A 55,901-nucleotide genomic window follows, 5' to 3' on the forward strand; every position below is an offset into this window, starting at 1 on the left:
GGCGCCCGGCGGAGCGGGGCGGTGGTGCCCGTTGGCCGACGGTCAGGCGGCGGGAGCAGGGGTCGTCGCCAGGTGCCGGACTCCGGAGCGGACCGCCCAGAAGAAGACGGCAAGGGCGATGACGGCGACGACGGACGAGTCGTACGGGGCGGGGATCCGGGCGGAGCCCCCGAAGGTGCCCAGCCAGGACAGCAGGGTCAGGGCGACGAGATAGCACACCAGCCAGGCGCCGGTCCGCAGTTCGGCGGCGAGCGACCCGCGGTGCCCGCCGGGCTCCGTTCCGGCCTGTGCTCCGGGGCGTCGCATGGCCAGGAAGATCAGCAGCCCGCCGAGCACGAGGGGCAGCGCGAGCCGCAGGTTGTGCCAGCCCGACCAGTACACGAACTCGCTGGCCACGACGAAGCTGAGCGGGGCGATCCAGCGCAGTCCCGGCACCCATCCCACGGTGCCGCCGCCGGGCCCGGACCGGAAGACGGCGACGGCCACCGCCGACGCCGCGTAGATCAGCAGATACATGTCGCCCATCACGCTGACGATGTCCTGCCAGCCGCCGACCGGGAGCAGGAAGACGATGATCACCGCGAGGTTGATGACCAGGGCGCGGCGCGGCATGCCGTAGCGCTCGTTCACCTTCATGAAGAAGCGCGGGATGGTGCCGTTCTTGGCGAGGGCGTAGGTGTGCCGCGCGTCGATCGCCACGCCGACGTAGGCGGAACCGCCCGGCGAGATGACCGCGTCGGCGTAGAGCAGGCTGGAGAGCCAGTGCAGATTGAGGATCAGGGCGAGCTGGCCGAAGGGGGATTCGAAGGAGACGCCGCTCCAGCCGCCACCGAGCAGCTTGTCGGGGACGGTGAACAGGAACGCCACCTGGAGGACCAGGTACATCAGGACGGCGAGGCCGATGCCGGTGAGGACGGCTGCGGGGATGGTGCGGCGCGGGTTGCGGGTCTCGCCGGAGAAGTCCAGCGGGGCCTGGAACCCGTTGACGGAGTAGACGATGCCGCCGCCGGCCAGCGCGGTCAGGCAGGCCGCGTAGCCGTACGGGGCGAAGCCGCCGTGGTCGGTGAGGCGGCCGGAGTGCCAGCCGGAGGCGATGAGTGCGATCACGGTGATCACAGGGACGACGATCTTGAACACCGAGACGAGATTGTTGAGTTGGGCGAACATCCGTACCGCGAACCAGTTCAGCGCGGTCAGCAGCACACTGAGTCCGGCGGCGAGCGCCAGTCCGGAGGCGGTGAGGGTGTGGCCGTTGTAGATGTCCGGCAGGTAGTGCGCGGCGTACTGCATGATCGCGCTGATCTCGGCGGCGGTGCCGCCGACCGACAGCAGCACCGACCAGCCGACGAGGGTGCCGACGAGGCGCCCGCTGGCGAACAGCGGCCAGCGGACCGTACCGCCGCCCTCGGGGCGCGAGGCGCCGAGTTCGATCATGACGAGGGCGACCAGGCCGCACAGCAGCCCGGCCCCGATCCAGGACAGCAGCGAGGCGGGCCCGGCGGTCTGCGCCGCGTACATGGCCGCGAACAGCCATCCGGAGCCGACGATGTTGGAGAAGCCGATGCCGGTCAGCCCCCAGAAGCCCAGTTCCCGGCGGAGCCGGCTCTCTTGGACCTGCACCCCTGGCGCGTCGGCGCCCCCGCCCCCACCTGTCACCTGACGCTCCGACACGGCATCGGCCTCCTGCTCCGCTTCCCGGCTTGACGGCCCCGCGTGCGCGGGACCTGACGCGGATTCTGCCGGTCAGCGGCCCGAATCCACCAAGCGGCCGGGCCTTCTCCGCCTCCCGCTCGGTCTTACCTACCGAGATGTCCCCGTTCGCTCCCCGGGACAGATGCCGGGCGCAGCCGCAGGCCGGCACCGGTCCTTCGCCGCGTGGGCCTCAGCCGCACGCCCAGCAGCCGGCCCAGCAGGCCAGGTGCGGGTGAGGGTGCCGGTGGACGCGGTGGGCGCGGTCGACGTGGTCGGCGTGGTGCCGCGCGGGCCGCTCGTCCTCGACGCCGACGATGCTCCGGGCCAGCCGGGCCCAGAGAATCACCGTGATCGCCGCGAGTTCCTCGGGCTCGGCGACGCCCCTGTCGATCCGCAGCGCGAAGTCATGGGGCGCGCTGTCGGCGGGGGCGGTCACGGGCGGGGCCCGGCGGCCGGGCGGCGAAGGCCGCGGTGCGGTGCCTGGTGTCCTGGTCGGGGCGCGGTGCGGGAGGCGGGCGGTGCGATCACACGGCCGACCCTAGAAGCGCGGGCGGGAGCCGTCGCGCCGGCACTCGCCGACCGGGTGGCGGCCGGTGCCCCGCCGCCCGTGCCGCTGCGGCCCGCGGGCTGCCGTGCAGCGCCCCGCGCCACCTCGGCCGATCGGGCGAGCGACAGTTCCCGGGACCGGGCGGACCGGCCGTCGCCGACCGGGTCAGGGTGCCCGGGTGGGCGGTCCGGACAGGATGTTGACGCAGGCGCGGACCGGCGGGCTCGCGGCGCGGGTGAGCCAGGCGGCTTTGATGTCGCGGTACAGGGCGGGGCGGGTGCGCAGGAACCGTACGCCGGGCGGGGCGGGGCGGCGGGACATGGCGGGGATGAGTGCGGCGGCGAGGCCCTGTTCGACCAGGGCGAGCTGGGTGAGGTGTTCGGCGACGGTGTAGTGCACATCGGGCTCGACGCCGTGGGCGCGCAGCGCCTGGAGGAGCGCTTCGTACGGCTCGGTGCCCGGCGGACAGCCGGCCCACGCGGTGCCCGCCAGTTCGGCAAGACCGATCGTCTCCCGGTCGCCGAGCGGGTGGTCCGCGGCCACGGCGACGTAGGCGTCCTCGCTGGTCAGCGTGCGCACGCTGACACCCTCCGGGACGAAGACGGGGCGGTTGGCCCAGCTTTCGACGAGCAGCAGATCGAGGGTGCCGGCGAGCAGCAGCGGCATCAGGTCGACGGCCTCACCGTCGCGCACCGTGGGGGTCAGCCGGGGGTGGGCGGCGGTCAGTGCGGCCAGCGCCCGGGGCAGCAGGGTGCGCACCGCGCTGCCCACCCCGCCGATCCGCAGCGGGCCGATGACGTCGTCGCCGAGGTCGGCGAGGTCCCGTTCGGCGGCGGCGAGTTGGGCGAGCAGCCGGTCGGCGTGGGTGGCGAGGACGCGTCCCGCGTGGGTGAGGCGGACGCTGCGGCCGTGGGGTTCGAGCAGCGGGTGCCCGGCTTCGTGCTCCAGTTTGGCGAGCTGCTGGGAGACGCCGGACGGGGTCAGCTGCAGCGTCTTGGCGGCCTGGGCGATGGAGCCGTGGGCGGCCACCGCGGCGAGGGCGCGGAGCCGGTCGATGCTGAACACATAAGGAATTCTACTGAGTATTCCTGCCGAATCTACGCTTTTTCTTCTGGGTCATGACGGCCAGAGTGGACGCATGGGATCCGATGAGACGGAGATCGAGGCGGCGGCGTGCCCGGGGACGGCGCGGCGGGCCGGGACCGTGCGGGTGCCGGAGGGTGCGGAGCCGCGCCGCGGTGGACGCTTGGGCGGGCCGGTGGCCGGGGCGGTCGCCGGGTCCGCGTGCATCTCGGCGTCGGCGGCCTTCATGAAGCTGTCCGGCACGAACGCGGGGACGGGGGCGTTCCTGCGGTGCGCGCTCGCGCTGCTGGTGCTCGTGCCGCTCGCGCTGCGGGAGCGGCGGCGGGTCGGGAGCCGGCCGGTGCGTTACCTGCTGACGGACCTCGCGGCCGGGCTGCTGCTCGGTGTCGACATGGTCTTCTGGGCGGCGAGCGTCCTGCACGTCGGCGCCGCCATCGCCACGGTGCTGCTGAACGTCCAGGTCGTGGTCTTCCCGCTGCTCGCCCGGCTGGTCTCGAAGGCCGCGCTGTCGCGGCGGTTCCTGTGCACGGCGCCGCTGATGCTGTGCGGGGTCGCGCTCGCGAGCGGCGCCGTCGGGCATCCACAGCCGGGCAGCGATCCGGTGGCCGGTGTGACGTACGGGATCGCCGCCGGAGTGACGTACGCCGGCTATCTGTTCCTGATGCGGCTCGGCGGCGGACGGGCGCAGACCGTCGGCCCGGTGTGCGTGTCGACCGGCGCTGCGGCCGCGGCGGCCGCGCTGCTGGGCGGCCTGTGGACGGGGATCGATCTCGCTCCCGGCTGGCCGGCCTGGGGCTGGCTGGCGGCGCTGGCACTGGTCGGCCAGGTGCTGGCCTGGTTGCTGATCACCACCGCGCTGCCGAGGCTGGCTCCGCACGTCGGCGCGGGACTGTTACTGCTCCAGCCCGTGCTGGCCTTTCTGCTCGGCCTGGCCATCGGCGAGCGGCCGACGGCCACCCAGCTCGCCGGGTGCGTGGTGGTGGTCGCGGCCGTGGGCTTCAACAGCCTTGCAGGAACGGCACGTTCGGGCAGCGGCACGGCGGATGCCCGGTAGGGGCGACCAGGCGTTCAGGGTGCGGGGCCGCACGGCCGTGGCCCCGTGCGGCTCACCCTCGCCACCCGGAGCCGCGGGCTACTCGACGACCAGCTCGACGTCGATGTTGCCGCGGGTCGCCTTCGAGTACGGGCAGTACTGGTGGGTGGCCTCGACCAGTTGCCTGCCCCTCTCGCCCGCGAGACTGTCCGGCAGCTCCACCCGCAGGGTCACGGCCAGGCCGAAGCCGGTGTCGTCCTTGCCGATGGAGACCTCGGCAGTGACCGACACGTCGGTGGTGTCGACCTTCAGCTGCCGTCCGACGTTCCCCATCGCACTGGCGAAGCACGCGGCGTATCCCGCGGCGAAGAGCTGCTCCGGGTTGGTGCCCTCGCCGTTGCCGCCGAGCGCCGGCGGCATGGCCAGCGCGAGATCGATCCGGCCGTCGGAGCTGACCGCCCGCCCCTCACGGCCGTTGGCGGTGGCGACAGCGGTGTAGAGCGCGTCCATCACGGAACTCCTTCGATAGCCCGGCGCGGCCGACTCCCGGCCGCCCGACACCCATAAAGATTGCACACAACTCAGTTGCACGCAATTAAGCTTCCCGCGACTCAATGCCCCCGAGGGCTAATCTGGAGCCATGACCACGCTCCCGGTACCCGACGCCGAACTGCTCCGACTCGACCACCAGGTCTGCTTCTCGCTGCACGCCGCCTCGCGCGCGTTCGGCGGCGTCTACCGGGACGCACTCAAGGACCTCGGGCTGACCTACCCCCAGTACCTGGTCATGCTCGTGCTCTGGGAGGACGGCCCGCGGCCCGTCAAGTCCATCGGCGAGCGCCTCCGCCTCGACTCCGGCACCCTCTCCCCGCTCCTCAAGCGCCTGGAGACGGCCGGCCTGGTACGCCGCGAACGCAGCACCGAGGACGAGCGGTCGGTGACCGTCCACCTCACACCGGACGGCGAAGAACTGCGCGAGCGCGCCCTGCCCGTCCCCCGTAGGATGCTCGCGGCGACCGGCCTCACCGTCGAGGAACTCCGCACCCTGCGCGGCCTGTTGGGGCGGGTGACCAGCGCACTCGACGAGGCGTGAGCCCCGCCCCGCCGGGCTGCCGCACGCCCCGATCGGGCCGCGCCCCGTACCCTCCCGTCGCCCCGCACCGTTAGACCCGGCACGTGCCTTCCGCGGTACGCGCGCAGGGCGCGCGCCCTGCGCACCACAGCCGGAGCCGCCGGCGAGCACCCGCAGGGCCGCGGTTGGCAGATCGCCCACGAAGCGGAGGAGTGCCACGTGAACCCGGCAGAAGTCGTCACCACCTTGCCGACCCAACGATCCGGGGCCGGCCCGGCCGACGTCACCACCGAGCCCCCACCGCGCCGGCCGACGGCGCCCACCGACGGCGAAGTCGCCGCGTGACGGCCGCCCGGAAGCCGTTCTCCGCGGCGGTGACAGGCATCGGGCTGGTGACGGCCGCCGGCGTCGGCGCCAAGGCCACCTGGCACGCCGTCACCGAGGAATCGTCCCCCTCCGGAGTCCGGCACAGAGCCGAACTGACCGACCTGCCCTGCGACTTCATGTACGCCGCCGACGACCTGGACGCCACCGGAACACTGGGCGTCGCGGCCGTGCGCCTGATGGACCGCTTCGCGCAGCTCGCGGTGATCGCGGCCCGCGAGGCGATGGCCGACGCCGGCCTCGACGCCGCCACCTGGGACAGCACCCGGGTCGCCGTCGTCATCGGCTCGGCGCACGGCGGGCTGCCCTTCTACGACGAGCAGCACACCGCACTGACCGAGCGCGGCGCCCGCCGGGTCTCCCCCAAACTCGCCCCGCTGACCGTCGTCAACAGCGCCGCCAGCAACGTCGCCATGGACCTGGGCGCACAGGGCCCCAGCCTGGGCGTGGGGACCGCGTGCTCCTCAGGAACCGTCGCCCTGGGCACCGCGCACCAACTGCTGCGGTCCGGGGCCTGCGACATCGCCATCGCCGGTGGCGCCGAGTCGGTGTGCTCGCGGCTGCTGATCGCCAGCGCCTGCCAGATGAAGGCGGTCTCCACCCGGCGGGACAACCCCGCGGCCGCCTGCCGCCCCTTCGACGCCGACCGGGACGGCTTCGTCGTCGGCGAAGGCGCCGGCCTCCTCGTCCTGGAACGCCCCGAGCACGCCAGGGCGCGCGGCGCCACGATCCGCGCCGGCCTCGCCGGGTACGGCGCGTCCAGCGATGCGTACGCCGCGGTGGCGCCCGACCCCGAGGGCCGGGGCATCGAGCGTGCGCTGCGCACCGCCATGGCGGACGCGGAGGTGACGGCGGCCGACATCGGGCACGTCAACGCGCACGGCACCTCGACGGTCGTCAACGACCGGATCGAGGCGACGATGCTGCGGCGGGTGCTCGGCGGGCACCCGCTGGTCACCTCAACCAAGGCGATGACCGGGCACACACTGGGCGCCGCCGGCGGCATCGAGACCGCACTGACGGTACTCGCGCTGGAACAGCAGCTGGTGCCGCCGACCGTCAATCTCGACACCCCCGATCCGCAGATCCCGCTGGACATCGTGCGCCAGGAGGCGCGCTCCGCCCGGTTCGACTGCGCGGTCAAGACATCGCTCGGCTTCGGCGGACACAACGCCGCACTGGTCCTGACCCGCAGCTGAGCCACATCCGCCCCCGCCCGGCTCCGTCCAGGACGCCCCCGACCGACGGCACCGGGCCCGGGGACGGGAGCACGTACACGTCCGGGCGGTCGCACGCAGCGCACCACAGGGGCCGTACCTGCCTGCGGCTCCCGGTCACTGCCGCCAGCTGCGAAGCGGTCCGGCCGGTCGATGCCCCCGACCGGCATCTCGACGTCACGGAGTACGGCCCCCGGCCCCGGCAGCCGGACGGATTCGACCCAGCGGGCCCGCCAGCCGACCCATATCCGGCATGACGTCCGCCTGACGTCACGAACAGCTGCGGATGCCGGAGCACCGGCTGCCGTACGCCGATGCCCGGGGAACCTCGGCGGGCCGGCAGACCGCGACATCGCGGTCGGCAGGGTGAGCAACGTGGGGTGGGACCTCCGGCCGCCTTCGCGCGGCATCGGCTCGACACGTATATCGGCGCCTGGGGCCATCCCCACTACGCCTGACGGAACCGGCCGTGCCCTGATCACGGCCGCGGCACGGCCCCGCGCGCCATCCCCTGTGACCCAGGCGACTTCAACGCCGCCCCTCCAACCCATAACTCCGGCATTTCGGGCAGCGCCGGGTGATGCCGGGCACAGGGTGCACGTCACGTACGAGCCGCTGTAGTCGAAACACGCCCGCTCAATCACACCGAAAAACGGGCACAACATCGGACATCTCGCCGTATCTCACGATGAGGGGTAGTACAACCCATCATTGCCACCACCCGAGGGCCGCGTTAACCATTACTCGGGTAGCACCGAGAACGTGCCGAAGAGGCTCCTCCCCCGTGGTGAGCGAGCGCGGCCAGACCCTCGGTTCACACGCGCCGCCGAAGGCCGCTCCCCCGTACACCACCCGGAAGAGGTCACCGCATGCCCAGCTTCACCCTGCTCCGCAACGCCCGCACCATGCGCATCACCCGCACCCACAAGATCGCCGTGGCCGTCCTCGCCACCGCCGGCGCCACCACAGCCCTCGCCACCACCGCAGCCCCGAGCGACACCGGAACCACCACCTCCGCACACGCCCCCGCCGCAGTGAAGCCCGTCACCACCAACGGCCTCCCCGCCAAGACCCAGACCGGCAAGGACACGGCCGCCAAGAGCACGGAGGCCGCGGGCAAGTCGACCTTCTCGGTGGCCGACTCGCTCAAGGTGACCGCCGTCGCCGAGCAGGGCCACACCGCGCAGCAGGCCGCCGACCGCTCCCTGGAGCGCACGGCACTCGACGTCCCGAAGGCAGCGCCCAAGGCGGCGCCGAAGCAGTACAAGAACAACCTCGACGGCTGGATCCGCCAGTCCCTCGACATCATGAAGGACAAGGGCATACCCGGCTCCTACAACGGACTCCACCGCAACATCATGCGCGAATCCTCCGGCAACCCCCACGCCGTCAACAACTGGGACATCAACGCCATCAACGGAATCCCCTCCAAGGGACTCCTCCAGGTCATCCAGCCCACCTTCGACACCTACCACGTCAAGGGCACCCCCCATAAGCTCACCGACCCCATCGCCAACATCACCGCCGCAGCCAACTACGCAGCACACCGCTACGGCTCCATCGACAACGTCAACTCCGCCTACTGAGCTGACGCGGTACCCGGTACCCGGTACCCGGTACCGAGGTGATGCGGTACGGAGGTGACGTACCGGTGAGGCGGCGCACGGCGACGTGACGCCCTCACCGCCGAGCTGACGGATGCGGCGACTGGCGCGTGCGCCGCTGCGCAGGCAAGCGGGCCCCGGCAACACGGGGCCCGCTTTCGCGTTCCCGGACGCACTCGCTCCCGGACACACTCGCTCCCGGGGCGCACTGCGGGACGGGTCGTGGGGAGCGCGACACCGGACCGTTGTGGCGCCGGACGAGTGACACCGTCCGGCCGGACGGGGGCCTGATGGCCTGTCGGGTTACGGAGCGAGCAGTGCAGCGCATATGTCTCCTTATCGGCAGGAATCTGCTCAAAATCTGCCGCACCGCCAACCGATGGCCTTCGGAGGTACCCGATGCCCTTGCGTAGATCCGGTCCGGCCCGTCGCACTTTCCCCGCCGCGACCGGAACGCTCCTCTCCCTCTCCGCGCTCGTCCTGACCCTCGCCCTCCCGGGCACTGCCGCGGCGGCCGGAGGCGACAAGGAACCCGCCCACCCCGAGCAGGACTGGATGGGCTCCACGATCGCCGCCCACGAAGGCGTCGACCGCGCCGGCGGCTCCGATGCGCAGGCGTCCTCTTCCACATCGTCGGTCGACGGCGTCGACGTCTCCAGCCACAACGGCAACGTCGGCTGGCCCGCACTGCGCACGAGCGGCGTGCGCTTCGCGTACGTCAAGGCCACCGAGGGGACCACCTACAAGAACCCGTACTTCAGCCAGCAGTACCGGGGCTCGTACGACGCCGGCATCATCCACGGCGCCTACCACTTCGCGCTGCCGGACCACTCCGGCGGGGCGGCGCAGGCGAAGTACTTCGCCGCTCACGGCGGCGGGTGGTCGAAGGACGGCAAGACGCTGCCCGGGGCGCTCGACATGGAGTACAACCCCTACGGGGCGACCTGCTACGGCAAGAGCGACGCGGCGATGATCCAGTGGATCGCCGACTTCGTGACCACGTACCGGGCGAAGACCGGGCGGGACGCGGTCATCTACACCTCCACCAACTGGTGGACGCAGTGCACCGGGAACTCCCGCAAGTTCGGCAAGACGAACCCGCTGTGGGTTCCGCGCTACGGCTCGTCCGTCGGGACGCTCCCGGCCGGCTGGCCCTTCCACACCATCTGGCAGTACACGTCCACCGGCCCGACGGTCGGCGACCGCAACCGCTTCAACGGATCGTTCACCCGCCTCAAGGCACTCGCCAACGGCTGATCCGTCCGCAGGGTCATCTCCACGATCACCTCCAGGATCCGCCGACGGCCGGTTCCCGGCGCCGCATCAGGCGCCGGGGGCCGGCCGTCGCCACGTCCGCTGCGTACCGAAAAAAAATGGCAACCTCGTTCGAGGGGAGGAGAATTGGCGGTGCGGTGCGGTAACGGGCCTTTTCCTGGGGCGGTTTGGGGAGGGGCGAGTGGCTTGTTCCAACGGGGTACGGGAAGTTCACCCACGATCGGTACAACCATCTCCGGACGATCGCTGTCCAACACTGCGCAATGACCACGCGAAGGACATCACCTCTGACGGGGGTATTCCCATGAAGCGTTCTCGTGCCATCGCAGGATCCGCAGTGCTGGCAGTGGCAGGTATGGCCACGATGGCTACCGCTACCAGCGCATCGGCCGCGCCCGTGCGCGCCACTGCGGCGTACAACGGAGCCTGTGGAAGCGGCTACAGCGTCGTGAATTCCGCGGAGATCTCCGGAAAGGGGGCGGTGTTTCTCACCTACAACGGCAAGACGGGCAAGAACTGTGTCGTGACGGTGCGGAACACCACCGGAAAGGCGGTCTCCATGTACACCTATCTCGGGCCGACCGACGGAAGTTCCGAAACCGTCTTCGACAGCGGGCTTTACACCAGTTACGCGGGACCGGTCTATTTGCTGGCGAAGGGCCGGTGTGTGGACTGGGGCGGCACGATCGAAAACGTCAGTGTCAACGTGAACGGCTCGAACTGCGGGCGCCTGGCGGCCGGTACGGTGACCCGCCACTGATCAGCGCGTGCGGCGGATTCCGGGCCCGGTGCCCGGGGTCCGCCGTTTTCCGTGCCGGCGCTTGCCGATCGCCCGAGGCGAGGGATCGACGACCGGGCGAGGACGGGCCGGTGCGCCGGGTGATGCGCCCTGGGGCCGTGCGGAGCGTCCGTGTGTCAGGAGGCGGGCGCAGGGGCGGGTGGTTCCGGTGCGGTCTCGGCGGTTCTGGCGATGTTGCGGGCCATGCCGCCGAACACCGCGGCGTGGAACGGGGACACCGCCCACCAGTAGGCGTGCCCGGCCAGGCCGTGCGGGTGGAACAGGGCCCGCTGGAGGTAGACCGTACGGCCGTGGGCGTCACGGCCGACGGCCAACTCCAGCCAGGCCAGGCCCGGTAGCCGCATTTCGGCGCGCAGCCGGAGCAGTCGGCCTGGCGCGATCTCCTCGACGCGCCAGAAGTCCAGGGAGTCGCCGACCCGCAGCCGGCCCGCGTCGCGCCTGCCGCGCCGCAGGCCCACCCCGCCGACGAGCCGGTCGAGCCAGCCGCGTGCCGCCCAGGCGAGGCCCGACGAGTACCAGCCGTGTTCGCCGCCGATGCCTTCCACCACCCGCCACAGCGCTTCGGGTGCGGCGTCCACCCGGCGTGCGCGGCGGTCGGTGTAGAGGGAGCCGCCGGCCCAGTCGGGGTCGGTGGGCAGCGGATCGCTCGGGGCGCCGGGCACCGCTGCGTTGGACCAGCGGGTGGCGACCTCGGCCTCGCGGATCCGCCGCAGTGCCAGGTCCAGCGCGTCGTCGAGGGGGATCGGGTGGCCGGGTGAGTCGGGCACGTAGCGGGCGATGTCGTGCTCCTGGCAGACGACTTCGTGCCGCAGCGACTCGGCGAGCGGCCGGGCCAGGGCGCCGGGGACCGGCGTGACCAGCCCGACCCAGCGGCTGGACAGGCCGGGTGTGAGCACCGGTACGGGGAGGATGAGCCGCTCCGGGAGGCCGGCGACCCGGGCGTAGCGCTGCATCATGTCGCGGTAGGTGAGCACGTCGGGGCCGCCGATGTCGAAGGCCCGCGAGACGTCGTCCGGCAGGCCGGCGCAGCCCACCAGGTAGCGCAGCACGTCGCGGATGGCGACGGGCTGGATGCGGGTGCGCACCCAGCTGGGCGTCACCATCACCGGGAGGCGTTCGGCGAGGTAGCGCAGCATCTCGAACGAGGCGGAGCCCGAGCCGATGATGACGGCGGCGCGCAGCACAGCGGTGGGGACGCCGGACGCCAGGAGGATTTCGGCGACCTCGGCGCGGGAGCGGAGGTGGGGCGAGAGGGCGTGCCGGGGTACGCCCGCGGGGGTCAGGCCGCCGAGGTAGACGAGGCGGCGGACGCCTGCGGCACGGGCCTGCTCGGCGAAGATCCGTGCGGCCCTGCGGTCGGTCTCCTCGAAGTCGCGGCCGGTGCCGAGGGCGTGCACCAGGTAGTAGGCGGTGTCGACGCCGTCCAGTGCGGCGCGGACCGATGCGGCGTCGGTGACGTCCCCGCGGCACGCCTCGGTCCGTCCGGCCCAGGGGTGGTCGCGCAGCTTCTCCGGGCTCCTGGCCAGCGCGCGTACGGCGTATCCGGCATCCAGCAACTCGGGGACGAGGCGGCCGCCGATGTAGCCGGTGGCGCCGGTGACCAGGGCGAGGGGGCGGGCCTTGGAGGACATGTCGGGACGATACTCCCCGACGGCAGCGCCCACGGCTTCGCCGGGCCAGAACCGGCGGCGCGGCTTCCGGCGACGGCGCGGGCAGGCCCCCGCCCTTACGGCGCGTCAGGTGCGCCGGTGCTCTCGCGGGCTTCCAGGTGCGGGAGTTCGCCGTGGACGGTGCGCGGTGGGCCGCCGTCGAGGACGGTGAGGAGTTCCTGGGCGGCGAGCCGGCCGAAGCCGGGGGTGTCGCGGACCAGGGCGGTGAGCTGGGGGTGGGTGACGCGGCACAGGGCCGAGTCGTCCCAGGCCACGATCGACAGGCCGCCCGGAACGGAGAGGCCGCGGCCGGCGGCCACCGAGGCGCCGGCGACGGCCATCACGTCGTTGTCGTAGATGATCGCCGTGGGCGGCTCGGCCGTGTCCAGGATGTGGCGGGTGGCCTCAGCGCCCTCCGCGTCGGAGTAGTCGGTGGTCACCGAGCGGACCTGGTGCGCGTCGAGGCCGCGGCGGTCCGCTTCGGTGCGCAGGGAGCGGATGCGGCGGGCGGTGTGGGCCAGTCCCGGCAGGCCGGCGACGTGCACGATCCGGTGGTGGCCGAGGCCGTGGAGGTGGTCGAGAACCCTGGCCATGGCCTTGGAGTCGTCGGCCCAGACCGTGGAGACCTGCGGGGGTTCCGCTGCGGTGGCGGGGCCGCCGACGACGACGGCCGGCAGGCCGAGGGAGGCGAGCAGGCCGGGGCGCGGGTCCTCGGTGCGGGGGTCGACGACGAGGACGCCGTCCACCCGGCGTTCGGCCCACCAGCGGCGGTAGAGCGCGCATTCCGTTTCCAGGTCTTCGACCACCTGGAAGAGCAGCGCGATCCGGCGTGCCGACAGGACTTCCTGGATGCCGGAGACCAGTTGGAGGAAGAAGGACTCGACGCCCAGGGTCCGGGCCGGACGGGCGAGTACCAGGCCCGCGCTGCCCGCGCGTTCACCGGAGAGCGCGCGGGCGGCGCTGTTGGCCTGCCAGCCCAGTTCTTCGGCGACGCGGCGGATCCGGGCGCGGGTGTCCTGGGAGACGCCGGGCCGGTCGTTGAGCGCGAAGGAGACGGCGCTCTCGGAGACGCCCGCGCGGCGCGCGATGTCCTTGATCGTCGGCCGCCGGGCGGGTTTGCGGCGGGCGGCCTCGCCGGGCGCTGTCATGACGGACTCTCCTCGTGCGGTGGGTCTCGCTCGCCTCGCTGCGGTGGGCACGTCGGCGCGCCGGGCGGCGCGGATGCCTGTTGCGTGCCGGTCCCTAAACCGCATTAGTACCGTCAGTCTGATCACTGGGGCGGGGTGTGTCAATCGACGGTGCCAGGGGTTTGCGATGTGCTCCGCGCGGCATCGGACGACGGGTCTTTTCGCAGGTCAGGGTGGATGATGATGGACTTCCCCAGGCCTCTTCCGGACCGATTCCGGTGCAGGTATTGACACCCACTAAAACGCATTAGTACCGTCTGCCGCATCATCGCACCGAGACTCGCTTTCACGGCCGTCCGGTGTGCTGAAGGGGCACGGCACAGTTGTTGATTTTCGCGTGTCCGGAGCAGGAAGCGGCATCCAGCGGCAGCGCGTGGATACCGAAAGAGTCCACTTCGGAAGCACGCTCTGTCGCATACGGCTGCCGCAACGATTCGCCCTGTTTCTGGTCCGAGCAGAGGAGCCAGCCAGTCATGCGTATATCCCGCCGAGCAGCCGCGTCCGCCGCGGTCCTGGTCACATCGGCGCTCGCCCTGACCGCGTGCGGGGCCTCGGGAGATTCCGGCGCGTCGGACAGTGCGACGGGAAAGGTCGAGGGCCGGGTTACCTTCCAGACCTGGAATCTCAAGGCCAATTTCAAGGACTACTTCGAAGGGCTCATCGCAGACTTCGAGAAGAAGTATCCGGATGCCAAGGTGAATTGGGTTGATCAGCCGGCCGAAGGGTATCCGGAGAAACTCAGTGCGGACGCGGCGGGCGGCACGCTTCCCGATGTCGTGAATGTGTCACCGGATCTCGCTTATCCGCTGGCCAAGGCCGGTGTCGCGCTCGACCTGCACAAGGCGGCGGGAAAGTATCAGGACGAGTATCTGGCGGGTGCCTGGAAGAGCTACGAGATGCCGGGCATGGCGGGCGTCTACGCATTCCCCTGGTATCTGAACACCGGCCCGATGTTCTACAACAAGGCGCTCTTCACGAAGGCGGGGCTCGACCCCCGGAAGCCACCGACGACGTACGGCAAGCTCTTCGCGGACGCGCTGACGATGGCGAAGAAGAGCGACGGAAAGATCACGATGCTGGCGAGCACCCCGTCGATCGAGGACTTCGGGCGCTACGGCGTACGGCTCATGAACGCGCAGGGCACCGCCTTCACCTTCAATGAGCCCAAGGGCGTCGAACTGCTCCGGCATTACCGTGAGTTGTACGCGGCGGGCGCGCTGGATTCGCAGGCGCTGACCGCCATGGCCGAGTCCTCGGGGCGGAAGTTCCAGCAGCAGTCCGTGGCGATGAATCCGGGCAGCGCGCTGGACCTGGGGAACTTCAAGAAGGAGGCACCGAGCCTCTACAAGAACATCGGGATCACAGACACGGTCAACAACACCGGCAAGGCCAATATGTACGTTCAGGGCCTGATGGTGAATGCACAGAGCAAGGTCAAACCGGCCGCGGTCGCGTTCGCCCACTTCGTCACGGACCGCAAGAACCAGATGGACTTCGCGAAGCGGGTGACGATCTTCCCGAGCACCAAGGGCTCGCTCGACGATCCGTACTTCACCAAGGAGGACGGCACGGACGCGACCCGGGTGCGCATCGCCTCCGCCAAGTCCCTTGGCAGCGCGGTGAATTACACGCCGGTCCTGCTCAGCGACCAGATGAAGACCGTGCTGCGCAACGCCGTTGCCAAGGCCGTGCAGGGCAAGGAGTCGCCCAAGGCCGCGCTCGACGGTGCGGTCAACGAGTGCAACCGGCTGCTCACGACCGGCGCGGGCGCACGGTGACGACCGGCACGGCCCGAGTGCCCAGGACCCCGGGAAACAAGGGCGGCGGCGGGCCCGCGCCCGTGCCGCCCGGTCCCGGCGCTCCCCCGCAGGCCGCCGCGCGCGGCCGCATCAGACCCGTCCGCAGGCATCTGCCCGCCAGCCCCTGGCTGTTCCTCGCCCCCGGCCTGCTGATCGTCGGCGGGTTCAGCCTGTATCCGTTCCTGAGCACGGTGGTGAACTCCTTCACCGATGCCCGCACCCTCATCGCGGGACAGTACGTGGGCGGCGCCAACTACCAGGAGCTGATCCATGACGCGATGTTCTGGACCGGTCTGCGCAACAGCCTGCTGTACGTCCTGGGGGTCGTGCCGCTGCTGGTGATCCTGCCGCTGCTGCTGGCCCTGCTCGTCCAGGGGCGCATCCCCGGGATCACATTCTTCCGTGCCGCGTTCTACACGCCGGTGGTGGCGTCCGTCGTGGTGGTCGGGCTGATCTGGGTGTGGCTGCTGGACGACCGCGGGCTGATCAACGCCGTGCTGGAGGCGGTCGGCTTCGGCAAGGTCGGCTTTCTCAGCGATCCGTGGCTGCTGCTGTTCAGCGCGATGGCGGTCACGGTCTGGAAGGGCCTCGGCTACTACATGATCATTTATCTGGCGGCGCTGGCCAACGTGCCGCGCGAACTGCACGAGGCGTGCGCGGTCGACGGCGCGGGGGCGCTGCGCCGGTTCTGGACGGTCACCGTCCCCGCGGTGCGCTCCACGATGGTGCTGGTGGCCGCGCTCTCCTCGGTCGGCGCCTTCAAGGTGTTCTCCGAGGTCTATCTGATGGCCGGGCCGACCGGCGGGCCCGGCGGCGAGGACACCACGCTGGTGATGCTGGTCCAACAGGTCGGCACGGGTCTCAACGGCCGGGTCGGCTATGCGTCGGCGCTGTCCGTCGTGGTGTTCGTGATCACGCTGGGACTGATGCTGCTGGTGCTGCGCGCCAACCGCAAGGAGGACGCATGAGTGCCACGGCGGAACAGGAACGGCGGGCCGCGCCGGACGGCGGCGGCCGCGTACGGCGGCGCAGGAGCGGCCGCCGGACACCGGTATGGCAGTGGGTACTGCGCTACCTGCTGCTGCTCGCCGTGCTGGCGCTGACCGTGGGGCCGTTCCTGTGGCAGCTGTCCACCTCGCTCAAGGGGGCGGGCGAGGACATCTACCGCTATCCGCCGAGCCTGGTGCCGCACGAGGCGACGCTGGACAACTACGCCGGCGTCGCGAAGATCATCCCGGTCTGGGACTTCGCGCTGAACTCCCTGAAGGTCGCGGTCGCCAACGTGCTGACGAACTGTCTGGGCGCGGCGCTGGCGGGCTACGCGCTGGCCCGGATGCGGTTCCGCGGCCGGAAAGCCGCGCTCGTCGTCTTCCTCATGGCGATGCTGGTGCCGGTGGAGAGCATCATGATCGCCCAGTTCGTCACGATGCGGGAACTCCAGCTCAACAACACCCTCATCGGCGTGCTGCTGCCCGCCTGTATCGGCGCCATGAACGTCCTGCTGATGCGGAACGCCTTCGCCGCGCTGCCGTACGAGGTGGAGGAGGCGGCGTTCGTCGACGGTGCCAACGCCTGGCAACGGTTCCTGCGGATCGCGCTGCCTTCGGTCAAGGGCACCCTGGCAGTGGTGGCGATCTTCGCCTTCATGGGGGCGTGGGACGACTTCCTGTGGCCGCTGATCGTGCTCAGCGACCAGTCGAAATTCACCCTGACGATCGGCCTGAACTTCCTGCACGGCACGTTCGCGAACAACCAGCGCCTGGTCGCGGCCGGCACCGTCATCGCCGTGCTCCCCCTGATCGTGTTGTTCGCCTGTCTGCAGCGTTTCTTCTTCCGCGGTGTCGGTGAGGGTGCGGTCAAGGGCTGACCTCCGCAGCCCCCGGCCACTCCCCCGCCCCGCCTCTCACTCCCAGGGACCGCTATGCCCGAGCAGGACACCGTCCGCCGCCCGCTCCGCTTCGGCGTCAACTACACACCCGCCCACGGGTGGTTCCACCACTGGCTCGACTTCGACCTGGACGCGGTACGCGCCGATCTCGACGCCATCGCCGCGCTCGGCCTCGACCACGTCCGGGTCTTCCCTCTCTGGCCGGTGTTCCAGCCCAACCGCACCCTGATCCGGCCGGCCGCCGTCGACCAGCTGGTGCGGCTGGCGGACGCCGCGGCCGAACGGGGCCTCGACATCAACGTCGACGGCCTCCAGGGTCACCTGTCGAGCTTCGACTTCCTGCCCGCCTGGACACAGACCTGGCACCGCCGCAGCCTCTTCACCGACCCGGACGTCCTGTCGGGCCAGGAGGAATACCTGCGCACGCTGGCGGCAGCGCTCGCCGACCGGCCCAACTTCCTCGGCATGACACTGGGCAACGAGATCAACCAGTTCTCGGACGGCCCGCATCCGGACCCGGACCGGATCACCGAGGCGCAGGCCGGTGCGTGGCTGGACCGGATGCTGGCGGCCTGCGAGCGTGGCGCGCCCGGCCGGATGCATCTGCACGCCGCCTACGACGCCGCCTGGTATCGCGACGGACACCCCTTCACCCCGGCGCACGCCGCCCGCCGGGGTGCCGTGACGGCCGTGCACTCCTGGGTGTTCAACGGCACGGCGCAGCGGCACGGGCCTGCGGGCACCGCGACGGAGCAGCACGCGGCCTATCTGATCGAGCTGTCGAAGGCGTGGGCGAGCGATCCGCACCGCCCGGTGTGGCTCCAGGAAGTCGGCGCCCCCGCCCCGCACATCCCGGAGGATCAGGCGGCGCGGTTCACCGAGGCCACCGTCCGCAACGCCCTGGACTGCCCGGACGTGTGGGGCGTGACGTGGTGGTGCTCGCATGACGTGTCCCGGTCGCTGGCGGACTTTCCCGATCTTGAGTACGGCCTCGGCCTGCTCGGCAACGACGGGACGGTCAAGCCGGCGGGCAAGGCGCTCGCCGCGCTGGCCGGCGAGTGGGGCGGGCGGGTGCACCGGCCCGCGGTGCGCGCCACCGCCCTCGCCGTGGACGCGGGCGACGCGGACGCGGCCCCCCGCCGCTCGGTGTGCGCGCCCGGCGGCGCCGTCTTCGAAGCCTGGGCGCGGCTGGCCGGACAAGGTGTGCGGCCCGCCCTCGTACTGGCCGAACGCGCCGATGACGTACAGCATTTGACGGCACGTGGCATCACGGAGGTCCGTTCACCGCAGGAGGTCCTGGCCTGACCAGGGCCGCCGGTCTCCGGCGGCGCTCCGGCCGCGGCCGTGCCGGCAGCCCGTCCCACCCGTTCACCGACCGCGCCTTCGGAGGAGCCCATGCCCCAGGAACCGTTCCCGTTGTCCCGCCGCCGTGTGGTGCTGGCCGGTGCCGGTGCCGCCGCCGCGCTGTTCGGCCCGCCGCTGGGCGCGGCCCCGGCCGCCGCACGGCCCCCGTCGGCGGCGGCCGAGGCCGCGCCCCTCCAGCCGTACGCGTCGTACTGGTTCCCCGACTCGCTGCCGGACGGCACGCCGGGCGACGGCGTGACCTGGCGCAGCCTGCTGGCCTGGACGCCGCAGGCCGATCGTGACCTCGCGTTCAACACCGCGACCGTGCCGCTCGCCCGGCGGTTCACGCCGGTCGCCGCGAACACCACGGCCCGGGGAGGCCAGGCCGGGATCAGCGCCCTCGCGGCGTTCGACCACACCGCGGGGAACCCCTCACAGGGCTCCGCCACCGCCGACCGCTACACCCCGACCCACTGGGCCTACCTCGACGAACTGGTCTTCTGGGGCGGCTCGTCCGGCGAAGGGCTGATAGTGGCCCCCAGCGCCCCGGTGGTGGACGCCGCGCACCGCAACGGCGTGCCGGTCCTGGGCACCGTGTTCCTGCCGCCGGCCGCGTACGGCGGGCGGCTGCGCTGGACCCGCGACCTGGTGCAGAAGGACACGGCGGGCCGCTTCCCGCTGGCCGCGAAGCTGGTGGAGGTGGCCGGAACGTACGGCTTCGACGGGTGGTTCATCAACGCCGAGACCGACGGCGGGGACGCCGCACTGGCCGCCGATATGCAGGCGTTCCTGCGGGCACTGCGCGCGGCGGGTACCGGCCGTGGGCTGCGCATCACCTGGTACGACGCGATGGACCGCGACGGCCGGGTGGGCTGGCAGGGCGCACTCAACTCCCGTAATCAGACGTTCTTCCAGGACGCGCACGGGCCGGTCGCCGACACGATGTTCGTGGACTTCCGCTGGAGTGCGCAGCGGCTCGCCGACTCCGGGCGGCTGGCGGAGCAACTGGGCCGCAGCCGGTACGCGTTGTGGGCCGGGGTCGATGTCGAATCCGCGGGCTGGGACACCGCCACCGACTGGGACGCGATCCTCCCGGCCGGGCGCGACCACGTGGTCTCGTACGGCTTCTACCGGCCGGACTGGACGCTGAACCATCGGCCCGAGGGGCGCACCCCCGGGCAGTTCCACGCGGCGGACGACCGTTTCTGGTCGGGCGAGGGCCTCGATCCGACCCGCCCCGGCGGCACCGGAGGCGGCTGGCGGGCGCCGGCCACCGCCGTGGCCGACCGTTCCACGCTGGACGCGCTGCCGTTCGGGACGTCGTTCAACACCGGTCACGGGTTGCGCTGGTACGACGACGGCGCCGCGGTGTCCGACGCACCGTGGCATCACCTCGGGCTCCAGGACCGGCTGCCCGCCCGGCGCTGGGTGGTCCGCGCCCAAGGCCAACGCCCGGACGTGACACTGGACTTCGAGGACGCCTGGCGCGGCGGCAGCAGCCTGCGGGTGCGGGGCGACCTCGCCGAGCCGGCGACGGTGGAGCTGTACACCGCGCGGCTGCCGGCCGGCGGCGCCACGACGGTCGACCTGGTGCACCGGGCCGACGCGGAGTCCGGTCCTGTCACCGTGGAGGTGGCCGTCGCGCTGCGGGAGCCCGCGGCCCCCGGGGAGCCCGCCCCCTTCGCCTGTCTGCCCGCCGGGACCATCGCACCGGGCGACGGCTGGCGCCGCACGTCCGTACGGCTCGGCCCCCTCGGGCCCGGCACGCTCCACGCGCTGGGTGTGCGGCTGACCGGCCGGGGCGGCACTCCGGTCGCTTGGCGGCTCGGCCTGCTGGCCGTCCGGGACGGGGACGCGGCGATACCGGCGGCGCCCACCGGCGCGGCCGTCACCGACGCGGCGACCGCCGGCGGCGCGACCGCCCTGCGGCTGTCCTGGCGGCGCGCCCCCGGGCCGGTGCGCCACTACGAGGTGTCGCGCCACCTGCCCGGCGGCGCCGTCCGGTTCCTCGGCGGCACCTGCGGCACCGCGTTCCACCTGCCGGGGCTGCGCCGCGCCGGGACGGAACCGGCCGCCGTGCTCCGCATCCGGGCGGTCGGCGAACTGTTCACCGCCTCGGAGCCCGCCGTGATCCGGCACTCCTGGTAGCCGACCGCCCGCCCGTACCACCGCACACCCCTCATCACGACGTTACGGAGCCACCTCCCATGCATGACGATCGCGCACTGGTCGAAGCCCGCCTCAAGCGGGTGCTGGACGAACGCATCCGGCCCGCCCTGTACCCGGACGCGGTGCCGCTGGAGGTGGCGGCCTGGGTCGCGCCGGGCGAGCCGGTTCCGGTGGCCGAGGGCCTGGCGGCGGCGCATACGCCGGTGGCCGTCGGGGACGAGTGGGGCGCGCCCTGGGCGACGACCTGGTTCAAGGTGACAGGCGAGGTGCCTGCGGAATGGGCGGGACGGACCGTGGAAGCGGTGCTGGACCTGGGATTCGACGAGCGGATGCCCGGGTTCCAGTGCGAGGCGCTGGTCTACACGCCGGACGGCGACCCCGTGAAGGCCATCAACCCCCGCAACCAGTGGGTGCGGGCCGGCGCTCCGGTGCAGGGCGGCGAACGCGTCGAGTGGCACCTCGAAGCGGCGTCCAACCCGGTGATCCTGGACGTCCATCCCTTCCAGCCCACCCCGTTGGGCGACCGGGAGACCGCGGGCGACGCGCCGCAGTACCGGCTGGCGCGGATGGATCTGGCGGTGTTCGACACCACGGTGTGGGAACTGGTCCAGGACCTGGAGGTGCTCGGGGAGCTGATGACCGAGCTGCCCGTGGAATCGCCGCGGCGCTGGGAGCTGCTGCGGGCCGTCGGGCGGGCGCTGGACGTGGTGGACCTCCAGGACGTCAACGGGTCGGCGGATGCGGCCCGTTCGGAGCTGCGTGAGGTGCTGGCCGCGCCCGCGGGCGCGTCGGCGCACCGGATCAGCGCGGTGGGACATGCGCACATCGACTCGGCGTGGCTGTGGCCGCTGCGCGAGACGGTGCGGAAGGTCGCCAGGACCACGTCGAACATGACGGCGCTGCTGGAGGACGAGCCGGAGTTCGTCTTCGCGATGTCCCAGGCCCAGCAGTACGCGTGGATCAAGGAGCACCGTCCCGAGGTCTACGCCAAGGTGAAGCGGGCGGTCGCGGAGGGCCGGTTCGTGCCCGCGGGCGGCATGTGGGTGGAGTCCGACACCAACATGCCGGGATCGGAGGCGATGGCGCGGCAGTTCGTGCACGGGAAGCGGTTCTTCCTGGAGGAGTTCGGCGTCGAGAACGACGAGGCGTGGCTGCCGGACACCTTCGGGTTCGCCGCCGGGCTCCCGCAGATCATCAAGGCGGCGGGCGCGAAGTGGCTGCTGACCCAGAAGATCTCCTGGAGCCAGATCAACGCGTTCCCGCACCACACGTTCCGCTGGGAGGGCATCGACGGCACCCGGATCTTCACCCACTTCCCGCCGGTCGACACCTACAACTGCCAGATGGCGGGCAGCGAAATCGCCCATGCGGCACGGAACTTCAAGGACAAGGGCGTGGCGCGGCACTCGCTGGCGCCGACCGGGTGGGGCGACGGGGGCGGCGGCACCACCCGCGAGATGATCGCCAAGGCCCGCCGGCTGCGCGACCTGGACGGCTCGCCCACCGTGGTGTGGGAGAAGCCGGCGGACTTCTTCGCGAAGGCGGAGGCGGAGTACCCGCAGGCGCCGGTGTGGGTGGGCGAGCTGTATCTGGAGCTGCACCGCGCGACGCTGACCAGCCAGGCGAAGACCAAGCGCGGCAACCGGCGCAGCGAACACCTCCTGCGTGAGGCCGAACTGTGGTCGGCGACGGCGGCCGTCACGGCCGGACATCCCTACCCGTACGCGGAGTTGGACCGGATCTGGAAGACGGTGCTGCTGCACCAGTTCCACGACATCCTGCCCGGCTCGTCGATCGCGTGGGTGCACCGTGAGGCGGAGCGTACCTACACGGCCGTCGCCGCCGAGCTGGAGCAGCTGATCGCGGACGCGCTGGGCGCACTGGCCGGCACGGGCGGGACGGAGCTGGTGGCGAACGCGGCACCGCACCCCAGGTCAGGCGTCGCGGCCGGGGCCCTGGCGCCGGCGGTGCCCGACGGCGCCGAGGTCGTGGCCGAGCCGCGCGCCGGCGGCGGGTTCGTCCTCGCCAACGGCCTGCTGCGGACCGAGATCGACGCGCACGGCCTGATCGTCTCCGCGTACGACCTGACGGCCGGGCGGGAGGCCGTCGCGCCGGGCGGCGCCGCCAACCTCCTCCAGATCCACCCGGACTTCCCCAACATGTGGGACGCCTGGGACGTGGACGCGTTCTACCGGAACGTCGTCACCGATCTGACCGCGGCGGACGAGGTGACGCTCGACGCGGCCTCCGGGGACGCGGCGACGGTGCGGGTGGTCCGGAGCTTCGGCGACTCGCGCGTCGTGCAGACGCTGACGCTCACCCGCGGGCAGCGGCGCATCGACATCGACACCGAGGTCGACTGGCACGAGACCGAGAAGTTCCTCAAGGCCGCCTTCCCGCTCGACCTGCACGCCGAACGCTACGCCGCGGAGACCCAGTTCGGGCACCTGTACCGGCCCACCCACACCAACACCAGCTGGGAGGCGGCCAAGTTCGAGACCTGCGCACACCGCTTCGTGCACATCGATGAGCCGGGCTGGGGTGTCGCGCTGGTCAACGACGCCACGTACGGCCACGACGTCACCCGCACCGTCCGCGACGCACCGGACCGCGGCACGACGACGACCGTGCGGCTCTCGCTGCTGCGCGCGCCGCGGTTCCCCGACCCGGAGACCGACCAGGGGCTGCACCGCTTCCGCTACGCCCTCGCCCCCGGAGCCGCCATCGGCGACGCGGTGCGCGAAGGCCACCGCATCAACCTCCCCGAACGTCGCGTCCCGGGCGCGGGCCCGGTCGCTCCGCTGGTCACGGTGGACAACGACGCGGTCGTGGTGACGGCCGTGAAGCTCGCCGACGACGGCAGCGGCGACGTGGTCGTCCGGCTGCACGAGGCGCACGGCGGGCGGGCCACCACGGCGGTCACCACCGCCTTCGGCCTGGCGGACGCCCATGCCACGGATCTGCTGGAGCGCCCGGTGGACGACGGCCCCGAGCTGCACCGGGACGGCCGCACGGTGCGGATGGCGCTGCGGCCGTTCCAGATCGTCACGCTGCGCCTGAGCCGGGCGGGCGGCGCCGGCTGACCTGCGGTGCCGGGCGGGCGCGGGTCACTCCTCCTCGACCTCGCGCCCGTCCGGACGGCCGCCGCCCGCCATGGGGCGGGTGTCGCGGCCCGGATGCAGATCCAGCATGTCCATCAGCAAGGACAGGTCGTCCGCGTCCCGCGCCCGGTCGGCCAGCGTCATCCTGGCGCGCCGCCGTTCCTCGTCATCCGGTGCGGGGCGCGGCGCGGCGCTGTCGGCGCTGCGGTGTTCATCGCTCACCGCTGCATTCTCGGCCGGGCCCCGCCGTCCCGCCCGCCGAACGGCCATCCGGGCGGCACCGCAGGCCGTGTTCCCGTGCCCGGCGCGCGGATGCAGAACGTGCGGCAGGGGGTGATGCTGGAGCCGTGGGGGATCGTCGCGAGGAGGATGACCCATGTCCATGATGGACAAGCTCAAGAGCATGCTGAAGGGCCACGAAAGCCAGACCGGCAAGGGCGTGGACAAGGCCGGCGACTACGTCGACGAAAAGACCCAGGGCAAGTACAGGAGTCAGGTGGACAAGGCCCAGGACAAGCTCAAGGACGAGTTCGGCCGCGGGGACCAGGGTCAGCCGCCGCAGACCTGACAACGTGAACCGGGCGCCCGCGCACCGGCTCACCCACCCCGTGCCCCCGTGGCGGGCGCGCCGGTCGGCGCGTCCGGGCGGGGCACAGGTGCGTACGGGGTTCCGCGGCCCGGAGCAGCGGGGGCGCGCACCGGCCGGGGCCCACACATCACCGGCCGCTCACGACCCGGACAGGCTCCCGTGGTCACGGTCCGGCGGAGATCTGCACGCCGCGCAGTGGTCCATCCTCCTGGACGGCGCCGCCCGCGCCGAGCGCCCGGGAAATGTCGTCGGCGGTGAACCCGGCGAGATGGAGCCCGGCCTCCTCCCCCGCGTCGGCCCGCTCCCGCTTCCTGCGCCGCACGTCGATCGCCTCGACGGTCACCGCGCGCGGCCCGCCGGGCAGCGCGATCTCCGCCTGCCGGCCGGTACGGACCGTTCCGGACCGCATCCGCCCGGTGAACACCACGCCGCGGGCGGGCAGCACGAAGACCGGTCCACCGTGAGCCGGAAGGGTTCGACGCTCCCGTCCTGCCGCGCTTCCTCGCCTCGTCCGAAGAGCCCCATGCCCGAGATCTGGCACGGGCAGCGCGACCTCCCGGTACGGATTCCGCGACCGGCTCCGACCGCCTGGGGGGCTCCCGCAGCGCCGGGTGGCGGTTCTACGCTGGACCGATGATCACTATCTCCGCCCGGCTCGCCCCCGATGTCCTGATGCGCCCGGTGACGCCGGACGACGCCGCGGGGCTGGCCCGTGCGCAGCGGCGCAGCCGCGACCACCTCAAGCCCTGGGATCCGGCCCGCAGCGAGTCCTTCTACACGACCGAAGGGCAGCGGGCGCGCCTGGAGGTCCAACGGGCCGAGCAGGAGGCGGAGCGGATGCTGTCCTGGGTACTGGTGCGGGACGGGGACGAGTACGGGGACGAGGACGACATCGTCGGCGGGATCGTCCTCAGCGACATCGTGCGGGGCCAGTTCCGCAGCGCCGACCTGGGCTACTGGATCGACGTGGGCCACGTGGGCCGCGGTCTCGCCGGCGCCGCGGTACGGCAGGTCTGCGAGAGTGCCGACTCCGTGCTGGGCCTGCACCGGCTCCAGGCCGGCACCTTGCTCGACAACGTCGTCTCGCAGCGCGTGCTGGCCAAGAACGGCTTCGAGCCGTACGGCGTCGCCGAGCGCTATCTGCACATCGCCGGCGCCTGGCGCGACCACCGGCTCTTCCAGCGGATCCTCAACGACCGCAGGCCGTGACGCGGGGCCGCAGCCCGGTCGCAGACGACGGCGCCCGCCCCGGATGGCAAGGGGGCGGGCGCCGGAATGAGACGAGGCTCAGGCCACGCGGATCTTCTCCGCCTGCGGGCCCTTCTGGCCCTGCGTGACCTCGAAGGTCACCTTCTGGCCTTCCTGGAGCTCACGGAAGCCCTGGGCCTCGATGTTCGAGTAGTGCGCGAAGACGTCGGCGCCGCCGCCGTCCTGCGCGATGAAGCCGAAGCCCTTTTCCGAGTTGAACCACTTCACCGTGCCGCTGGCCATACCTGTCTCCATTCGTTCAATGGGCTTGCATCGGCGTCCGCATGGCACGGAAACCGGAGGTGATCGCCCTGGTCCGGAGAGGCATCGCACAGAAAGAACGCCCGTGAATGCGACACGGGCGCCCGGCACTTCGGAACCACGACAGCTGATCAGGACGCTACACCGCACATCGCCCACCAGTCATCACCACCGTGGCAGTCGCGTCATCGTTCACCGGCCGAGGCCATCCGGATCCGCCGATTCCCCGGCCGGTGGCGCGCCCGTACGAGACGGCACGCGGCCGGCCGGGGTCCGGCAGGTCAGGCGCCCCGCCGGCTGCGCCACAGGGTGATGCCGAGGCCGGTCAGCAGCGCCGCACCGATGACGGCGTACCACCATCCCCAGGGCGCTGTGCCACCCCTGGCGCTCCGGCCCACCGCGGACGCGTGGACCACACCGGAGTGTTCGCCCACGGCCCGCGCACGGGCGCGGTCGTGGGCACGGGCCCGATCGTGATCGCGGGCACGAGCGCGGTCCTGGTCCCGGTCGTGGTCCCGGTCTTCGACGCGGGCATCATCGTGATCATGGGCTCGGGACGTGGTGCCCGTCGCGGGCCCCACCTTGTCCGGCAGCACGGCGACCGGGGAGGCGTCGGGCGCCGCGGAGAAACCCCAGTCCAGGAGGGCGCGGGCTTCTTCGTAGACGGCGTTGTACTCGCCGGACTGCGGGTTCATGACGGTGACCAGCAGGGTCCGGCCGTCCTGCTGTGCCGCGGCCACCAGGGTGTTGCCCGCCTGGCTGGTGTAGCCGTTCTTCACGCCGACCAGGCCGGGGTACGGGGTCACGCCGTGCGAGCCCACCAGCAGCCGGTTGGTGTTCTGGATGCCGAACGAGTCCGGGCCGCCGGATTCGGGGAACTGCGCCTCCTTGGTGGCGGCGAAGCGCGCGAAGTCCCGGTTGGTCAGCCCGGCCTTGGCGAACAGCGTGAGGTCGTACGCGGAGGACACCTGGCCCGGCGTGTCGAAGCCGTCCGCCGACTCCACCGTCGTGTCGCGGGCGCCGACGCGGCGGGCCATGTCCCGCATGTCCGAGACGGTCTCCTGCCAACCGCCGTTCATCGAGGCCAGGGTGCGCACCGCGTCGCTGCCTGAGCTGAGGAAGACCCCGCGCCAGAGGTCGGCGACGGAGTAGCGGGTGTCTTCCTTGATGCCGACGAGGGAGCTGCCCTGGTTGATGCCGGACAGGTCGTCCTCGGAGACGGTGTGCACGGTGTCCTGCCCGAATTTCGGGAGCACGGTCAGCGCGAAGAGCGTCTTGAGGGTGCTGGCGGGCGGCAGCTGCCGGTGCGCGTTCTTGGCGGCCAGGATCTTCCCGTCGGACGCGTCGGTGACCATCCACGACAGGGCCGAGACGGAAGGCGGCTCGGAGACGTCCGACCGGAACTGCACACCGCTGCGGTCGAGCCGGGCACCGGAGCCTTCGGCGCCCGGCTCATCATCCGTGCCGGACGACCCGACGCTGCCCGGCGGACCGGCGGTGGCCGGAGGGCAGGTGACCACCAGACACGCGGCACAAACGACCGCTGCGGTACCGGCTTTGACGGAAGGCCAACTAGCTGACGACATGAGGCCACGCTAGGAACGACGCCTGCCGATCGCCGGTTGGAGTGCTCCATACGGTTCACCGGCTCCCCCGACGGCGTTGAGGAGGCGTCATCCCCGCCGGGCCGGCCGGCCGCGGCACGCCGGGGCGACACGCCGGTTCTGCGGGCGGCCGGCCCGTGTCGCCCCGGGTCAGTTCCTGCGGGTCACCAGATCTCGTTGACCCACTCGGGGTGGTCGACGAACGGGTTGCGGTTGTGCTGGTACTTGTCGAATATCACCTGGTTGCGGTGCTTCTCGAAGGTGTCCGGCGGGTCCTGCTGGTTCCACTTCTCCAGGACCGAGAGGCGGCCGATGTTCGGCTGCGAGCCGTTGTCGACCTTGTCGTTGGGTTCGAGGTCGGGGAACCCGTCCTCGCCGTCGTAGCGGACGGCCATGTAGAGGATCATGCGCGCGACATCGCCCTTGACCGCGTCCCGGGGCTCGAAGGAGTCGTCGTCGGTGCGGTTGCCCGGCGCCTCTTCGACCTCCGAACCGCCGTTGTCGAAGTCCTTATTGCCGCGGATGCTGTTGACGGACACATCGGCGGGCCGCAGGTGGTGGATGTCCGTGCCGGGTCCGGTGGCGGTGCCGAAGTCGCCGTGCGATTTCGCCCAGACGTGTTCGCGGTTCCAGTCGTCCGGATTTCCGCCGTGACTGTCCTTGCTCTGGGAGCGGCCGGAGTACAGCAGGATGACGTTCTTGCTGTTGGCCGGGTCCTCGTCGGTGTCCTTGAGTGCGTCCCAGACCTGGTCGTACGACAGCTTTCCGGTCTGGGTGCTGCTGATGATCCGGTGCAGCGAATCCTTGAGCTCCTGGCCGGTCTTGCCGATGGCGTCCTTGTAGTACGTGTCGTCGTAGGCGCCGGCGGATATCGCGGCTGCGGCGGGTATGGACGAGTGACGGGCGGCCGGTCCTGCGGCCGGAGTGGCCGTCGCGGTGGCCGGGACCTGTGCGGCCACCGCGACCAGTACGGTCCCTGCGGCCACGGCAAGCACGGTGCGGCGACCTCTGCGGGTCACGCGGGTGTTGTCCACGGATGGTGTCCTCTCCCCGAAATGTGGCATCGGGCCGCGTGATGTGGGGGGCACGGCCGACGCCGGCCGTTGGGTATACGGCCGCAGGCAGCTTTCCATCGCTGTAATCACCACATGTGAACGCAAGGAGAGAGTTGTGTGGTCAGGTGGTGACGGTCACACATTTCACGCCGGACGCCCCCTCGGATCCGGCCTCCCCGGCCGGTGCGGGCAGGGAGTCCGTGTCCGGTGTTGCCGGGCGGGCTGATGTCCGGTGGGCATGGAGGAGGTCGGGGACCGGCCCGCCGAAGAGCCGACGAGGACGCCGAGAGCGCTGAAGGGGGAGCGGACGGCGTTCGCCAACGGGCAGACGTTCCCGGCACGTTGGACGCGGCGACATCGTCGGGCTCCTCGTGACACCGACCAGGCCGGCCCCCGTCATCAGCGCAACGACGGGCACCGCACGCTGCGCGAACAGGGGCGAACCCCGCGGACGCGGATTCCCGAGATCACCCAGAACTCCGCGCGGGCACAGGGCACGGTCAACTCTCTTCATTTTTTCTACCCGATCGTTCCAGTAAAGCCTCAGACGGAATTCCCACGGAGGAGAGGGCGGCAAAGGGGCACCGCCCCGGATGACGGCGGGCCGGCTCAGCGCAGCAGCGTCAGCGCCTGGTCGACCGCGTCGTCCAGGCGCCGCTCGTCCTGCGTCTTCGCGATGACGTGCAGGCCCTGGATGAAAGTCACCAAGAAGCGGGCCAGGGAACGGGGTTGAGCGTTCTCGTCCAGCTCCCGCTGCCCCTTGGCCCGGATCAGGGCGCCCGTGAGGGCGTTCTCCACGTCGCGCAGCGCGGTGTCGATCCGGCGGCCGGCACCGGCGTCGCCGGGGAGGAGTTCGGTGGCCGAATTGGTCACCAGGCAGCCCTTGCGCTCCTCGTCCTGGTGGCACTGCGCGGCGTGCCCGAGCAGGAAGTCCCGTACCGCGGAGAGCGCCGAACCCGGGCGGCTGAGCAGTTCGAGGGCCACGTTGCCCTGCCCCTCGCAGTAGCGGTCCAGCGCCTTGAGGTACAGCTCGTGCTTACTGCCGTACGTCGCGTAGATACTGCCCCTGTTGATGCCGAGGTGATCGACCAGGTCTTGCATCGACGTGGCCTCGTACCCCTGGCGCCAGAACAGCTCCAGGGCCGCTCGCAGCGCCGCGTCCGGGTCGAATTCCTTGCTTCTGCCCATGGGAGGGATCTTACAAATTTCTAACTGCTCGTTACGGTAAGCAACAGGCAGTCGATCGCCTCCTCTTGACGGCTTGTCGCCCCTGTCCTGAATTGCCGCGATGCTCCCATCGGGTGAACCGCGGCGGACTGCGCAACCCCCGTACCGCGGAGAGGGTTCTGGATGGTCGAGACGTCCTACCTGATCGTGAGCTGTGGAGGCCCCCGATGTCGCCGTACTGCGAGCAGTCCCCGATCGGCACCGAAGGCGGCAACTGGGCCGGGCCCGCCGCCGTGACCACCGCCCACGAGCAGTGGCCCGCCGCCGTGACCCACCAGCCGGCCCCCCGGTGGCCCCATCAGCAGCCGGTGCATCTCCCGGCCATGGCGGTCCCCATGCCCATGCCCCACCCGTGCGCCCCGGCGGACGAGTTGCTGCCGCCGCCGCGCCCCGAAGACCGGCTGCCGACCGTCCCGCGGCCCACGGGAACGCCGCCCCAGAACCCGGTCCCGCGCCCGGAAAGTCGGCTGCACGCGCCGGTGTCCACATCCGACCGCCGTCGCCTTGACCTCCAAGTGGCGCTCACCGCCGCGGGGGTCGCCCCGGCCCCGGAGGACGCGGCCGCGCTGCGCGCCCTCGCGGGTCTGGACGACGCCACGACCACCGCCGTCATCAACTGGATCGGCACCGCGGCCCGCACCGCGCCGTAGCCGGCACCCGGCCCCTCGGGCGGCGCGTCCCGGCGGCGCCGCACGTCACCTCACCTCACCGCAGTCCCGGCAGCGGCAGGCTCCGCAGCTCACCGATCCGCAGGGCGCGGGCCAGGGCCAGGAAGACGAGGGCCATGGTGGCGCCGCCCGCTATCAGGGCGAGCGCCGGGGCCCAGCCGGTCGACGCCGGGAGGCTCGATGAGGCCGTGGCGGCGAGTCTGCCGAGCACTCCGGCCACGGCTGCGGCCGCCGCCAGCTTTCCGTAGGTCCGGCACAGGCGCCGCCCGTCGAGCCTGCCGTACAGCCGCCTGCGCAGCCGCAGTGCGGTGATCAGCAGCCCGACGCCGTAGGCAACGGCGTAGGCGGCGGCCATGCCGGTGACCGACCAGCGGACGGGCAGCAGCAGATGGCAGCCGGTGGCCAGGGCGATGTTCACGGCCGCGATCCAGGCGCCCATCCAGAACGGCGTACGGGTGTCCTCGAAGGCGTAGAAGCCGCGCAGCAGCAGGTACTGGGCGGAGAACGGGATCAGGCCGAGCCCCAGCGCCTGGAGCATGTGCCCGGCCGGCGCGGCCGATGCGGCGTCCACCGCGCCGTGGGCGAGCAGGAGTTGGGCGGTCTGCGGCCCGAAGGCGAGGAAGAAGAAGGCGGCCGGCACGATGACGACGCCGCTGACGCGCAGGGCGCGGGAGAGGTCGCCGCGCAGGTCGTCGAGGCGGTGTTCGGCGACCGCGCGGCTCATCCGGGGCAGCAGCGCGGTGACCAGGGACACGGTGACGATCGACTGCGGCAGCATCCAGATCGTCTGCACGTAGGAGTACGCGGTGAATCCGACTCCTGAGGTGGGGAGTTGACGGTCGGCGGCGTTGGCGAAGTGGGTGACGACGGTCATCGCGGCGAGGTTGGCCAGGACGAACAGCAGCGTCCACCGGGCGGCGGTGAAGCTCTTGCGCAGGCCGGTGCCGCGCCAGTCGAAGCGCGGGCGGAAGCGGAAGCCACAGGCCCGTACGAACGGGATCAGGGCGAGGCCCTGGACGGCGATGCCGAGGGTGGTGCCGATGCCCAGGAGGTCGATCTGGCCCTGGGTGATGTCCTCGACGCGGTCGGGGCCCGTCAGCAGCCCGATGTAGAGACCGAGCACCGTGATCAGGATGATGTTGTTGAGGACCGGCGTCCACATCATCGCGCCGAACTTCTGCCGGGCGTTGAGGACTTGGCCGAGGATGAAGTACAGGCCGTAGAAGAAGATCTGCGGCAGGAGGAAGCGGGCGAAGACGACGGTGAGGTCGAACGCGGCGTGCGTGTCGGCGCCGTCGGGTGCGTAGACGGCGACGATCTGCGGGGCGGCCCACAGGGCGAGGAGAGTGCCGGCGCCGAGGACGCACAGCACCAGGGTGACCAGGCGCTGTTCGTAAGCGCGGCCGCCGTCCTGGTGCTCGACACGGGCGCGGACCAGCTGCGGCACCAGTACGGAGTTCAGCGCCCCGCCGATGAGCAGGGTGTAGATGCTCATCGGGACGACGTTGGCGGTGTTGTAGGTCGTCGCGAGCAGTCCGGTGCCCAGCGCTCCTGCCTGGAGCACCTGCCGGATCAGGCCCGTCGCGCGCGAGGCCATGGTCCCCATCGCCATCAGCAGGGAGGAGCGCATCGCGCCGTTGGCCCTGGCCGCCGCGTGGCGCCGCCGCCCGGCGCATGGCTCCCCCGGCCCTTCGGCTGCGTCCCCCGCCCCGCCTGGTCCCGGTGGTGCGGCGGCGGTTCCTGCCTGCGCCCGCAGGCGCAGGGTGTCGGTGTCGTGCGTCCCCTCCGTCATGGCCCCAATCTATGCCGGGGCACTGACAACGCCCTTTCGATGGGCGCGGTTGGCGCGCACCGGGCGTCCGGCGGGGCCGCGCGGCGGTCCGTTCAGCCGGTGTCCCCGGGCGCCAGGTCGGGCCGGAGCCGGTGCCATGACGGCTGCCGCAGCAGCCCCGCCCTCGTCTCGGTGGCGTAGCGGACCTCGCCCACCAGCCGCGGCAGGACCCACCGGGCGTCCGGGACCGGCGGCACCTCGGCGAACGGACAGTCGTCCACGGCCGCGATCCGCAGCAGTTCGGCGAGCAGGGCCCGTTCGCGGTCGTTCCATCCCGTGCCCACGTTGCCGACGTAGCGCAGCGCCCCCGCCTCGTACCGGCCCAGCAGCAACGCCCCGGGCAGCCCCGCGAGATGGCCCCGGCCCGGCACCCAGCCGCCGACGATCGCGTCCACGGTCCGGATGTTGCGGATCTTGATCCAGGAGCGGGAGCGGATGCCCGGTGTGTAGACGGAGTCGAGCCGCTTGCAGACCACGCCTTCCAGGCCGCGCTCCTTGGTGGCCGCGAGCGCCTGCGCACCGTGGCCGTGCAGCGCGGCCGGCGTCGACCAGTACGGCCCCCGGAGCCCGAGGCCCTCCAGCGCCGCGCGGCGCTCGGCGTACGGCAGCCGCAGCAGGCTGCGGCCCCGGAGGAACATCACGTCGAACAGCAGGAGATGGACGGGATTTCCCGGCACCAGCCGGGCGGCCTTCGCCGACGGCCCGGACCGCCCCATCCGGTACTGCAGCCGCTCGAAATCGGGCCGTCCCTCCTCGTCGAGCGCGACCACCTCGCCGTCCAGCACGGCCGGCGCCCCGTCGTCGGCGGCGGCGCCCAGGGACAGCAACTCGGGGTAGGCGGCGGTGATGTCGGCGCCCGAACGGGATCGCAGCAGCAGCGTGCCGTCGCCGGGCAGCTCGACGACGGCACGCTGCCCGTCGTGCTTGCTCTCGTACGCCCACCGCCGGTCGTCGCGCGCGGCCGGGAGGGTGCCCGGCGTGGCGAGCATGGGAGTGATCCGGGGCAGCGTCGTCACCGGGCGGCCTTCGGGAGCGGTCGTGCGCGGTTGAGGTTGAGGAGCGGGCCGAGCAGGTCTCCGTGGCGGGCCAGCCGGCCGGCGATCTCGCCGAACAGGAAGGAGAGTTGACCGGGTTCCGTGCAGGCGGTGACCTCGTCCCAGGTGACCGGGGTGGAGACGGTGGGGGTGCGGCGGGCGCGCAGGGTGTAGGGCGCGGCGGTGGTCTTGGCCGCGGAGTTCTGCGAGAAGTCGAGGAACACCTTGCCGGGGCGCAGTTCCTTCTTCATTTTGTGGACGACCAGTTCCGGCAGGGCGGCCGCGGCTTCGACGGCGAGGGTCTTCGCGTAGGCGGTGGTGTCGTCCGACGGGGTGGGCTCGACGGGAACGATGAGATGCAGGCCCTTGGAGCCGCTGGTCTTGGCGTAGACGTGCAGGCCGTCGGCGGCCAGCCGGTCGTGCAGCCACCGGGCGGCGGCGCAGCATTCGACGATGGTGGCCGGTTCGCCCGGGTCGAGGTCGAGGACGAGCCGGTCGGCCGTCCCGGGAGCGTCCACGGTCCACTGCGGGACGTGCAGTTCGACGACGAGGTTCGCGGCCCACACCAGGGAGGAGACGTCCTGGAGCACCACCTGGCGGCCGTGGTCCGCCGACTTGCGGGGCACTTCGGAGGTCTTCACCCAGGAGGGGGTGCCGGGCGGCACGTTCTTGGTGAAGAAACGCTGGCCGTCCGGCCCGTCGGGGAAGCGCAGGAAGGACACCGGCCGGTCGTGGAGGTGCGGCAGTATCGCGCCCGCCGTGGTCGTGACGTAGTGCAGCATCTCGCCCTTGGTGGTGCCGGTCTCCGGATAGAGGACCTTCTCCAGGCGGGTGAGCGAGAGGCGCCGCCCCTCCACGACCGTAATAGGCGACATACGATGAGAATCCCACACAAGGGATGAATGATGCGATCTGTATGGAATGGCGTTATTTCCTTTGGCCTGGTCAGCATCCCCGTGAAGACCTACAGCGCCACGAACCGCAGCTCCTCGGTGTCCTTCGTCCGGATCCACGACAAGGACGCCGGGCGGATCCAGTACCGCAAGTTCTGCGAACTGGACGGTGAGGAGGTGCCGAACGAGGAGATCGGCAAGGGGTACCAGGCGGGCGACTCGATCGTGCCGATCACCGACGACGATCTGTCCCGGCTGCCGCTGCCGACCACGAAGACGCTGACGATCCTGTCGTTCCTCGACGCCGGCGAGATCGACCCCCTCCAGATGGACAAGTCCTACTACCTGGGGCCCAACGGTCCGGCCGCCGTCAAGCCGTACACCTTGCTGCGGGAGGCGCTGGAGCACCACGGGAAGGTCGCCATCGGCAAGGTGGCGATGCACGGGCGGGAGACCCTGGCGATGCTGCGGTCCCACGACGGGGCGATCGTGATGCACGCACTGTTGTGGCCCGACCAGATCCGTTCGACGTCCGGTGTGGTGCCGGACGGCGTCGAGATCCGCGAGAACGAGCTGACGCTGGCCGAGACCCTGATGGATTCGCTGGGCGAGCTGGATCCCGGCGAACTGCACGACGACTACCGCGAGGCCGTCGAGGCGCTGGTCACGGCGAAGCTGGAGGGCGGCGAGCCGGTCGCGCCCGCCTCGTCCGACACGTCGGGGGGCCAGGTGATCGACCTGATGGCCGCGCTGGAGAGCAGCGTGCGGGCGGCCCAGGAGGGGCGCGGGGAGAGGGCTGCGGACGAGGACGAGGAACCCGCGTCGGTCACCCCGATCCGGGGCCGGAAGACGGCCAGGCGTGACGCGGAGCCGTCCGGCGCGGACAAGGGCAGCGCGGGCAGGGGCGGCACGAAGAAGCCCGCGGCGGCGAAGGCCCCGGCCAAGAAGACGGCGGCGAAGAAGACCGCGGCGTCCGGTGCGAGGAAGCCCGCGGCGAAGAAGACTGCCGGCGGGCGGGCGAAGGCCGACGGCTCCGGGGCCGGCAGCGCGTCATCGTCGGCCAAGTCCGGTACGTCCGGCGGCACATCGGCCCAAAAGGGCACCGCGAAGAAGGCGGCGGCGAAGAAGAGCGGGAAGCGGGCGTCGGCCTGAGCGCCTTGATCGCGAGCATCCACGCCGCTCGCGGCCGGTCCGCACGGGGCAGGCGGGCCACGCGCCCGCCCGGCAGCGCCTCCTGTGGCACTCCCCGGGGCTCCGGCGCGTGTCCTAGAGTCGTGGCATGGCTTCAGACGAGGGGAACACCCGCATCGACAGCTGGATCTGGTCCGTCCGGCTGACCAAGACGCGCTCGCTGGCCGCGACCGCCTGCCGCGCGGGGCACGTCCGGGTCAACGGGGAACGGGTGAAGCCCGCCCACACGGTGCACACGGGGGACGAGGTGCGGCTGCGGCACGCAGGGCGGGAGCGGATCGTGGTGGTCTCGCGGCTGGTGCGCAAGCGGGTGGGCGCGGCCATCGCCGCCGAGTGTTTCGTCGACAACACCCCGCCGGCCCCGCCGCGCGAAGAGATCCCCCTCATCGGCATCCGCGACCGGGGCACCGGGCGGCCGACCAAGCGGGACCGCCGCGAGATCGAGCAGCTGCGCGGCCACTGAGCCGGCCCGCTCCGGCCCTCACTCCCCCGCAGCCGCGTCCAGATAGACCCATGCGCCGTCCTCACGGACGAAGCGGCTGTTCTCGTGCTGGGTGTCGGCGTGCCCGCGCAGGGTGGAGTGCGCGCGGAATTCCACCGTGCCTTCGGTGTGGAACGCACTGCCTCCTGTCGTCCCGAGGATTTCCAGGCCGGTCCACCGCCGCCCACGGTCGAGTTCGAGGCCGGACGGGCGGGTCGACGGGTGCCAGGTGCGCAGCAGGTAGGCCGGGTCGCCGACGGCGAAGGCGGCGTAGCGCGAGCGCATCAGCCGCTCGGCGGTGGGGGCGGCGGCGCGGCCCTGGTGGAAGGGCGCGCAGCAGTCGCGGTAGGACGCGTCGCGGCCGCAGGGGCAGGGGCTTTCGGGGGTGACCGCGGCGGCGCGGCGGGGCTTGTTCTTCGGCACACCCCGATTGTGCCGGTAGGCGCAGGCGGCCGGTGCCCCGCCCAGCACACAGCGCGGGCGGCCGCCGCACAGGTGGGCCCATTTGGAGGGTTTCAACGATAAATCACCCATTTGCAGCTTTTGGGCGCTTGGTACCCCCTGTGAGGCTGGAAGAACTCACGGTGACCGTCCCCACCACCCAGGAGAGAACCTCATGATTCTGTCCATTTCCGGCGTCGTACTGTTCGGCCTGATCGTCTTCCTCTTCTTCCGCAAAGACGGCCTCAAACCCTCGCACGGGCTGGTGTGCGCACTCTTCGGGTTCTATCTGGCGGGCTCCGCCATCGCGCCGAGCATCAAGGCGGGCAGCGCGAGCCTGGCCAGCCTCCTGGGAGGCATCAAGATCTAGGTCCTGTCGTCGCGCCCGCCGCGCGGCACCGGACCCGCCCCTCCGGTGCACCCGCCGCCCCGCCGCCCACGTCCCGTGCCCACGCCCGTGGGCGACGGGGCCGTGCGGACGCAGAGCCCCGTCACAGCCGCGTACCGACCCCAGGAGACAGATGTGGCCCGGCGCCCCCTGCCCCGCATCCTGACCGACAGCGCCTCGCTCGCCCGCAGCCGCGAGCTGGCGCGCACCGCAGCCGACAGCGCGACCGATGTGTTCCATCCGCTGATCACCATCAGCCGCGGCCTGAGCAGGCTGGCCGTCTCCGGCGGGCAGCGCTGGTCCGCCACGCCCAAGGAGCGCCGGGGCCCGCTGGTCTTCCTCGTCGCGGCCTGCCTGCTGGTCACGACGTTCGTGCCGTACGGACCGCTGCTGGCGCTGGTCGGGGCGATGGGCACGGCGGCCTGGGCGGGGCGGGAACACACACCGGCGCAGACCGGCCTCAGTGAGGCGGAGGCGGAGCGCCTCCGGACGCTGTACGAGGCACTGGTGCCGTACTTCTCCCGCGACGGCGACCCCAGCCCGCTCTACGTCCACGGCGGCGACTGCGAGGAGGCGTTCGAGGAGTACGCCTTCGGCGACGACGGCCGGATCGGGCGGCTCCAGCTGAGATACCCGGCGTACTTCACCGACGGCGAGGCCCCGTCCCGGGCCCGTATCGAGCAGGTGCTGCACGCCAAGTGCGGCCGCGGGCGCGAGTACCACTTCGGGTGGGACGAGGAGGCCAACCGGCTGCTGCTGACCGTCCTCGATCCGCTGCCCACCGATATCGCCGCGCAGCGGTTCGTGACCTCGCCCGGCGAGGCGGTGCTGGGCTTCACCGATCACGTGTCGGTGCGCAGGACACTGCCGGTTGCCGATCCCGACGGCACCCGGGACGAGCCGCCGGTCGTCTGGCGTACCGGCCCGCGGTCCACCGAGCCGCACCTGCTCGTACTGGGGCAGCCGGGAGCGGGAACCACCACGCTGCTGCGGTCGCTCGCGCTCCAGGCGCTGCAGCACGGCGATGTGCTGATCATCGACGGCAGCGGAATGGGCGAGTACGGGTGCCTGGCCGGGCGGGGCGGCGTGCTCGGAGTGGAGAGCGGTCTGTCGGGCGCGCTGGCGACGCTGGAATGGGCGGCGCACGAGACCGAGCGGCGGCTCATCGTGGCGAACCGGGCGCGGCAGTCCGGGCTGCCGGCGCCCGACGACATCCGGCGGCCGCTGTGGATCATCGCCGACCGGCCCACCGCGCTGGCCCACCTGGCGGTTGCCGAGGGCCGGGACGATCCGCAGCGGCTGCTCCAGGTGCCGCTGCGGCACGGCCGGGCGGCGCAGGTCACGGTGGTGGTGGCGGACCAGTTCGAGAGCGCCGACCTGCTGAGCGAACCGGTACGGACGCTCGCCCGCGCGCGGGTGCTGCTCGGGCCTGCGACGGCGGACGAGGTGGGCGCGGTGCTCGGGGCGCCGCCGCACACCACGCCGACGGCGGAGGTACCGGCCGGACGCGGCTACGCGCGGCTGGGCACGGGTCCTGTGCTGCGGCTCCAAGTGCCCGCGACCCCCGACCCGTTCGACGACGCGACGAGCGAGGCGCACCGGCAGGCGGTGCTCGCGCTGCTCCCCGACCGTACGGTCCCGGCGGGCGAGCAGGTGCCGGGGCCGACGGCGGGCGGCGAGCCGGTGCGGATGGCGAAGGCGGTGGCCGGGGAGGCGGCGGAGCCTGCGGACGGGCCGGCGCAGGCGGGGCCGGTGAACGGTGCGGTGAAGGTCAACGGCCCGGTGCAGGCCGCGGGCGCGGAGGGCTGAGGGGCGCGGGGTGCGCCGCGCCCCACAGCCGCTCCCCCGCCACAGCCCCGCGGCGGCTCAGGCGACGAATGCCCTGCGCGTGTCCGCGTCGACGGTGGCGCCGCTCGCCACCATCCGGGCCGCGGCCGCCAGCCGGGACGCGGCCTCGTCGGCGACCGCGCCGCTGACCGTGAACGGCAGCCGTACGAACCCTTCGAAGGTGCCGTCGACGCCGAACCGGGGTCCTGACGGCACCCGTACCCCGAGCCGCTCGCCCACCTCCGCGATGCGGGATCCGGAGAGGCCGCCGGTGCGGACCCAGAGGGTGAGGCCGCCGCTGGGGACGGTGAACTCCCAGTCGGGCAGCTCGCGCCGGAGGGCGCCGACGATCGCGTCGCGGTTCTCACGGGCCTCGCCGCGGCGGATCTCGACGGCCTGTTCCCAGCCCCCGGTGTCCAGCAGCGAGGCGATGGCGAGCTGTTCCAGCACGGGCGAGCCGAGGTCGGAGTAGGCGCGGGCGGCGACGAGGCTGCGGATGATGTCCGGCGCCGCGCGCACCCAGCCGATCCGCATCCCGGCCCAGAACGCCTTGCTGGCCGAGCCGACGGTGATCACGGAGCTGCCCGCGGGGTCGAAAGCGCAGACCGGGCGCGGCGGTTGGGGATCGTCGTCCAGCCGGAGTTCGGTCATGGTCTCGTCGACGACGAGCAGGGTGCCGGCCGACCGGGCGGCGTCGACCATGCGGCGCCGCTGGTCCTCGGTCGCGAGGGCGCCGGTCGGGTTGTGGAAGTCGGCCACGACGTATGCCATCCGGGGCGCCGCGTCCCGCATCACCTGGCGCCAGGCGGGGATGTCCCAGCCGGCCAGCCGTTCGGCGAGGGCCACCGGGACGAGCCGGGCGCCGGCGTCGCGCATCAGCTGGAGGATGTTGGCGTAGGACGGGGAGTCGACGGCCACTCGCTCGCCGGGGCTCGTACAGAGCCGGCAGATCGCGGCGACGGCACCCATCGCGCCGGTGGTGACCATGATCTGTTCGGGCATGGTGGGGATGCCGCGGGCGGTGTAGCGGTCGGCGAGCGCCTGGCGCAGGACGGGGAGGCCGGCCGGGTAGTCGCCGTGGGTGTGGGCGTAGAGCGGGAGGTCGGCCATGGCGCCCTGGATGGAGCGGGTCAGCCAGGGCTCGGGGGCGGGCAGGGCGGCACAGCCGAGGTCGATCATGGAGCCGCCGGCCTCCGGAGGCAGCGGTTCCAGGCCGCGGGTGGGCAGCGGGCTGCCGGCCGGTACCGCGGTCCAACTGCCCGATCCGCGGCGGGACTCCAGGAAGCCTTCGGCGCGCAGGGCCTCGTAGGCGGCGGCGACGGTGGTGCGGCTGACTCCGAGCGCCGCGGCCAGTTCGCGTTCGGCGGGGAGCCGGGCGGCGACCGGGATGCGGCCTTCCAGGACGAGGAGGCGTACGCCGTCGGCGAGGCTGCGGTAGGCGGGCAACTTGCGGCCGCCCACGGCGAGTTCGGCGTCCCGAGGGTCCTGTGACCGAAGCAGCCGGGCGAGTTGGGTCGCACCCACTGCGGAAGTCCACTGCGCCATGAGATTCAGTCCACCTTCTCCGAATTGGCTCTCGATCTTGAGCCCTGCCATGCCACATCGTGTCATGCGTCAATCCAATCCTGCCAGGAGGGGGAAGGGTTTTGTCCATCGACGACAGGCACAAGACGCCGCAGTCCTTTGTGCCGAGACGGCTCATACAGCTCTACGCCGGGCTCGTGCTCTACGGCGCGAGCATGGGACTCCAGTTGCGCGCCGGGCTCGGCCTGGAGCCGTGGAGCGTGCTGAACCAAGGAATTTCCGTACATACCGGGCTTTCGATGGGCACCGTCACCATCGCCTCCGGCGCCCTGATCCTGCTGCTGTGGATTCCACTGCGGCAGCGCCCCGGGCTCGGCACGGTCTCGAACGTGGTGGTGCTCGGACTGGTCATGGACGCGACGCTGGCGCTGGTCCCCGACCTCCGCGCGCTCGGCATCCGGATCCCGCTGCTGGTCTTCGCCGTGCTCCTCAACGGCACGGCCACCGGCCTCTACATCTCGGCGCGCTACGGCCCCGGTCCGCGCGACGGCCTGATGACCGGGCTGCACCGGCGTACGGGCCGCCCGGTGCGCCTGGTGCGGACCTGCATCGAGGTGGCCGTGCTCGCCGTCGGCTTCCTGCTCGGCGGCTCGGTGGGGGTGGGCACGGTGCTCTACGCGCTGGCCATCGGCCCGCTGGCGCAGTTCTTCCTCCGCCGGTTCGCGATCAAGGGCCTGCCCGAGCAGCCGTCCCTGGTGGCGGCCCGCAACAGCTCCCCGCCGGAGCGCGCGATACTTTCCGAGTGATGCCGGCAATACGCGTACGCCACCCCTACCTCGACCACCCCGCCCCGCTCCCGTTCGCACACCGCGGCGGGGCGGCCGACGGCCTGGAGAACACCGCCGCCGCATTCCGGCGCGCGGTGGAACGGGGGTACCGCTATCTGGAGACCGACGTCCACGCCACATCGGACGGGCAACTGGTCGCCTTCCACGACGCGACACTGGACCGGGTCACCGACACCCGCGGCGAGATCGGCGCACTGCCGTGGCGCGCGGTGCGCCGGGCCAGGGTCGCGGGCCGTGAGCCACTGCCGCACTTCGCCGACCTGCTGGAGGAGTTCCCCGACGCCCACTGGAACGTCGACGTCAAGGCGGAGGCCGCGCTGACGCCGCTGCTGGAACTGCTGCGCCGCACGAACGCCTGGGACCGGGTGTGCATCGGCTCGTTCTCGGAGGCCAGGGTCGCGCGGGCGCAGCGGATGGCGGGCCGGCGGATGGCGACGTCGCTGGGCACCCGGGGCGTCGCGGGGCTGCGGCTGCGCTCGCTCGGCCGCGGGGCACTGCCGGTGGACCGGCTGCTGGGCACCGCGGTACGGCGCAGCGCGGTGTGCGTGCAGGTCCCGGAGCGGCAGTCCGGGATTCCCGTCGTCGACCGGCTGTTCGTCCGCGCGGCCCACGCCCTCGGCATGCAGGTCCACGTGTGGACGGTCAACGACGCCGGGCGGATGGCGGCTCTGTTGGATCTTGGTGTGGATGGCATCATGACCGATCACATCGACACACTGCGCACGGTGCTGACCGGGCGGGGCGCCTGGGTCTGAGCCCCTGCCCCGCCCCATCCGCCGCGGTGGACGGGGACGGGAAGACGGGGGTGGGCGCGGTGAGCGCACAGACCGTGGCCGCGGATACGGCCGGGGATACGGAACGACGCCGGGAACAGCGCGGCTGGTACTGGTACGACTGGGCCAACAGCGTCTATTCCACGACGGTGCTGACGGTATTCCTCGGCCCGTATCTGACGTCCGTGGCGAAGGCGGCGGCCGGCGCGGACGGCTTCGTGCATCCACTGGGGATACCGGTACGGGCCGGTTCCTTCTTCGCGTACACGGTCTCCGCTTCGCTGCTGCTCTCGGTGCTGGCGATGCCGGTCGCCGGGGCCGTGGCCGACCGCACCGGCCGCAAGAAACCGCTCCTGGGATGCTGCGCCTACGTCGGCGCCGCGGCCACGACCGGCATGTTCTTCCTCGACGGCGAGCGCTACCTGCTGGGCGGGGCGCTGCTGATCGTCGCGAATGTGGCGTTCGTCGTCTCGATGATGCTCTACAACTCCTACCTGCCCCAGATAGCCGAGCCGGACGAGCGGGACGCGGTGTCCACGCGGGGCTGGGCCTTCGGCTACGCGGCGGCCGGACTGGCCCTGATCGCCAATCTGGTGCTGTACGCCGGGCACGACACGTTCGGGGTCACCGAGGGCACTGCGGTACGGATCTGCCTGGCGTCCGCGGGGCTGTGGTGGGGACTGTTCTCGCTGATACCGCTGCGCCGGCTGCGGGACCGGTGGACGGCGGACAGGCCGGACGCACCCGCCGCGCGCACCGCGGCGCTCGGCCAGGGCTGGCGCCAACTGCGCGGCACCCTGCGCGACATGCGCAGCCGCCCCCTCACCCTCGCCTTCCTCCTGGCGTATCTCGTCTACAACGACGGCGTGCAGACGGTGATCACCCAGGCGTCGGTCTACGGCTCCGAGGAACTGAAACTGGACCAGACGACGCTGATCGTGGCCATCCTGCTGGTGCAGGTGCTGGCGGCGGCCGGCGCGCTGCTCATGGGGCGGCTGGCACGGCGCTACGGCGCGCAGCGCACGATCCTCGGCTCGCTGGTGGCTTGGACGGCGACGATCGCCGCGGGCTTCTTCCTGCCGGCCGGCGTGCCCGTGGGTTTCTTCGCGCTCGCCGCCGCGATCGGCCTGGTCCTGGGCGGCAGTCAGGCGCTGTCCCGTTCGCTGTTTTCGCATTTGGTGCCGCGCGGCAAGGAAGCGGAGTATTTTTCCGCGTACGAGATCAGCGACCGCGGCGTGAGCTGGCTGGGGCCCCTGGTGTTCGGCGTGACCTACCAGGTGACGGGCAGTTACCGGGACGCGATTCTGTCGCTGGTGGCGTTCTTCGCGGTCGGTTTCGTACTGCTGGCGCGGGTACCCGTGCGGCGCGCGATCACCGCCGCGGGCAATGCCGTGCCGGACCGGATTTAGGTCCGGAGCGCGCGGGGCGGTAGTGTACGCCTTTGGCTCACCAGGCGGACCGTTACTGCGCGCTTAACATTGGGAGGCGCTGGGTGACATCTGCTGCCAGATGTGACAAACCGGGCGCTGGTGGGTACAACAAGGGGCGGCACGAAGGAAGGCAGCGGCGCACAGCGCCTCCGTCAAGGGCGGTGGTGGGCGACGGGTGGGCGCATGTCCCGATTTCGGGAATCTTCACCGCCGACCGGACGTTGACCGGATGACGACGACAGCGACACCTGTCCTGTGGGCGACAAGCCCGGGAGGCACGATTCATGAGTGAGCGAGCTCTTCGCGGCACGCGACTCGTGGTGACCAGCTACGAGACCGACCGCGGCATCGACCTGGCCCCGCGCCAGGCGGTGGAGTACGCATGCGAGAACGGACATCGCTTTGAGATGCCGTTCTCGGTTGAGGCCGAGATTCCGCCGGAGTGGGAGTGCAAGGTTTGCGGTGCACCCTCGCTTCTGGTGGATGGCGATGGCCCTGAGGAAAAGAAGGGGAAGCCCGCGCGTACGCACTGGGACATGCTCATGGAGCGGCGCACCCGCGAGGAGTTGGAGGAGGTGCTGGCCGAAAGGCTGGCCGTCCTGCGCTCCGGCACCATGAACATTGCCGTGCATCCGCGCGACACCAACCGCAAGTCCGCCTGACAACCGGACTTCACTACGCAGCACCGCAGCAAATGGGCCGGGGCCACCGCATTTCACGGTGGCCCCGGCCCTTGCGCGTTTCCGGCCTCTTCCGCGCCCGTCCGGGCCGAACTCCCCGTCACGCCCCGCACGGCGGGCCTTGGCGTCCGTACGGGCCCCTGCCCCCACAGGACCGGGGCCCGCAGCAGCTCAACGGGGCAGCGGCGGATCCTGCCGGGGCGGATCCTGCGGCTCGTCGTCGCGGATGACCTCGCCCTGGACGACCTTGCCGTCGGGCTGGTGCATACGCGCCTGCTGGAAGGCGTCGCCGAGCGAACCGGGGGCGTGGCGCGACGTGCGGGTCAGCAGTTTCTCCGTGCGGCGCTGGATCAGCTTCCCGGCCGGCGGGAACAGGCAGACCAGGCCCAGGACGTCGGAGATCATCCCCGGCAGCATCAGCAGCAGACCGCCGAGCATCGGCATCGTGTTGCCGCCGCTCCCGGCGGCCGCAGGGTTCTTCGCCGCCTCCCGCGGGCCCGCCTGGAGCGTCTCGGTGAGGTTCTTCCAGGCGCGGCGACCGGCGCGCTTGATCACGTAACCGCCGACGATCACACCGGCCGCCAGCAGCAGGAACACCGTCCAGCCGCCCGCCGCGTCGGCCACCAGGGTCAGCAGCCAGATTTCCAGCACCAGCCAGGCGGCCACGCACAGCGGGATGAACCGGCGGGCGCGGGAGCGCCGGGGCGGGCGGGGACTCGGCGTGGGCGTTGCTCCGAACGTCATGCCTCAAGTGTGCCTGGTCGCACTGACAGACCGCCTCGGAGGGTCGCCGTGACGATCAAGCGCGAGGCCGCCCGCGGGCTACTTCCCGCGGAGCTTGGACATCCGCGAGCTGACGCCCCAGGCCGTGATCCGCCACAGCGCCTCGACGACGATGTCGCGGCTCATCTTGCTGTCGCCGCGCTCCCGCTCGACGAAGGTGATCGGGACCTCCACGACGTGCAGCCCGGCCTGTACGGCACGGCGGGCGAGGTCGACCTGGAAGCAGTAGCCCTGGGAGGCCACCTCGTCGAGGCCGAGGCTCTTGAGCGTGTGCACACGGAAGGCGCGGTAGCCGCCGGTCACGTCACGCATCGGGACGTCCAGCATCATCCGGGAGTACGTACTGCCGCCGCGGGAGATGAACTCGCGGTACTTGGGCCAGTTCACCACCCGGCCGCCGGGCACCCAGCGCGATCCCAGCACGAGATCGGCGCCCTTGAGCGCGGTGAGCAGCCGGGGCAGCTCCTCGGGCTGGTGGGAGCCGTCGGCGTCCATCTCGACCAGCACGTCGAAGTCGTGGTCGATGCCCCACCGGAAGCCCGCCAGGTAGGCGGCTCCGAGCCCTTCCTTGCCCTTGCGGTGCAGCACATGGACCTGTTCGTCCTCGGCCGCCAGCTCGTCGGCCAGCTTGCCCGTGCCGTCGGGACTGTTGTCGTCCGCCACGAGGACATGCGCCTCGGGAACGGCGGACCGCACCCGCGAGACGATCGGCTTGATGTTCTCCGCCTCGTTGTACGTCGGAATGATCACCAACGTGGTGCCGAGCGGACCGTACTGCCGCTGACCGCCGTCTGTCACAACTGCCCCTTCTCGTCCTTCGAACGCCCGCGCCGGCCGATGACTGTGGCAGCGGCGCAGGACAGAAGTCCCACGATAGCGAGCGTCCACTCGGGTGCTGCACCGACGCGGTCGGCGAGCGTCGTTTCGTCGCGCAGCGGGATGCTCGCGGAGACCACTCCCTGGGTGAATTCGGGGATTTGATGGGTGACTGTCCCGTTCGGCGCGACCACGGCGCTGATTCCGCTGGTGGCAGCCGTCACCACCGCCCGGCCGTGCTCGACGGCCCGGAGCTTGGACATGGCCAGCTGCTGCTCGGGCTGGCCGGTGCGGCCGTAGGTGGCGTTGTTGGTCTGGACGACCAGGGCGCGGGCGCCGGCGTCGACGGTGTCGTGCACGATCTCGTCGTAGGCCACCTCGAAGCAGATGACGTCGCCGAGCTTCGCGGGGCCGACCTTCAGGACGCCCGTGTGGTCGCCCGGGTAGAAGTCCCTGGGCACCCGCTGGAAGCGCGTGATGATCTTGCTGAGCTGTGCGCGGAACGGTACGTACTCGCCGAACGGCACCGGGTGCTGCTTGGTGTACGAGGCGCCGGGGCCCTTCTTCGGATCCCAGACGATGCCCTCGTTGAAGACGTAGCCCTTCTTGGAGGGATGGTCGATGAGGGCCCCGACCAGCACCGGTACGCCGATGTCCTTCACGGCCTCGTCGATGCGGTCGTACGCCTGCGGGTACTGGAACGGGTCCAGGTCCGACGAGTTCTCCGGCCAGATCACGAGATCCGGCTTCTTCACCCGGCCCGCTCTGACGTCGGCGGCGAGCTTCTCGGTGGCCGTGGCGTGGTTGTCGAGGATCTTCATGGGGCGCCCGAGGAAGTCCATGCCGGCCTGCTGGACGTTGCCCTGAACGACGGCGATGTCAACGGTGTCGTCGGCCTTGGTGGGGACGGGCACCAGCACACCGGCCGCGGTGATCACCGCCGCGAGGCCGAACGCCTCGATGGCCGGAAGCGCGCGGTTCGGGGATCCCGGCCTGCGCAGCCCCCACAGCCCGGTCGCGCAGACGGCCAGCAGCCCGCCGGCCAGCGCGACGGCGAAGGTCACCCGCGGGGCGCCGCCGAGGGCGGCGAGCGGGGTGAACGGCGAGCCGGTGTTGGCGAACGCCAGCCGGCCCCAGGGAAAGCCGCCGAACGGGATGCGGTCGCGGGCCCACTCCTGGGCGACCCACAGGCAGGCGCCCCAGAGGGGCCAGGCGGGCAGCCGCGAAGTGAGCGCGAGGCCCGCGCCCATCAGCGCCACGAACAGCGCCTCGGCGATGGACAGGCCGACCACCGCGTCCCAGCCGACGACATGCAGCCACTTCAGCAGAATCAGGAAGAACGGCACGGCGAAGGCGAAGCCGCTCCAGGCGCCCTGCGTGACCTTCCTGCCACGTACCAGAAGCGCCAGCGCGGCGACCGCGACGAGCGAGAGCGGCCACAGGTCGTAGGGCGGGAAGGCCAGACCGAGCGCGGCGCCGGAGACGACGGCGAGCGCGCTGCGCAGCGCCTCGCGCCTGGCCAGCGCGGCGAGGCGGCGCAGCCGGCCGGGACGGCGCGGCGCGTCCGGGGACGAGCCCGGCGCGGCGGGCGGCACAGGACCGTCGGCCGCGCGGCCGCCCGCGGCAGCTTCGGTGGTGTCGGAACCCGATGGCACGGTCGCGGCCTTCCTGCAGGTCGTGCGGTGGTGAGCTGACCGTACATCGGTGGGCCGCGCGGCCGTCTGCGGGGTGCGCGAAGGGCCGGATCACTCAACGGGTGGGTGCGCACGGCGTGAGGTGCGGATAGGGGCCCGGCGCCCTTCGGGCCGACCTGGGGCCCGCTGGCTGCGGGTCGACCGAAAGCCGTTGTCTACTGAGCGTCCGGGCCCCACCCGGGTCGCACCTGCCGACCGGCCGAATCTTTCCTGCGCTCCGTGCCGCTTGTGCTGGACCTGGCTCCCAGTGGCGGTGCTCCGGTGTGGTGCACCGTCCCATGGCCCAGCTGCGTTCGACGACAGCGCGGATGTCTCCCGATCGGACGTCCTGTGGTGGACTCGGCCGAACCTACCGGCCGCCGACCGGCTGCTGTCAACAGGTGTCCCGTCTGCGCCGATTTCGCGTCCTGCCGGGTCGGTGCCGAGGCTTCCCAGGTGGGGCAAGTCCGTACCTGCCGGCCGTCGCGCGGGCGGCGGCCGGCCGATGTCACTCGTTCGGCCGCTCGAAGACCGTGCGGCCGCCGACGACCGTGGTCAGGCAGGTGGGGAGCTCGCCGCCGGGACGGAGATCGGGCAGGCCAGGGGTGCCGGAGCGGGGGTCGGTCGACCAGCGTTCGACGCGTTCGTCGGGGGCCTGGACGATCAGGTCGCCGGTGCGCCAGACGGCATAGTCGGCGGGTGCTCCGGGCACCAGGACGCCGGCGTCGTCGCGACCGATGGCGCGCCAGCCGCCGCGGGTGTGCGCGGTGAAGGCGGCGCGGGCGGAGATGCCGTGGGCGCGGGTGCGGTGGAAGACGGCGGCCCGCAGGGTGCCCCACGGGTCGAGCGGGGTGACCGGGCTGTCGGAGCCCAGGGCGAGCGGTACGCCGGCCTTGAGGAGCGCCGCGTACGGGTTGAGGGTGCGGGCGCGGTCGGCGCCGAGCCGGGTGGCGTACATGCCGTCGTCGCCGCCCCAGGCTGCGTCGAATGCGGGCTGGACGGAGGCGGTCAGGGCCAGGTCGGCGAAGGCGGCGATGGTGCGTTCGGTGAGCATTTCGGCGTGTTCGACGCGGTGCCTGGCGGCCCGGACGCGGTCGAGTCCGACGCGGTCGGCCGCGGCGCGTACGCCGTCGGTGACCGCGGTGAGGGCGGCGTCGCCGATGGCGTGGAAGCCGGCCTGGAGTCCGGCCTCGGTGCACAGGGCGACGTGCTCGGCGATGGCTGCGGCGTCGAGGTGGGCGGTGCCGGTGTGGGCGGCGTCGGCGTACGGCGCGTGGAGGTGCGCGGTGTGCGAGCCGAGCGAGCCGTCGACGAAGAGGTCGCCGGCCGCGCCGAGCGCGCCGAGTTCCCTGATCCGCGCGGCTTCCTTTGCGGATGCGATGGGCTCGGCCCAGTAGCCGACGACGCGCGGGCCGTGGCCTTCGGCGGCCAGGGCCAGCAGGGCGGTGAAGTCGTCCTCGCTCGAAATGTCGGGGCCCGCGCATTCGTGGAGGCTGCCGATGCCGAGGGACACGGCGCGGGCGAGCGCGGCGGCCTGGGCGTCCGCGCGCTGGGCGGGTGTGACGGTGGCGTACCCGGCGTGCCGCACGGCGTGGTGCGCGGCGCCGGTCAGCGGCCCGTCGGGGTGGAATCCGGCCAGGCCACGAACGCCGGGGACGCGGTCGAGCAGGGCGGTGGTGACGACCGCGGAGTGCACGTCGACGCGGGTGAGGTAGAGGGGCCTGCCGCCGGTCGCCGCGTCCAGTTCCGGCCGGGACGGCGGGCGGCCCTCGGGCCAGGCGCCGGCGTCCCAGCCGTGGCCGAGCAGGACCTTGTCGTGGGGGCGGGCCTGGGCGTAGGCACGGATGCGGGTCAGCGCGTCGGAGAGGCCGGCCGCGGACGTCAGGTCGAGGCCGGTGAGCGCCAGACCGGTGGCGGTGGTGTGCACGTGTGCGTCCGTGAACGCCGGGGTGACGAGCGCGCCGTCGAGGTGGACGACCTCGTCGACTCCGTCGGCGAAGGACGCGGCCGCGCCCTCCTCCCCCACCCACGCGATGCTGTCGCCTTCCACCACCATGGCGGTGGCGAAGGGATCGGCCGGGCTGTGCACCTCCCCGCCACGGAGCAGGACGGTACGGGGACGGGACAGATCGGGAGTGCGCTCGCTCATACCGGACAGTTTCGCCCCTGCGGGCGGGCGCGCGGCGCGCGGGGTCACCCGCGCCCCCGAAGCGCCGCCCGGATTCGCCCCGGGCGGCCGGATCCCGCTCAGATGCGCGGCGGCCTGGCCTCGTACGGGGTGGACAGGACGACGGTGGTGCGGGTCGAGACGCCGGCCAGGGTGCGGATGCGGGTGAGCAGGTGCTCCAGCTCCAGCGGGGTGGCGACCCGGACCTTGAGGATGTAGTTCTCGTCGCCTGCGACGCTGTGGCACGCCTCCAGCTCGGGGACTTCGGCGAGGCGCTCGGCGATGTCGTCCGGGGCGCTCGGGTCGAAGGGTTTGACCGAGATGAAAGCGGTCAGCGGCAGGCCCACGGCCTCCGGGTCCACGATCGCGGCATAGCCGCGGATGACACCGCGCTGCTCCAGGCGGCGCACCCGCTGGTGCACCGCCGAAGTGGACAGGCCGGTGGCCTTGCCCAGGTCGGTGTAGCTCATCCGCCCGTCCTTGACGAGCAGATCCACGATTTGACGGTCCAACTCCTCCACCCGCTCAACTTACTGTGCTCGGGCGCGTGTGCGCACCGCGCGCCGGATCGTGGACACTCCTGCGCCGCTCATGTGAGGAATGCCACATGCGTGCACCGGTGTCCGCCGGGTGCCGGTGATTATGCGCGCGGCATGAGGGGAATTGCTGGTGGTGGCCGGGACCGCCCGTCACAGGAAGTCGGCGGCCTGATCGGCCCACCCGAGGGGGATGGACACCATGCGACGTCTTGAGCAGGAACCCGTGCAGGCCGATGCCGGCGCCACGGAGGGCGATGATCTCGACTTCTCCGACGATGACGGTATGTACGAAACCTTTGAGATCTTCCGGGTGACCTGCCCGGACTGCGGGCAGCCGATCGGTCTGCTCGCCGAGGAGGACAGCCTCCCGGAACACGCGCTGTGCCCCTCGCCGTGGAACCCGTTCGGCCTGATGGTCTGCCAGGGATCCGGGCGGTCGGTGGCCGACGCCCCGGTGACCCCGGATTCGATGGACGCCCAAGAGCAGGACGCAGCAGTGCTGTTGACGCTTCCGGAGAGCCTGGACTGGCGCCGTCAGCCGTTCTCCCACATCGGCGAGCCCGGCGAGCGGCCGGTCAGGGTGCCGCGGATGCGCCGCAGGTCCTGACCGCCGCCGACGATTGACCGAAGGCCGGTGCCGTCACGTCACCCGTGACGGCCGCCAACTCACCCTCATACGCACCTGGTTGACCCCATGCGTCTCGGCGCCGTGCGCGCTCCGGCGAACGACGGGCCGCAATCGGGGTGCAGGTAGCGGTATATGGCGCCATTTCAGGCGCAGATCGGACAGCTCCGCAGCTCACGTCGGCTCGCGCGACGGGTCGGCATGGCTCAACTGCGCCCGCGCCGGCGTGCCCCGGGTGAGCACTCCCGAGGCACGTGGCGGATGCTCAGCGGGATTCGGGCCCGGCGAGGTGGCGGGCGATCACCATGCGCTGGATCTGGTTGGTGCCCTCGACGATCTGGAGGACCTTCGCCTCGCGCAGGAAGCGCTCCACGGGGAAGTCCGCGGTGTAGCCGTAGCCGCCGAGGAGTTGGACGGCGTCGGTGGTCACCCGCATCGCGGTGTCGGTGCAGAAGAGCTTGGCCATCGCCGCCTCCTTGGAGAACGGCAGTCCCGCGTCGCGCAGCCTGGCGGCGGTGAGGTACAGCGCGCGGCCCGCCTCCACCTGGGTCGCCATGTCGGCCAGCATGAAGCGCAGGCCCTGGAAGTCGGCGATGGGGCGGCCGAATTGGCGGCGCGATGCGGTGTAGGCGAGCGCTTCGTCGATGGCGGCCTGGGCGACGCCGATGGCGCAGGCGGCGATGCCCAGGCGGCCGGATTCCAGGGCCGAGAGCGCGATGGTGAAGCCCTGGCCCTCGTCGCCGATGCGGCGCGAGTCGGGGACGCGGACGTCGTCGAAGTGCAACTGGGCGGTCGGCGAGCCCTTCATGCCCATCTTGCGCTCGGGTGCCGCGGCGCTCAGGCCCTCGGCGTCGCCGGGGACGAGGAAGGCGGTGATGCCGTGTGCGCCGCTGCCGCCGGTGCGGGCCAGGACGGTGTAGAAGTCGGCCACCCCGCCGTGGGTGATCCACGCCTTGGTGCCGTTCAGTTTCCAGCCGTCGCCCTCGCGGGTGGCGCGGGTCGTCAGGGACGCCGCGTCGGAGCCCGATGCGGGCTCGGAGAGGCAGTACGCGCCGAGCAGTCCGCCGCCGAGCATGGCGGGAAGGTGTGTGGCGCGCTGTTCCTTCGTGCCGAAACCGGCGAGCGCATGACAGGCCAGGGTGTGCACGCTGACGCCGAGGCCGACGGTGAGCCGGGCGCCCGCGAGTTCTTCGAGGATCTGGAGGTACACCTCGTAGGGCTGTTGCCCCCCGCCGAATTCCTCCGGGTACGGGAGGGAGAGCAGTCCGGATGCGGACAGCAGTCTGAAGGTGTCGCGCGGGAAGTGGCCGGCGTCCTCCTCCTCGGCGGCCGTCGGCTTGATTTCGCGCTCGATGAGTTCCCGTACGAGCGTCAACAGGTCGCGGGCTTCCTCCGTGGGCAGCCTGCGATCCACCGGCCGGGGGCCGTACTCGGTCATGGCGGCGCTCTCCTCCCTGTCGGGCGCTACGGCTCCGCTCGCATGGGGTTGGCGGCGGCGCCGGATTCCGTGTGCCCAGCCGATGATCGTCTCCCGGGTCGCGGAAGGCGATGACCTGCAGCTGTGGCGCTAGGAGTATGCCCGATCGGCGGCCGCACGTCACGGGTTGATCAACGGTGGAAGACGGCATCCGGCCGGTGCGGACCGCCCGACGAAATTGGTCCGAACCATTGACGCACTGGTCTAGTCCTTCTAGCTTCTCCCCAACGCCCCACGCGTTCAGGACCGTTCGGAACGCAGGTCGGGCCCCACCCCTCGATTCCCCCTCCGAGGAGACGACATGCTCAGACCGCACCGGAAGCGATCACCGCGCACGCTGATCGCCGCCGCAACCGCGCTGTGTACGGCGGCGTTGGCCGGCTCACTGCTCACCGGACAGGCCATAGCTGCTCCGGCCGGCGCCCCCACCGCCACGAGCCCGAGCACCACTGCCGCCTCCGCACCCGCCGCCGAGACGACCGGGACCAAGCCGGTCGCGGCAGGCAACAAGGTCGTCGGATACTTCACCAACTGGGGTGTCTACGACCGCAATTACCACGTCAAGAACATCGAGACGTCGGGCTCGGCGGACAAGCTGACGCACATCAACTACGCGTTCGGCAACGTCACCGGCGGAAAGTGCGCGATCGGCGACTCGTACGCCGACTACGACAAGGCGTACACGGCCGACCAGAGCGTCGACGGCAAGGCCGACACCTGGGACGACGGTGCGCTGCGCGGCAACTTCAACCAGCTGCGCAAGCTCAAGAAGCTGCACCCGAACCTCAAGGTGCTCTGGTCGTTCGGCGGCTGGACCTGGTCCGGCGGCTTCGGCGAAGCGGCCAAGAACCCCGCGGCGTTCGCCAAGTCCTGCCACGACATGGTCAAGGACCCCCGGTGGGCCGATGTCTTCGACGGCATCGACATCGACTGGGAGTACCCCAACGACTGTGGTCTGACCTGTGACACCAGCGGCAAGGACGCCTTCACCAACGTCATGAAGGCGATGCGCGAGGAGTTCGGCAAGGACCAGCTGGTGACCGCGGCGATCAGCGCGGACGCGTCGGACGGCGGCAAGCTCGACAAGACCGACTACGGCACGGCCGCCCAGTACGTTGACTGGTACAACCCGATGACGTACGACTACTTCGGCGCGTGGGACGCCAAGGGCCCGACCGCCCCGCACTCCCCGCTCACGGCGTACGACGGCATCCCCAGGGCCGGGTTCAACACCACCGACACCACCGCGAAGCTGAAGAAGCTCGGCGTCCCTGCGGACAAGCTGCTGCTGGGCATCGGGTTCTACGGCCGCGGCTGGCAGGGCGTCACCCAGGACGCGCCGGGCGGGACCGCCACCGGTGCGGCCCCGGGCAAGTACGAGGCCGGCATCGACGACTACAAGGTCCTCAAGGAGCGCTGCCCGGCCACCGGCAAGGTGGCGGGCACCGCCTACGCCAAGTGCGGGGACCAGTGGTGGAGTTACGACACCCCGGAGACCATCGCGTCGAAGATGGCCTTCAAGGACGCGCAGGGCATGGGCGGCACGTTCTTCTGGGAGCTGAGCGGTGACACCACCAACGGCGAGCTGATCAAGGCGATCAAGTAGCCCTCGGCGGTGCGTAGGTGAGGGCGGGAGGCTGCGGCCTCCCGCCCTTTCGCGTGCGGCGGGCCGCGGTTCAGCGGGCCGGCGGCCGGGGCGGAGCGGGGCAGTCCGGTTCGTACTCCTCGATCAGCCGCAAGGTGTCCCCGAGGCCGCGCACCAGCAGCGCCCCCACCGTCTCGCGGGCGAGCCGCCGTTCCCCGATCCAGTCGAGGGTGACGCCCTCGACGCTGCACAGCCAGCCGATCAGCGCGGTCCTGGCCAGCGGCGGCGGGTCCTCGCGGCCCCAGGCGCCCAGGGCGATGGTGGTGAGCATCCGGGCGCGCACCGCGTCGCGGATGGCCAGGACCTCGGCGTCGAAGCCGACGCCTCCGGTGACGATGGCGCGGTAGGCGGCCTGGTGGTGCTGGGCGTAACGCAGATAGCCGTCGACGGTGTGCCGGACGCGGTCGTACGGCGCCAGTTCGTGGGTGCTGCCGGCCAGTTCGGCGAGTCCGGCCACGGCGTCCTCGATGATCGCGAGGTAGTAGCCGCGCTTGCTCCTGAAGTAGTAGTAGATCAGGCCCTTGGCGACGCCCGCTTGCCGCGCGATGTCATCCATGGAAAGGGCGTCGTAGGAGGTGTCGGCGAACAACTTCCGCCCTACGGTTATGAGTTCGGCGCGACGGGATGAGGACCGTTCGGTGGCGCGGGCGGCCCGTCCGCGCGGTTGACTATTATTCAAAATCCGCCCTAGTCTCCAACTACCGCGAGTTTTCCGCAGTATGACAGACCGTCATTATCTGCGAACTCGTTGCGTAACGGCTCGGTGAAGCACTTCCCTCGCGCATCCGCACATATCCCGCGACTGCTGGTTGACCGCCATCCCGGGGAGGACGCAGTGAGCACCACGACCCGTACACCGCCCGAAGGGCGGACCTCATGGAAGAAGACCGCCGTGGCCGCGCTGCCCGCGCTGGTCGCGGTGGGCGCGCTCGCGGTGGTGATGGCCGACGGCGCGCTGGCCGCCTCGTTCGCCGTGTCCGGCACCGACTTCCAGGTGTCGTCAGGCAGGCTGACCAGCTCCGGACTCGCCTCCTACGTCCACACGGATCGCGATACCGACGGCGGCGGGCATCCCGTCGCGCTGCTCGGGATCGGCAAGGCCGAACTCTCCGACATCTGCCAGTCCGCCGAGGTCAAGACGCCGCTGGGGCCTGTGGTTTTCAAGCTGACCGCGGGCGGCAAGGCGGGCCCGGTGCGCGCCGACAGCCTCGTCATCGACGGCGAGGACCTGGTGGGCGACGCCCGGTTCGGCACCGCCCAGATCGGCCGCGACGCCTCATCGCTGGACGCGGTGCCCGATGTCACGGGCCCGAAAGGCAAGTTCGGCCTGCAGGCCGGGGACATCTCCGTCGCGGGCGTCCGCTCGCACGCCTGGTCGGCCACCGGAGGCAACTTCCACCTCAACGGGCTCCGGCTGAGCGTCCGCCTGGACGGTGCGAAGTGCTTCTGAGAGCGCGCCGGGCCCGCTGGTCGGCGCGGCTCGACCGGCGCCTGCCCTGGCCGGAACGCCGGGCGGCCCTGCGCCGCTGGCGGCGCACCCGGCCGTTCTGGGCGGGGCTGCTGCTCCTGCTCGGCGGCGCCGAACTGCTGCTGGTGCCGCTGTCGCCGCTGACGGTACTGGTGAGTCTGGGGCTCGGCGGCCTGGCGGCGATCGGCATCGGCCTCGCCCTGATGGCCGCCGGACTGTTCCTGTGGTGCACCCCGGCCGCGCACCACTACGTGAGCATCAATGCGCTGATCCTGTCCGTCCTCTCGTTCGCCGCGACGAACCTCGGCGGCTTCCTGGTGGGGATGGGGCTCGGGATCGCGGGCGGGGCGATGGGCTTCGGGTGGCGTCCGGTGCCGCAGGGCCGGGCGGACGACGGGGCGGACGAGGCAGGCGACGCGCAGTGTTCCGGCCGGGCGGGCGCACGCGGGGCGGCGGGCAAGGCGCTGGCCGTGGCGCTGCCCCTCGCGCTGCTCACGGCACTCGGCGGGCCTGCGGAACGGGCCGGTGCGGCGGGTACGGGCCCCACGGCCGGCGTCCCGGCGCCGTCGCAGCCGCCGACGGTGACCACGACCAGGTTCGCACCACAGGGCTTCACCCTGGCAGGCGTCACCGACGTACCGACGGCCAACGGGCCGCTGAAGGCCATGGTGCTGCGGATGAAGGCCGCCGAACTCAGCGACTACCGGCTCACCACCCACAACGGCGGACCCGAACTCCGCCTGGCATCCGACGCGTTGGACCTGACCGGCGACGTCACGCTCTACCTGACGAAGTTCAGCGGCTGCCTCCAGGGCGTGGTCTGCCTGACCTTCACCCCCGACACGCTGCCCGTCCCGCCGGTCGTACCGCCC

At 71.8% G+C, this 55,901-nt stretch carries 52 protein-coding genes (1 of these 52 running past the window's edge); 28 read left to right on the forward strand and 24 right to left on the reverse strand.

Going from position 1 to position 55,901, the window contains the following annotated elements; all coding sequences use genetic code 11:
• Window positions 1–42: 42 nt before the first annotated feature.
• From LIU39_RS25505 to LIU39_RS25515, 3 genes are all read right to left on the reverse strand, one after another.
• Window positions 43–1,671, reverse strand: coding sequence for an APC family permease (locus tag LIU39_RS25505; RefSeq protein WP_227049231.1), 1,629 nt, complete (start codon window positions 1,669–1,671; stop codon window positions 43–45).
• A 211-nt stretch (window positions 1,672–1,882) separates the two neighbouring features.
• Entirely contained in the window at window positions 1,883–2,128 is a 246-nt protein-coding gene (locus LIU39_RS25510) for an acyl-CoA carboxylase epsilon subunit (RefSeq protein WP_227049232.1), read from the reverse strand.
• Between the two features lie 276 nt (window positions 2,129–2,404).
• Complete coding sequence (locus LIU39_RS25515; RefSeq protein WP_227049233.1) at window positions 2,405–3,304, reverse strand: LysR family transcriptional regulator; 900 nt, start codon at window positions 3,302–3,304, stop codon at window positions 2,405–2,407.
• Window positions 3,305–3,377: 73 nt separating this feature from the next.
• On the opposite strand from LIU39_RS25515, the gene LIU39_RS25520 reads away from it, so the two are divergent.
• Window positions 3,378–4,376: a DMT family transporter gene (locus tag LIU39_RS25520; RefSeq protein WP_227049234.1), complete on the forward strand. Its 999-nt coding sequence runs from the start codon at window positions 3,378–3,380 to the stop codon at window positions 4,374–4,376.
• Between the two features lie 78 nt (window positions 4,377–4,454).
• Here LIU39_RS25520 and LIU39_RS25525 read toward each other — a convergent pair whose 3' ends face one another.
• Window positions 4,455–4,865, reverse strand: coding sequence for an organic hydroperoxide resistance protein (locus tag LIU39_RS25525; protein WP_227049235.1), 411 nt, complete (start codon window positions 4,863–4,865; stop codon window positions 4,455–4,457).
• 130 nt (window positions 4,866–4,995) lie between these two features.
• Between LIU39_RS25525 and LIU39_RS25530 the strand changes: the two genes are divergently transcribed.
• The 6 genes from LIU39_RS25530 to LIU39_RS25550 all read left to right on the forward strand — a co-directional run bounded on the left by LIU39_RS25530 (window position 4,996) and on the right by LIU39_RS25550 (window position 10,667).
• Window positions 4,996–5,448, forward strand: coding sequence for a MarR family winged helix-turn-helix transcriptional regulator (locus LIU39_RS25530; protein WP_227049237.1), 453 nt, complete (start codon window positions 4,996–4,998; stop codon window positions 5,446–5,448).
• Window positions 5,449–5,646: 198 nt separating this feature from the next.
• Window positions 5,647–5,772, forward strand: a complete 126-nt coding sequence (locus LIU39_RS35045; protein ID WP_264483237.1) for a hypothetical protein — start codon at window positions 5,647–5,649, stop codon at window positions 5,770–5,772.
• Complete coding sequence (locus LIU39_RS25535; protein WP_227049238.1) at window positions 5,769–7,010, forward strand: beta-ketoacyl-[acyl-carrier-protein] synthase family protein; 1,242 nt, start codon at window positions 5,769–5,771, stop codon at window positions 7,008–7,010. Before LIU39_RS35045 ends, LIU39_RS25535 begins: the two co-directional genes overlap by 4 nt.
• An 887-nt stretch (window positions 7,011–7,897) precedes the next feature.
• On the forward strand, window positions 7,898–8,614 hold the full coding sequence (locus LIU39_RS25540; protein ID WP_227049245.1) for a transglycosylase SLT domain-containing protein: 717 nt from the start codon (window positions 7,898–7,900) through the stop codon (window positions 8,612–8,614).
• 417 nt (window positions 8,615–9,031) lie between these two features.
• Window positions 9,032–9,889, forward strand: a complete 858-nt coding sequence (locus LIU39_RS25545; RefSeq protein WP_227049247.1) for a lysozyme — start codon at window positions 9,032–9,034, stop codon at window positions 9,887–9,889.
• 322 nt (window positions 9,890–10,211) lie between these two features.
• Window positions 10,212–10,667 carry a spore-associated protein A gene (locus tag LIU39_RS25550; RefSeq protein ID WP_264483238.1) on the forward strand — a complete coding sequence of 152 codons (456 nt, stop codon included), beginning with the start codon at window positions 10,212–10,214 and terminating at the stop codon, window positions 10,665–10,667.
• Between the two features lie 155 nt (window positions 10,668–10,822).
• On the opposite strand, the gene LIU39_RS25555 is transcribed toward LIU39_RS25550, so the two are convergent.
• The gene (locus LIU39_RS25555) at window positions 10,823–12,337 is read right to left on the reverse strand and encodes an SDR family oxidoreductase (RefSeq protein WP_227049251.1); all 1,515 of its coding nucleotides are present in this window, start codon (window positions 12,335–12,337) and stop codon (window positions 10,823–10,825) included.
• 95 nt (window positions 12,338–12,432) lie between these two features.
• Window positions 12,433–13,503 (reverse strand): LacI family DNA-binding transcriptional regulator, encoded by a 1,071-nt coding sequence (locus tag LIU39_RS25560; protein ID WP_227049253.1) that lies wholly within the window; start codon window positions 13,501–13,503, stop codon window positions 12,433–12,435.
• Window positions 13,504–14,015: 512 nt separating this feature from the next.
• Here LIU39_RS25560 and LIU39_RS25565 point away from each other — a divergent pair.
• The 6 genes from LIU39_RS25565 to LIU39_RS25590 all read left to right on the forward strand — a co-directional run bounded on the left by LIU39_RS25565 (window position 14,016) and on the right by LIU39_RS25590 (window position 23,825).
• On the forward strand, window positions 14,016–15,320 hold the full coding sequence (locus LIU39_RS25565; RefSeq protein WP_227049254.1) for an ABC transporter substrate-binding protein: 1,305 nt from the start codon (window positions 14,016–14,018) through the stop codon (window positions 15,318–15,320).
• Window positions 15,321–15,382: 62 nt separating this feature from the next.
• Window positions 15,383–16,309, forward strand: a complete 927-nt coding sequence (locus LIU39_RS25570) for a carbohydrate ABC transporter permease (protein WP_372464040.1) — start codon at window positions 15,383–15,385, stop codon at window positions 16,307–16,309.
• Window positions 16,306–17,208 (forward strand): carbohydrate ABC transporter permease, encoded by a 903-nt coding sequence (locus tag LIU39_RS25575; RefSeq protein WP_227049255.1) that lies wholly within the window; start codon window positions 16,306–16,308, stop codon window positions 17,206–17,208. The genes LIU39_RS25570 and LIU39_RS25575 overlap by 4 nt, the downstream gene beginning before the upstream one ends.
• 54 nt (window positions 17,209–17,262) lie before the next feature.
• Entirely contained in the window at window positions 17,263–18,534 is a 1,272-nt protein-coding gene (locus LIU39_RS25580) for a glycoside hydrolase 5 family protein (RefSeq protein ID WP_227049256.1), read from the forward strand.
• Between the two features lie 90 nt (window positions 18,535–18,624).
• A complete protein-coding gene (locus LIU39_RS25585; protein WP_227049257.1) occupies window positions 18,625–20,721 on the forward strand; it encodes an endo-beta-N-acetylglucosaminidase in 2,097 nt (698 codons plus the stop codon).
• Window positions 20,722–20,780: 59 nt separating this feature from the next.
• Window positions 20,781–23,825, forward strand: a complete 3,045-nt coding sequence (locus LIU39_RS25590) for an alpha-mannosidase (RefSeq protein WP_227049258.1) — start codon at window positions 20,781–20,783, stop codon at window positions 23,823–23,825.
• A 24-nt stretch (window positions 23,826–23,849) separates the two neighbouring features.
• On the opposite strand, the gene LIU39_RS25595 is transcribed toward LIU39_RS25590, so the two are convergent.
• Window positions 23,850–24,065: a hypothetical protein gene (locus tag LIU39_RS25595; RefSeq protein ID WP_227049259.1), complete on the reverse strand. Its 216-nt coding sequence runs from the start codon at window positions 24,063–24,065 to the stop codon at window positions 23,850–23,852.
• Between the two features lie 154 nt (window positions 24,066–24,219).
• Here LIU39_RS25595 and LIU39_RS25600 point away from each other — a divergent pair, with 154 nt between their 5' ends.
• A complete protein-coding gene (locus LIU39_RS25600) occupies window positions 24,220–24,411 on the forward strand; it encodes an antitoxin (RefSeq protein ID WP_227049260.1) in 192 nt (63 codons plus the stop codon).
• Window positions 24,412–24,595: 184 nt separating this feature from the next.
• On the opposite strand, the gene LIU39_RS25605 is transcribed toward LIU39_RS25600, so the two are convergent.
• The gene (locus LIU39_RS25605) at window positions 24,596–24,877 is read right to left on the reverse strand and encodes a hypothetical protein (protein ID WP_227049261.1); all 282 of its coding nucleotides are present in this window, start codon (window positions 24,875–24,877) and stop codon (window positions 24,596–24,598) included.
• Between the two features lie 188 nt (window positions 24,878–25,065).
• Here LIU39_RS25605 and LIU39_RS25610 point away from each other — a divergent pair, with 188 nt between their 5' ends.
• Window positions 25,066–25,641: a GNAT family N-acetyltransferase gene (locus LIU39_RS25610; protein WP_227049262.1), complete on the forward strand. Its 576-nt coding sequence runs from the start codon at window positions 25,066–25,068 to the stop codon at window positions 25,639–25,641.
• Window positions 25,642–25,719: 78 nt separating this feature from the next.
• On the opposite strand, the gene LIU39_RS25615 is transcribed toward LIU39_RS25610, so the two are convergent.
• The 4 genes from LIU39_RS25615 to LIU39_RS25630 form a co-directional block, all read right to left on the reverse strand.
• Window positions 25,720–25,923, reverse strand: coding sequence for a cold-shock protein (locus LIU39_RS25615; protein WP_227049263.1), 204 nt, complete (start codon window positions 25,921–25,923; stop codon window positions 25,720–25,722).
• Between the two features lie 299 nt (window positions 25,924–26,222).
• A complete protein-coding gene (locus LIU39_RS25620; protein ID WP_227049264.1) occupies window positions 26,223–27,527 on the reverse strand; it encodes a D-alanyl-D-alanine carboxypeptidase family protein in 1,305 nt (434 codons plus the stop codon).
• A gap of 182 nt (window positions 27,528–27,709) precedes the next feature.
• Window positions 27,710–28,579 carry an endonuclease I family protein gene (locus tag LIU39_RS25625; RefSeq protein WP_227049265.1) on the reverse strand — a complete coding sequence of 290 codons (870 nt, stop codon included), beginning with the start codon at window positions 28,577–28,579 and terminating at the stop codon, window positions 27,710–27,712.
• A gap of 630 nt (window positions 28,580–29,209) precedes the next feature.
• Entirely contained in the window at window positions 29,210–29,788 is a 579-nt protein-coding gene (locus tag LIU39_RS25630; protein WP_227049266.1) for a TetR/AcrR family transcriptional regulator, read from the reverse strand.
• Between the two features lie 206 nt (window positions 29,789–29,994).
• On the opposite strand from LIU39_RS25630, the gene LIU39_RS25635 reads away from it, so the two are divergent.
• Window positions 29,995–30,477, forward strand: coding sequence for a hypothetical protein (locus LIU39_RS25635; protein ID WP_227049267.1), 483 nt, complete (start codon window positions 29,995–29,997; stop codon window positions 30,475–30,477).
• 55 nt (window positions 30,478–30,532) lie between these two features.
• Here the strand turns inward: LIU39_RS25635 and murJ are convergent, their stop codons facing one another.
• The 3 genes from murJ to ligD (LIU39_RS25650) form a co-directional block, all read right to left on the reverse strand.
• Window positions 30,533–32,287, reverse strand: coding sequence for a murein biosynthesis integral membrane protein MurJ (gene murJ, locus LIU39_RS25640; protein WP_372464037.1), 1,755 nt, complete (start codon window positions 32,285–32,287; stop codon window positions 30,533–30,535).
• 92 nt (window positions 32,288–32,379) lie between these two features.
• Entirely contained in the window at window positions 32,380–33,342 is a 963-nt protein-coding gene (gene ligD, locus LIU39_RS25645) for a non-homologous end-joining DNA ligase (RefSeq protein ID WP_227049268.1), read from the reverse strand.
• A complete protein-coding gene (gene ligD, locus LIU39_RS25650; protein WP_227049269.1) occupies window positions 33,339–34,235 on the reverse strand; it encodes a non-homologous end-joining DNA ligase in 897 nt (298 codons plus the stop codon). Before ligD (LIU39_RS25650) ends, ligD (LIU39_RS25645) begins: the two co-directional genes overlap by 4 nt.
• A 30-nt stretch (window positions 34,236–34,265) precedes the next feature.
• Between ligD (LIU39_RS25650) and ku the strand changes: the two genes are divergently transcribed.
• Window positions 34,266–35,405: a non-homologous end joining protein Ku gene (gene ku, locus LIU39_RS25655; protein WP_227049293.1), complete on the forward strand. Its 1,140-nt coding sequence runs from the start codon at window positions 34,266–34,268 to the stop codon at window positions 35,403–35,405.
• A 127-nt stretch (window positions 35,406–35,532) separates the two neighbouring features.
• Window positions 35,533–35,907: an RNA-binding S4 domain-containing protein gene (locus tag LIU39_RS25660; RefSeq protein ID WP_227049270.1), complete on the forward strand. Its 375-nt coding sequence runs from the start codon at window positions 35,533–35,535 to the stop codon at window positions 35,905–35,907.
• Between the two features lie 18 nt (window positions 35,908–35,925).
• On the opposite strand, the gene LIU39_RS25665 is transcribed toward LIU39_RS25660, so the two are convergent.
• The gene (locus tag LIU39_RS25665; protein ID WP_227049271.1) at window positions 35,926–36,348 is read right to left on the reverse strand and encodes a YchJ family protein; all 423 of its coding nucleotides are present in this window, start codon (window positions 36,346–36,348) and stop codon (window positions 35,926–35,928) included.
• 193 nt (window positions 36,349–36,541) lie between these two features.
• On the opposite strand from LIU39_RS25665, the gene LIU39_RS25670 reads away from it, so the two are divergent.
• On the forward strand, window positions 36,542–36,736 hold the full coding sequence (locus LIU39_RS25670; protein ID WP_227049272.1) for a hypothetical protein: 195 nt from the start codon (window positions 36,542–36,544) through the stop codon (window positions 36,734–36,736).
• A 153-nt stretch (window positions 36,737–36,889) separates the two neighbouring features.
• On the forward strand, window positions 36,890–38,563 hold the full coding sequence (locus LIU39_RS25675; RefSeq protein ID WP_227049273.1) for a hypothetical protein: 1,674 nt from the start codon (window positions 36,890–36,892) through the stop codon (window positions 38,561–38,563).
• A gap of 57 nt (window positions 38,564–38,620) precedes the next feature.
• On the opposite strand, the gene LIU39_RS25680 is transcribed toward LIU39_RS25675, so the two are convergent.
• Window positions 38,621–40,126 (reverse strand): SCO1417 family PLP biosynthesis transcription factor, encoded by a 1,506-nt coding sequence (locus LIU39_RS25680; RefSeq protein ID WP_227049274.1) that lies wholly within the window; start codon window positions 40,124–40,126, stop codon window positions 38,621–38,623.
• A gap of 101 nt (window positions 40,127–40,227) precedes the next feature.
• Between LIU39_RS25680 and yczE the strand changes: the two genes are divergently transcribed.
• The 4 genes from yczE to LIU39_RS25700 all read left to right on the forward strand — a co-directional run bounded on the left by yczE (window position 40,228) and on the right by LIU39_RS25700 (window position 43,818).
• Complete coding sequence (yczE, locus tag LIU39_RS25685; RefSeq protein ID WP_443743003.1) at window positions 40,228–40,911, forward strand: membrane protein YczE; 684 nt, start codon at window positions 40,228–40,230, stop codon at window positions 40,909–40,911.
• On the forward strand, window positions 40,911–41,708 hold the full coding sequence (locus LIU39_RS25690; protein WP_227049275.1) for a glycerophosphodiester phosphodiesterase family protein: 798 nt from the start codon (window positions 40,911–40,913) through the stop codon (window positions 41,706–41,708). The genes yczE and LIU39_RS25690 overlap by 1 nt, the downstream gene beginning before the upstream one ends.
• A 59-nt stretch (window positions 41,709–41,767) precedes the next feature.
• Window positions 41,768–43,135: an MFS transporter gene (locus LIU39_RS25695; protein ID WP_372464038.1), complete on the forward strand. Its 1,368-nt coding sequence runs from the start codon at window positions 41,768–41,770 to the stop codon at window positions 43,133–43,135.
• Between the two features lie 305 nt (window positions 43,136–43,440).
• Window positions 43,441–43,818 carry an RNA polymerase-binding protein RbpA gene (locus LIU39_RS25700; RefSeq protein WP_100605284.1) on the forward strand — a complete coding sequence of 126 codons (378 nt, stop codon included), beginning with the start codon at window positions 43,441–43,443 and terminating at the stop codon, window positions 43,816–43,818.
• A 189-nt stretch (window positions 43,819–44,007) separates the two neighbouring features.
• Here the strand turns inward: LIU39_RS25700 and fxsA are convergent, their stop codons facing one another.
• The 5 genes from fxsA to LIU39_RS25725 form a co-directional block, all read right to left on the reverse strand.
• The gene (gene fxsA, locus LIU39_RS25705; protein WP_227049276.1) at window positions 44,008–44,580 is read right to left on the reverse strand and encodes an FxsA family membrane protein; all 573 of its coding nucleotides are present in this window, start codon (window positions 44,578–44,580) and stop codon (window positions 44,008–44,010) included.
• Between the two features lie 78 nt (window positions 44,581–44,658).
• Window positions 44,659–45,417 (reverse strand): polyprenol monophosphomannose synthase, encoded by a 759-nt coding sequence (locus tag LIU39_RS25710; protein WP_227049277.1) that lies wholly within the window; start codon window positions 45,415–45,417, stop codon window positions 44,659–44,661.
• Window positions 45,414–47,090 carry an apolipoprotein N-acyltransferase gene (lnt, locus tag LIU39_RS25715; protein ID WP_227049278.1) on the reverse strand — a complete coding sequence of 559 codons (1,677 nt, stop codon included), beginning with the start codon at window positions 47,088–47,090 and terminating at the stop codon, window positions 45,414–45,416. Before lnt ends, LIU39_RS25710 begins: the two co-directional genes overlap by 4 nt.
• A gap of 526 nt (window positions 47,091–47,616) precedes the next feature.
• Window positions 47,617–49,257: an amidohydrolase gene (locus tag LIU39_RS25720; protein ID WP_227049279.1), complete on the reverse strand. Its 1,641-nt coding sequence runs from the start codon at window positions 49,255–49,257 to the stop codon at window positions 47,617–47,619.
• 98 nt (window positions 49,258–49,355) lie between these two features.
• Window positions 49,356–49,796, reverse strand: a complete 441-nt coding sequence (locus LIU39_RS25725) for an Lrp/AsnC family transcriptional regulator (protein ID WP_227049280.1) — start codon at window positions 49,794–49,796, stop codon at window positions 49,356–49,358.
• A 208-nt stretch (window positions 49,797–50,004) separates the two neighbouring features.
• Here LIU39_RS25725 and LIU39_RS25730 point away from each other — a divergent pair, with 208 nt between their 5' ends.
• Window positions 50,005–50,421 (forward strand): hypothetical protein, encoded by a 417-nt coding sequence (locus tag LIU39_RS25730; protein WP_227049281.1) that lies wholly within the window; start codon window positions 50,005–50,007, stop codon window positions 50,419–50,421.
• A 283-nt stretch (window positions 50,422–50,704) separates the two neighbouring features.
• Here LIU39_RS25730 and LIU39_RS25735 read toward each other — a convergent pair whose 3' ends face one another.
• On the reverse strand, window positions 50,705–51,877 hold the full coding sequence (locus LIU39_RS25735) for an acyl-CoA dehydrogenase family protein (RefSeq protein WP_227049282.1): 1,173 nt from the start codon (window positions 51,875–51,877) through the stop codon (window positions 50,705–50,707).
• 340 nt (window positions 51,878–52,217) lie between these two features.
• Between LIU39_RS25735 and LIU39_RS25740 the strand changes: the two genes are divergently transcribed.
• Window positions 52,218–53,522, forward strand: coding sequence for a glycoside hydrolase family 18 protein (locus LIU39_RS25740; RefSeq protein WP_227049283.1), 1,305 nt, complete (start codon window positions 52,218–52,220; stop codon window positions 53,520–53,522).
• Window positions 53,523–53,592: 70 nt separating this feature from the next.
• Here LIU39_RS25740 and LIU39_RS25745 read toward each other — a convergent pair whose 3' ends face one another.
• Window positions 53,593–54,240 (reverse strand): TetR/AcrR family transcriptional regulator, encoded by a 648-nt coding sequence (locus tag LIU39_RS25745; protein ID WP_227049284.1) that lies wholly within the window; start codon window positions 54,238–54,240, stop codon window positions 53,593–53,595.
• 261 nt (window positions 54,241–54,501) lie between these two features.
• Here LIU39_RS25745 and LIU39_RS25750 point away from each other — a divergent pair, with 261 nt between their 5' ends.
• Together LIU39_RS25750 and LIU39_RS25755 are read left to right on the forward strand one after the other, a co-directional pair.
• Window positions 54,502–55,011 (forward strand): DUF6230 family protein, encoded by a 510-nt coding sequence (locus LIU39_RS25750; protein WP_264483250.1) that lies wholly within the window; start codon window positions 54,502–54,504, stop codon window positions 55,009–55,011.
• A protein-coding gene (locus LIU39_RS25755) for a DUF6114 domain-containing protein (protein ID WP_227049286.1) crosses the window boundary here: on the forward strand, window positions 55,002–55,901 show its 5' portion. 114 nt of this gene lie beyond the right edge of the window; the window shows 900 of its 1,014 coding nt (coding positions 1–900); it begins with the start codon at window positions 55,002–55,004; its stop codon lies off the right edge, out of view. The genes LIU39_RS25750 and LIU39_RS25755 overlap by 10 nt, the downstream gene beginning before the upstream one ends.

Source organism: Streptomyces pinistramenti (assembly GCF_020564935.1).
GTDB lineage: Bacteria > Actinomycetota > Actinomycetes > Streptomycetales > Streptomycetaceae > Streptomyces > Streptomyces pinistramenti.

What these genes read in the sequence shown, in the direction of transcription:
- LIU39_RS25520 (WP_227049234.1), top strand. Translation starts at nt 3,378, where the DNA reads ATGGGATCCGATGAGACGGAGATCGAGGCGGCGGCGTGCCCGGGGACG.
- LIU39_RS25525 (WP_227049235.1), bottom strand. Translation starts at nt 4,865, where the DNA reads ATGGACGCGCTCTACACCGCTGTCGCCACCGCCAACGGCCGTGAGGGG.
- LIU39_RS25530 (WP_227049237.1), top strand. Translation starts at nt 4,996, where the DNA reads ATGACCACGCTCCCGGTACCCGACGCCGAACTGCTCCGACTCGACCAC.
- LIU39_RS25540 (WP_227049245.1), top strand. Translation starts at nt 7,898, where the DNA reads ATGCCCAGCTTCACCCTGCTCCGCAACGCCCGCACCATGCGCATCACC.
- LIU39_RS25545 (WP_227049247.1), top strand. Translation starts at nt 9,032, where the DNA reads ATGCCCTTGCGTAGATCCGGTCCGGCCCGTCGCACTTTCCCCGCCGCG.
- LIU39_RS25550 (WP_264483238.1), top strand. Translation starts at nt 10,212, where the DNA reads ATGAAGCGTTCTCGTGCCATCGCAGGATCCGCAGTGCTGGCAGTGGCA.
- LIU39_RS25555 (WP_227049251.1), bottom strand. Translation starts at nt 12,337, where the DNA reads ATGTCCTCCAAGGCCCGCCCCCTCGCCCTGGTCACCGGCGCCACCGGC.
- LIU39_RS25560 (WP_227049253.1), bottom strand. Translation starts at nt 13,503, where the DNA reads ATGACAGCGCCCGGCGAGGCCGCCCGCCGCAAACCCGCCCGGCGGCCG.
- LIU39_RS25565 (WP_227049254.1), top strand. Translation starts at nt 14,016, where the DNA reads ATGCGTATATCCCGCCGAGCAGCCGCGTCCGCCGCGGTCCTGGTCACA.
- LIU39_RS25575 (WP_227049255.1), top strand. Translation starts at nt 16,306, where the DNA reads ATGAGTGCCACGGCGGAACAGGAACGGCGGGCCGCGCCGGACGGCGGC.
- LIU39_RS25580 (WP_227049256.1), top strand. Translation starts at nt 17,263, where the DNA reads ATGCCCGAGCAGGACACCGTCCGCCGCCCGCTCCGCTTCGGCGTCAAC.
- LIU39_RS25585 (WP_227049257.1), top strand. Translation starts at nt 18,625, where the DNA reads ATGCCCCAGGAACCGTTCCCGTTGTCCCGCCGCCGTGTGGTGCTGGCC.
- LIU39_RS25590 (WP_227049258.1), top strand. Translation starts at nt 20,781, where the DNA reads ATGCATGACGATCGCGCACTGGTCGAAGCCCGCCTCAAGCGGGTGCTG.
- LIU39_RS25600 (WP_227049260.1), top strand. Translation starts at nt 24,220, where the DNA reads ATGTCCATGATGGACAAGCTCAAGAGCATGCTGAAGGGCCACGAAAGC.
- LIU39_RS25610 (WP_227049262.1), top strand. Translation starts at nt 25,066, where the DNA reads ATGATCACTATCTCCGCCCGGCTCGCCCCCGATGTCCTGATGCGCCCG.
- LIU39_RS25615 (WP_227049263.1), bottom strand. Translation starts at nt 25,923, where the DNA reads ATGGCCAGCGGCACGGTGAAGTGGTTCAACTCGGAAAAGGGCTTCGGC.
- LIU39_RS25620 (WP_227049264.1), bottom strand. Translation starts at nt 27,527, where the DNA reads ATGTCGTCAGCTAGTTGGCCTTCCGTCAAAGCCGGTACCGCAGCGGTC.
- LIU39_RS25630 (WP_227049266.1), bottom strand. Translation starts at nt 29,788, where the DNA reads ATGGGCAGAAGCAAGGAATTCGACCCGGACGCGGCGCTGCGAGCGGCC.
- LIU39_RS25635 (WP_227049267.1), top strand. Translation starts at nt 29,995, where the DNA reads ATGTCGCCGTACTGCGAGCAGTCCCCGATCGGCACCGAAGGCGGCAAC.
- murJ (WP_372464037.1), bottom strand. Translation starts at nt 32,287, where the DNA reads ATGACGGAGGGGACGCACGACACCGACACCCTGCGCCTGCGGGCGCAG.
- ligD (WP_227049269.1), bottom strand. Translation starts at nt 34,235, where the DNA reads ATGTCGCCTATTACGGTCGTGGAGGGGCGGCGCCTCTCGCTCACCCGC.
- ku (WP_227049293.1), top strand. Translation starts at nt 34,266, where the DNA reads ATGCGATCTGTATGGAATGGCGTTATTTCCTTTGGCCTGGTCAGCATC.
- LIU39_RS25660 (WP_227049270.1), top strand. Translation starts at nt 35,533, where the DNA reads ATGGCTTCAGACGAGGGGAACACCCGCATCGACAGCTGGATCTGGTCC.
- LIU39_RS25670 (WP_227049272.1), top strand. Translation starts at nt 36,542, where the DNA reads ATGATTCTGTCCATTTCCGGCGTCGTACTGTTCGGCCTGATCGTCTTC.
- LIU39_RS25680 (WP_227049274.1), bottom strand. Translation starts at nt 40,126, where the DNA reads ATGGCGCAGTGGACTTCCGCAGTGGGTGCGACCCAACTCGCCCGGCTG.
- LIU39_RS25690 (WP_227049275.1), top strand. Translation starts at nt 40,911, where the DNA reads ATGCCGGCAATACGCGTACGCCACCCCTACCTCGACCACCCCGCCCCG.
- LIU39_RS25700 (WP_100605284.1), top strand. Translation starts at nt 43,441, where the DNA reads ATGAGTGAGCGAGCTCTTCGCGGCACGCGACTCGTGGTGACCAGCTAC.
- fxsA (WP_227049276.1), bottom strand. Translation starts at nt 44,580, where the DNA reads ATGACGTTCGGAGCAACGCCCACGCCGAGTCCCCGCCCGCCCCGGCGC.
- LIU39_RS25720 (WP_227049279.1), bottom strand. Translation starts at nt 49,257, where the DNA reads ATGAGCGAGCGCACTCCCGATCTGTCCCGTCCCCGTACCGTCCTGCTC.
- LIU39_RS25730 (WP_227049281.1), top strand. Translation starts at nt 50,005, where the DNA reads ATGGACACCATGCGACGTCTTGAGCAGGAACCCGTGCAGGCCGATGCC.
- LIU39_RS25735 (WP_227049282.1), bottom strand. Translation starts at nt 51,877, where the DNA reads ATGACCGAGTACGGCCCCCGGCCGGTGGATCGCAGGCTGCCCACGGAG.
- LIU39_RS25740 (WP_227049283.1), top strand. Translation starts at nt 52,218, where the DNA reads ATGCTCAGACCGCACCGGAAGCGATCACCGCGCACGCTGATCGCCGCC.
- LIU39_RS25750 (WP_264483250.1), top strand. Translation starts at nt 54,502, where the DNA reads ATGGCCGACGGCGCGCTGGCCGCCTCGTTCGCCGTGTCCGGCACCGAC.